Origin of the sequence: Bacillus sp. Je.9.29.b (genome assembly GCF_051129925.1) — a bacterium.
Classification (GTDB): Bacteria; Bacillota; Bacilli; order Bacillales; family Bacillaceae; genus Bacillus; species Bacillus safensis.
This window is the reverse complement of record NZ_JBCPSO010000003.1, coordinates 403,700-461,370: the sequence shown is the minus strand read 5'-3', so window position 1 is coordinate 461,370 and position 57,671 is coordinate 403,700. Positions and strand designations below refer to the sequence as shown.

The window sequence follows — 57,671 nt, the reverse complement described above, 5'->3', positions numbered from 1 at the left end:
TTGCACTTGTCTCTTATCATCCCGGTTTATTACCGACAAGAATGGCACTCACCATCGCAGGCAGCAGGCAGAATGTTCCTTTCCCTCCTGTTGTCGAAGCCATTCTCATGTCTTTTACGATAGAACTGCTGCGGGAAGCTGGACTACGGCTTCCAAGAGCCATCGGACAGACAATTGGGCTTATTGGCGGCGTAATTATTGGTCAGGCAGCTGTCCAAGCCAATATCGTCAGTGCCTTAATGGTGATTATTGTGTCACTGACCGCACTCGCTGATTTCACAGCACCGTCATATGACTTTAGTTTTCCACTGCGTATTTTGCGGTTTATGGCGATTTTTAGTTCAGCATTGTTTGGATTATACGGCTTAATCATGTGTTATTTATTTGTGCTTTGTCACTTGATGCAATTAAAGACTTTTGGTTTTGACTATTTCACACCAGTGCTTTCTTCACCGTTTTCAGATTTAAAGGATACGTACGTTCGTTTACCAATTGGGCTTTTTAAATCAAGACCAAAAACAGCAAAAATAAAAAATCTCAAAAGACAAGGAGATTAAACGATGTACAGACCTGAAAAGCTATCATTGTTACAAGTCACCATTCTGTGCAGCTCTACAATGATAGGCGCTGGAATTTTAACCATTCCACGTAGTTCTGCCAATTCAGGATACCCTGATGGCTGGATCATTGTATTAATACAGGGAGTCATCTTTGCTTTCGTTGCTTTTTTGTTGGGGTGGATTGCCGAAAAGAATGCACCAGACACCATTTTTGAGTCAAATACAAAAGGAGCAGGGGCATTTTTTGGCACGATCTTTAATTTAATGCTGATCGCCTATTTACTAGGCATTGTCGGCTTTGAGGCACGTGTTCTCGGCGAAGTGGTTCAGTTTTTCCTTCTGCAATCGACTCCCATGACCGTGATTGTCATGATTTTTCTACTTGTGGCGATCTATCATTTGAAAAGCGGTATCTTTCCAGTCGTCAAAATGGTGACCTATATTTATCCGATCACCATGGTCATTTACATAGCGCTCATGCTGTTTTGTTTAAAAATATTTGATTTTGATTATTTGCGCCCTGTGATGGCGCATGGTTTTAAAGATTTTAGTAACCTGTTCTCTCAAACCTTTATTCAATTTACAGGGTTTGAAGTGATTTTGTTTGTTGTCCCGCTCATTTATAAAGACAAATGGTCTAAGGCAAAATGGGCGGCTGCGATCGGGGTTGGAATTACTTCTCTTGTATATTCCCTCACCCTCTTTATAGTGATTGGCTCCATGACCGTTGGTGAAACGAAATCTCTCACTTGGCCGACGGTTTCCCTTATACAAGCGCTTGAACTTGAAGGGGTGTTTATCGAACGTTTTGATATTTTCTTACTGACAATTTGGACGTGCCAGCAGTTCATTTGTATGCTGGGCTTTTTCCAGTTTGCGATTAAAGGCTGCTTCACCGTTTTTAAAACAACCAATATAACGAGACTGCTATGGCTGCTATTTTTAATAACATCGGCACTCTCACTTTTTCCTAGAAATATCAATGAAGTCTTTTACTACTCTACTTTACTCGGCTACGCATTGTTCGCGGTATTAGCCATTCCTTTTATTACAGCTATCCTGCTGATGATACGCAAAAAATGGGGAGGTCGTTCTGCATGAGAGGCAGGCGTATACTGTTATTCTTTTTTTCCTGCTGCCTTTTTCTTCTATCAGCAGGCTGCTGGGACTTAAAGGATATTGAAAAACTATCGTTTGTACGCGGTGTTGGCATTGATGAACAAGATGAGAATGGAGTTAAGCTGACCTATCAAAACCTTGTACCGAAAACAGGCGGAACACAAGAAGCCGATTCTCCCGGCTATGTGAATGTCGTCTCGAAGGGAAAAAATGTGCTGGAGGCTGTCAGTAATGTCGCCTTGAAGGACCCGCCGATCTATAGTGATCACCTGAAAATCTTCTTGTTTGGCAGAAATCAAGCGGAGCATCACGATATTCAAGGAACACTTAATCATTTTATTCGAGATGATGAGGTTCGGCGCAGCAGCTATCTCCTCGTGTCACGAGGAGATGCGTCAAAAGTCATCAACCAAAAATTGAAATCACAGCAAAAGGTTCCGGTTGAACATATCTTCGAAACATCCAAAAACCGAAGCTTTAACGGAAAGATCGCACTGCCAACACGTATTGGCCGGGCATCTGATTATTTTCAAATGGGCGTTAGCTTCCTTGTACAAAGTGTAGATGCGGTAGACGGTGAAATTATTTATGATGGGGCAGGTATCATTCACGGAAAAACAAGAAAGCTGATCGGTTTCATCTCTGCGCAGGATGTACAATATTTAAACTGGGTGATGGACCGTATCGCAGGCGGTGTTGTACCCGCCACCTACAAAGGCTTTCCGATTACGTATGAAATTAAAAAAGCCAAAACCAAGATTGAACCCTACCTGAAAGACGGAAAGATTTCCTTTCACATTAGCGTACAAACAAATGGAAAATTGTCAGAGGATCAATATCCCCCTGAAAACTCATACGATGAACAGTACATCAAACGATTTGAGAAGGTTTTTTCTCGTAAAATTAAAGAGCGCATACAAAAAACGGTCAGTCATATGCAACATGAAGTAGGTGTTGATCCTATTTTTTTAAGCCGGCAGTTTCGTATTAAGTATCCTGAATATTGGGATCAGCATCGTGATGAATGGGACAAACTATTTCAAGAAGCAGACATAACGTATGACATCAAAGTGAGCATTTTGAACTTTGGTGCAGAAGGTGCAACGAAAAGCTTCAAATGGTAATACAAAAAGGCGGTTATCCCAAAGGAGAGCCGCCTTTTTTACGTACGACAATGAGAAGCTGATACAAAGTCACTTGATCAGACAACGCTTTTGTTTGAAAGCCGAGTGACGCTCCTATTCTTGCCACCTCGTCAAAAAACAATTGGACGTTTTGATCAATCTGTACATTGATCCGCTGCTCGATCACGCGTTCAAATAATTGGTCTGGGAAAAGCGCACGCATGGTGTTTGGTGTGAAGAACCGTATATGGGTTCGGTCTAAGATTCCTACATCTTGATACGTAAAATCACCTGTCATCAAAGGAAGAAGCACCTCTGCATGCATCATGTTAGGCAGGCAGCAAATGATGACACCGCCTGGCTTTAAAGAGGCGTGCGCTTGCTCAATGATGTGCCAAGGATCTGACACATGCTCTAAAACATCCGAAAAAATGACCGCATCAAAAAAGGCCTCTTTCTCTGACCATGGGTATTCATCTGCATTTGCCTCGATGACTTCTTCATAATACGCCTTTGCGACCGCTGCTTTTAACGTATCCGCCTCTACCCCGTACATGTGTACAGACTGACGATTCATTAGTTCAAGCCCAGTAGCCCCTGCGCCGCATCCAACATCCAGCACGTGTGCAGCGTCCTCAGGGAGTAATTCCACAAAATACGGATGAGGAGTGATCAAATTTAGATCTATGCCCCACTTATCTAAAAATCGAAGTCTATTCTCAGTAAACAGTGTAGAGATGTTTGTTTCTTGATTGGCATTAAAGGTAGCATGACCATGATGATGCACAAAGGAATCATGCACAATTTGCAGCTGATATCCTTTTAGTAATGAACGCAAACATAGATCGTCATCCTCAAATGATCCATATACAAACCGCTCATCAAATAATCCCACATCCTCGATCAGCTTTCTTTTCACGAGCAAGCAAAACCCTACAAGCCGGTGCACATAAGTTCTCTGACCTTTTCTCTTAGACGTATACTCCTTAGCAAAGGCTGGGAGCTCCTTCACATCTGTATACGACGGCTGGACCATCTGAGGGCCGCTCACATAATTAGAGACGGGTCCCACCATCCCAATTCGTTCTGAAGCGAATAGCGCCTCTTTTAATGGAGAAAGCCAATTTTCCGTCACGATCGTATCATTATTTAAAAAGAGAATGCTATCTCCTGAAGCTTTTTTTGCCCCTTGATTACATCCCTTTGCAAAACCTTCATTCTCTTCATTATCAATGAAAATCACATCATCCAGCTCTCTTACATATTCCTTCGTGCCGTCAGTTGACGCATTATCGACGATGATGAGTTCATATTGGTCACTATTCGTATGCTGTTTAATGCTATCGATACATGTTTTCGTCAAATGCAGTTCATTGTACGTCAGCATGACAATGCTTGTTTTCCCTTTCATCTCATTTCCACCTTTCTCCCGCCTGTTCCATATGTATGTGATAGGCAGCACGTTCAGAAGATGAGGGAATGTCCTTTCTTGATTAAACGTTTGTTTAACATAGAAAAACCAGCTGCACACGGCAGCTGGCCATTGTTCATACCGTTTTTCCTTCGCCACTTGCGACGGCACGATTTCTCTTTTTTAAATCTTCTTCAATTTCTTCAAGACTTTTCCCCTTCGTTTCGGTCACCAAGTATTTCACAAATAAGAAGGCGCCTACGCCAATGACCGAATAGATGAGGAAAAGATTACTGATACCAATCGCGCTTAATAAAGCTGGGAATGTCAGCGAGATGATTAAATTTCCTGTATGAAGAAGGAAGGTCGAGACACCTGTACCGATTCCCCTGACATGTACTGGGAACAGCTCTGGGAGCATCACCCAAACGACTGGCCCCCAGCTGACAGCAAAGATGACGATAAAGAGACCTAAACAAATAACGGTTGTCCATCCTGCAGCTGTTGAACCTTCAAAAAATCGGTTGACCACTGACAGAACAATTAAACTAAGGACCATTCCTGCATTCCCAAATAGGAGCAGCGCTTTACGCCCTACACGGTCAATGATTTTAATGGCAACAAACGTCATAATGACATTCACTGCACCAATTCCAACGGTTCCTAAAATCGCCGCTGAACTCCCAAAGCCAACACTTGTGAATGTTTTTGGTGCATAGTAAATGATCGTATTTGTACCGATAAACTGCTGCAGAAAGGCAAGGCCGACACCGGCAATCAATGCTGGGCGTACCCATGGCTCAAATAATTCCTTAAAACCGCCTTTCTCTTCACTTTCCGCCTTTTGAATATCTGAAATTTCTTCTTCCACTTCTTGCTGACTTTTTCTGAGTTTAGATAATATCTCCTTCGCACGGTCAGCCTGTCCGTGGACAAACAGCCAGCGGGGACTTTCCGGCATAAACAAAATCCCGAATAATAAAAGAACAGAAGGAACCACCGCAATTCCAAGCATCAAGCGCCATGCCTCTGCATCCGCTAAAGCGTAGTTCACAATATAGGCAAGAAGAATACCAAATGTGATCATGAGCTGGTTTAAAGAGGAGAGTGCCCCTCGTGATTCCTTTGGCGCAAGTTCAGATAAATATAATGGAACAATCGTTGTCGAGCACCCGACAGCAAGCCCTAGTACAATTCGGAATAAGACCATCACTTCTGTATTCGGTGCAAGAGCTGTACCAAATCCGCCGATAATAAACAAAATAGCTGCGGCGATGATGGCTTTTTTCCGCCCAAATTGGTCTGTCAGCTTTCCAGAAAGAGAGGAACCGAGCATCGCCCCGATTAAAATCGAGCTGACAACAAGCCCCTCCGTAAACGCGTTTAAACCTAAATCCTCTTTCATAAATAAGATGGCGCCAGAGATGACACCTGTATCATAGCCATATAAAGCACCGCCAAGGGCGCCGAAGAAATAAAGCCATCCATTCCGATTTTTCATTTACATAACACCACTTTTGTCTCTGTACTCTTATGAAAAGTCATTTTCCTCACTTCCTGTCATTTCAAACATTTCGATGTTTTATGACAAATATATTTCATTTGTGTATCTTTGAAACTTTTTACGAGAAGAAAACGTCAATTAAGAGTTAGTGAAAAAAATGTCGCACTATATCCCGTTTTAAGGTATATTTGTTTTAGTTTGTAAGCAGAAAGAAGGATATCTTTACTATAAAATCATAGCGAGGGTTTAAAATATATGGATCAATCACGAAGTAAACGCAAAGGAAAAAAGCGTTTAAAACCATGGGTGAAAGTCACTCTTTTTATCATTAGTATTCTTTTACTGACAACTGCTTCAGTCACAGGCTATGCCTACTATAAAATAACAAATGCTGCCAAAAAGGCTCAAGTATCTCTTGATCGCGGCGCACAATCTGTGAAACGGATTGAAGCATTCGATCCAGGAAAAGACAGCTTTTCTGTCTTGCTGCTTGGAATTGACAGCAGACCGGGCGAAACAGTGAAACAAGCACGAAGTGACGCAATGGTTTTGGCAACCATAAACCGCACAAATAAAACCGTTAAATTATTAAGCATTCCTAGGGACTCATACGTTAATATTCCAGGCCACGGTTTTGATAAAATTACTCATGCACACGCATTTGGCGGTGCAGATCTAACAGTGAGCACAGTTGAAGATTTACTAGATATTCCGGTCGATTTTGTCATCCAAAGTAATTTCGTAGCGTTTAAAGAAATCGTCAACGAATTAAACGGTGTTCCTATTAACATCAAGGATGAGTACCTTGTGAAACAGATTAAAAAGGATACAAAAGGCAAGGTTGTGCTTCAAACTGGAACTCATACACTAGATGGTGATCAAGCGCTCGCATATGTGAGAACGAGAAAAGCAGATAGTGACTTAATGCGTGGCCAGCGACAAATGGAAGTGTTAAAAGCCATTTTTGATAAATCAAAATCATTAACATCTATTCCGTCATACGACAATATCATTGATACACTCGGTGATAATGTGTCAACCACCCTTTCTATGAAGGAGTTAGTCGGTCTTTTCCCGCTTCTGACCTCATTGAAATCGGTTGATACCATTCAGCTTAAAGGATCTGATTACCAGCCAAACGGCGTTTATTATTTCCAATTGGATCAAAACCAGCTGAACGAAGTAAAAACAGAATTGAAGAAGCAGCTTGAATTATCATAAATAGAAGCGTCCCTAAGAGGGCGCTTTTTCTTATTTCCTTGATCATTCACTCATTTTTGTTTAGCCTTGATAGAGAGGAATCAACCTTCCTTTTTTATGAGAATGAAGGAAATCGTACATACTTTGAAGAGGCTATTGCATGAATGAAGGAGGATTTGACAGCGATGAAAAAAATGATTGCGATTGATTTAGACGGTACACTCTTAAATACAAAAAGTGAAATATCCGCTCAAAACCGTGAGGCATTGATTCGTGCAAAGGAAGCTGGATATATTGTGACCATCTGTACAGGGCGGGCAACTTTTGATGTAAAGGAGCTGCTTGGCGATTTAGACATCCCCATTATTGCGGCAAACGGCGGGACTGTCCATACAGAAGGATACGAGCTCTTCAGCCGTATCACATTGGACCAAGAAGCGGGCAAGCGGGCTGCAAAGGCACTAGTGGAACGAAACATTTACTTTGAAGTCTATACAGATGATGCTCTCCTCTCTCCTTTTGATGGAAAAGAGAAGCTGAAAGCAGAATTTGATCTGATCAAAAGCGCAAACCCAAATGAGGATCTCGCTGATCTATGGGAAGGAGCCATGACGCAATTTAAACAATTTGGCATCAAACCAGTGGATGATATCCGTGAGATTTTTGAGTCGAACGAACCGACCTATAAATTACTCTGCTTCTCGTTTGATATGAACAAACTGAACGAAGCACGAAATCTTCTTTCAGACATGCCCGAGCTTTCATTGACCTCGTCTGGTAAACATATTATTGAGGTGCTGCCAAAAGAGTCTGGAAAAGGACATGCCCTGAAAAAGCTCGCAGCCCATTATGGTGTAGACCGCTCACATATTTATGCAATTGGTGACAGCCCAAACGACCTTTCTATGTTTGAAGAAGCAGGCCACCGCATTGCAATGGGGAATGCTGTTGATGTCATTAAAGAAAAGAGCACCTTCATCACAAAAGGAAATCATGAAGACGGTGTCGCTTATTTTATTGATCTTCTTTTACAAAATCAATTCCATGAAAAAAAGACGCTTGTCTGATCAGCGCCTAGAGAGAAGTCCAGAAGTCCGATACAAGTATTGATCGGGCTTTTTCTTTATTTTTTGATTCTAACAGCCGTTTCATATTTGTCCTTCCAGTACATACTTGTTTTCATATTGGTTAAAACAACACCGTTTGAGACCGTCACATGAATGACTTGATTTGATCCTGCATATATCGCCGGCATCAATGATGTACCGCTGAAGAAGACAAGATCTCCCGGCTTAAGCTCAGAACGTTTCACAGGTGTACCTGCTTTAACTTGACCTGATGCATAGCGAGGCAGCTCAATGCCAAGCACTTTTTGATACACGTACTGCGTGAACCCTGCTGTATCAAATCCTTCCTTTGGGTTCGTACCGCCTTTGACATAAGGGACTTCACCAATATACGTAGCGGCTTTTGATACGATAGGATCCTCTTTCGCAAGCTCCAGATCTGTTAATCGTTTCGCACCTGTCCATTTTTCGCGCCAATACGATTCAGACAAATAAGAAATTGTCACACTTTCAGAACGGCTCGCATGAATAAAGCGGTCGCCTCCAATATACATACCTACATGAGAAATTCCGGGCTTATATGTGTTGCTAAAAAAGACAAAATCCCCAGGGCGGATATCGCCTAATGCCACTTTTTCTCCAACGATCCACTGCTGTTCAGCACTTCGAGGTAAATAAATCCCAAGCGATTTTTCAAATAAATACTGTAAAAATCCTGAGCAATCGAATCCATTCTTTGGATCTGCTCCTCCAAACACATAAGGAATTCCTAAATAGGTCAGCGCATCTTTCACAAGAGGGTCATCAGAAATTTCTTGCGTACCGGGCAGTCGTTTGACCGCATAAAATCGATCAGTCCAATATTTGCTTTTACTGACATCTGTTTTCACCACACCTTGACTAAGCGTGATGTGGATCACCTGATTGTTCCCAGCGTACAACGCCACATGTGTTGGGATATCCTTCGTTTCTTCAAGGCTTCGGAAATACACAAGGTCACCGGGCTGCGCTTTATCCCATGATACCTTTTTTCCAATCTGATATTGGTCGATTACCTTCCGCGGCAAATCAAATGTTTCGGATGTCTTGTACACATATTGAATCAACCCAGATGCATCAAAGCCCGTTTTTGGATCGGTTCCTCCTTTATGATAAGGTGTTCCAATGAGCTTTTCCGCTTGCTCCAAAAGAGATGGTGTTTGAGCAGAAACCACTGTTTGGGACATGAACATCAGCCCTACGAGCGCACACCCTCCAATCAACATTCCTTTCCATTTCATGATCCTTTCCCTCCTTTCTTCTATAGTTTCGTCATGACACCTTTCATTTTACACCGTATTTCGACAAAAAAAGAGCACGCGATGTGCGTGCCCTTTATCCTTTTTAGGTTATTTACCTGCTTCCGCTTTTGACTGCTTTTGCTGTTCAATTTTCTGCATTTCAACCGAAATCTTTTGTTTTTCGTGATCTGTCAGACTGTCACTAAATTTAAAAGCAGACATAAAGACAAAGACTAAAATTAACGCAACAAACGGCCAGCTTGCTTTTAGGAATTTCATTTCTTCTCTTTCCCTCCGTTTTCTTTTAAGTTTTTAACTTTATCAGCGTGATCTACTTCAAAGAAAATGTGTCCGTCTTTTTCTTTCCAATCCGCATTCGTTCCATTGGTCAGCATACGGATAATGGCTTTTGATTCTAGAGATCCTGCTTTTACTGGAGCAGGTGTTGCTTCTTTGATGTACATTGGCACAACTTCAAATGTCGCTTTTCCATCTTCATTCAGATGATACTGAACAAGTGCAGAATCACGTGTTCTTGACCAGCCTTGGTCAAAAATAAAGTTTCCTAGGCTATAGAAAATCGCCGTTCCGTTATAGACTTCCATTGGTTCAAGGACGTGCGGATGAGCACCGATAATGATATCGGCTCCGGCCTTAGACATCGCTCTTGCCAATTCTCTTTGTCTGTCGTTTACTTCATTGTTGTACTCCTGTCCCCAGTGAGCATGAACAACGACGAGATCTGCCTTTTCAGCAGCCTGCGAAATCATCGGAATAAAGATAGATGGATCGGCTGGCAGAATACCCGCCTGGCGATTCGTTGCTTTGAAATCTTTCCCATACACATCTGTAAAACCAAGTGTAGCAATTTTGACACCATTTACTTCTTTGTACGAAATGTTCTGCTTCGCATCTTGGAGGTTACGACCTGCACCTGTATAATCCATGCCATTTTGTTCAAAGGCATTGATCGTGTTGTTCAGTCCTTTTTCACCATAGTCTGCCGCATGGTTATTCGCAAAGTTTAAGACAGAGAAATTTAAATCCTTCAACGCTTGGACAGAATCTTCATCAGTTTTTAAATGAATATTCTTTTGCGCTGCCTGTTCTTTATCTGATGCGACAGGATGTTCAAAGTTACCTGTCACATAATCTGACACATCAAAATATGGCTTGGCATAACGAAAGAGATGCTCTTTTCCATAGCGGTCTGTTACTTTCTCTACGTTTCTTCCAAACATAATGTCACCGACAAACGAAGCGGTCAGGATGTTTTCTGGATTCTTTTGTACAGTTGGCACTTGTGCTTTCCCGATAAACGTAAATAGAAATGTACAAGCAATGACGATCGGTAAAGCAATTAGTACGTGTTTATTCGTCTTTTTCTTTTGATTCTTTGTGATTTTCAGCAGCTTTTCCTGAAAGCTCAATTTTTTATTCATCATTGGACACACCTTATCTTAAAATAGATAGTAAACATACATGATGGCAAATGTTGCACCACTTAGAAGTAACGTGCTTCCAAGGGTAATTGTAAGACCTTGCTTTTGAATCGTATTCGCAATCAATCCAGGGACGATGATTCCGATTCCGCGGAATTCTGCTATTTCAAATGGGACCACTGGATAGAAGAAATCAAATATCAGCTTTAAGGCAATCCCTGTAATCAGCATCGCAGCAAACTTTCTGCGTCCATATAAAATCATGAATTTTGATAAGCCAAAGCGAACGATCACATACGTAAGCAAGCTGACAGATAAGACGACTAAAATGAAGACTGGCTGGTTAAATACGAGCGCCAGATAACCCGGAACAACAAGTCCAGCTGGTACGATTCCTGTTTTTTCTGCAAAGATTAAACTAAGTAGAACACCTAAAATTAACGAGATATAAAGATCTGATCCGAACATTTTCTATATTTCCTCCTAGCTGACAAGCTGCTTAATTTTGTATTCTTGAATTTTTTCGATTAACGGTTCAGCGGCACCATGGATATTGCCGACTCCATAAACCACTCGATTATGAAGCTTTTTCTCAAGCATATTCATAATTTCTTCTGTAGATTGATATTCAAGGTTGTGTAAGTGGTCAGCCGGAATTTTCCCTTCCTCATATGCCTTCACAATTGGATCAGTTGTTTCACCAATTAAGACAAGGTCACTTGCTTCAATATATGGAAGTACATCCTCCGCAAACTGGATCGTTCTATCTACCCGATCTGCACGGCAGTTCATAATAATAATCGGTTCATCTGTTGGATATCCAATTTCTTTCACACGCTTCCAAATGTTCAATGTAGATGCTGCGTCATTTGCCGCAAATCCATTAACAAAGTGTCCAGGTGTTTTCGCGTCCATTAATGGAAGAATTCTCATCGCTCCTGGATCAGGCGGCGCATTTAACATTCCTCTGAATGCCGTATCTTCATCAATCCCTAATGCTTGGGCAACACCAAGTGCCAGTGAAGCATTATCTGGGAAAACCATGTACTCAAATTTCCGCAAAAACTCATCGGAAATCTTGGAATTATCTGCAACAATGACTTCTGTGTTGCGTTTTTTCGCAATCTCTTTAAAGAAATCTGTATATTCACTATCCGTAATAACCAAGTGTCCATTGTAAGGAATTGTCGCTGTAAAGGCTTCTGCTATTTCATCAAGTGTCGGCCCCATGACGTCCATATGGTCTTCAAGAACGTTTACGATCACGCCAATATTTGCTTGAAGCAGCTCTTCCTGAAAGATAATTTGGTAATCTGGATTTACCGCCATACATTCACTGACGATGGCATTTGCTCCTCTTTCAACTGTTTCTCTCATAACTTCTTTCTGCTCTCCGATATTCGGTCCTTGCGGTTTCCTTTTAATCGGTTTCTCCTCTGGCGTATCCCAATAAATCATTCTTGCATCCGTTCCCGTTGTTTTACCGACAGTTTTATAACCTGCCTCCATTAAGATACCGGTTGTCAATCTTGTGACGGTAGACTTTCCGCGAATACCATTAATATTGACGCGCACCGGCAGGGCATCGATATTTTTCTGATGACGCTTCTTTTCAATAAAGCCAATCCCTAACATGATGACACAGGCTATAACGATTAACCACATCGCTATCTACATCTCCTTTTTTTATGAGTGTGATATGTAAATTCAATCAACAGTATATCTGTTCAGCATAAAATCACAATCGGTATTATGTAACATAATCTTTCACTTCCTCGTATGCCAAATTCCTCTAATCAGAAGGCTTTTTTGCCTATCCATCCTTTAAATGAAAAGGTCAAAAGGCGGACAAAAATCAGTCTGAATTTCTGCTGAATTCATGAGAAAGCGTTACCATCAATGATCCAAAAATCTTTTGTCCTTTTCTCCCTAAATTTTTTGACAATTATTAAGATGTATTTTGAATCAATGTTTTAAAGCCCGCTCTTCTCTATAACAACAGTCATATCAGTGCTTTAAATGAATAGTGCGTGTTTTGGAATGTTTTATATTTTTGAATGAACAGGTTAGAAAGTCATTCTCATTGGTCAGATTGCTGCGCGTTGACCTATGACAAAGGTCACATCTAAAAAAATCAAGTCATCTGCTTATTTTCAGGTCACAAAAAATTGGGATAAGATGTAAAATATTGATCGTTTCGGTGTACCTTCTCTTTACGAGATTCGCACCTTATGACCTAAACAATGAAACATTATTCATTTGTTTTTATCAAGATTCATCATTTCTTAACATTTTTAATATGAATTTAGTTGAAAATTGTCAGCTCATGTCATGCTTTCCCCAAAGGTGACGAATAAAATTCGCTTCTCCGCTTACACTATGGATAAAAAATCTGTGAGAGGAGGCTAAAGATGCCAAACAATAATGAGCAAACACGCCTGCACTTTTTATCAGGAAGCTTTGAGGAAAAAATCCGTATCCTAAAAAAAACATTTCAGCAAAGCGGCGATTTTGAATACCGAGAGTTGATGGTGAATGAAACGAAATCTGCGCTGTTTTTTATTAAAACAAGAATAGATGAAGGAAAGCTAAATGATTTCATTATCGGAAACTTGTTAGGCCCTCCTGGAAAGCAGGATTATACAAAATCTCTTAGCACACTTGAAACAGGCGACTTGACGCTGATCACAGACAGTATTATTGCAGGAAGTATTGCCTTTCTTGATGAAAACTCCTCGCAAATCAAGCTATTTGCTGTCGGACAGCCGCCGCTGCGCTCTATTTCGGAGCCATCTTCTGAAAGTATTATCGCCGGCGCACATGATGGGTTTGTTGAAAGTATTGATACCAATATCTACTTACTGCGTTCGCATTTAAATGATCGGAAGCTCGCCATTCAATATCATAAGGTCGGTACAAAATCGGAAACAAAGCTTGCGACGGTGTATATATCTGATATTGCCAATCCAGAAAAGGTCGAAGAGGTCAACAGACGGATTTCTTCTATTAAAGTAGACACACTGATAAGTCCTGGCTCTATCGTTGAGGCAATTGAGGAAGATTCATTTTCTATTTTCCCGCAGCTGATTGACACAGAACGTCCAGACAAGGTGAGATCTGCGATCCTTGAAGGCAGGATAGTCGTACTCATGAATGGCAGTCCAATGGCCATCATTCTGCCTATCACGTTTTTTAGTTTCTTTCAGTCACCAGATGATTATAACAGCCGCTGGATTCCTGCTACGTTTATTCGTATTCTTCGTTATCTTGCTTGCATCATCGCAGTTATATTGCCATCTTTTTATATTGCTGTTATTGCGTTTCATTATGAGGTTGTCCCAGATGAACTCGCTATTACGATGAAGAACTCTATTATTGGCATTCCTTTTCCTCCATTGATAGAGGCTATGCTGATGGAGATCACGATTGAACTTATACGGGAGGCTGGGGTACGTCTGCCTAAACCAATCGGGCAGACCATTGGAATCGTAGGTGGTTTGGTCATTGGGGATGCGGTTGTACAAGCAGGACTTATTTCGAATGTCCAAGTGATTGTAGTCGCTGTGACGGCTGTCGCTTCATTTGTACTTCCATCGTTTGAAATGACGTCCACCATCAGGATGCTTCGTTTCCCGCTCATGTTTATGGCATCAATGTTTGGTTTTATTGGCATTTCATTTGGGCTCGCCATTATTCTCATGAATTTATGCCGCTTAGAATCACTAGGGGTACCATATTTATCATCTGTTACTCCTTTTAACTGGCAGGATTTAAAAGATACTGTAGTTCGACTCCCAATGTGGATGTACAAAAACCGCCCTGTTTATTTAAATCCGCAGAAGAAAAAACAAATTGAAGAACTGAGAGGGTGGGAAAAGAAAAATGAAAAATAAAATATCTCCACCTCAAGCTGTTTTTTTTATCATCCAGTCTCAAATTGGTGTTGGTATTTTAGCGCTCCCCCATTTGCTGATGAAAGACATGGGACACGATGGCTGGATGGCAATTATTTTAGCTTGTTTTTTCATCCAGATCATCAATACCATTTTTCTTTATATCATCTACAAATATCCAGAAACGTCATTCTTTCAAACGCTGATTGAGGTCTTTGGAAAATGGATTGGACGCACCTTGGTCGTGCTTTATACGGTATACTTTGCTTCGGTTTGCATTGTGGTCCTTTCTATATTCACAAGGATTCTTGGCATATGGGTGCTCCCGCTCACACCAAACTGGGTGATTAACCTATTACTGATGATATGCATTGTCTATATCGCAAAGGAGCAAATTACAGCCATTGTCAGGTTTAATTTTATCTTAACTCCTTTTTTGCTCATGCTCTCTCTATTGATGTTCTATTCATTGAAAGGAACCAATATTGATTACCTCCTGCCTTTTTTCCAAACGGATATCTCTCAATTTCAGCTTGGATTGAAGGACGTGGTACTGTCAATGAATGGATTCGAGATGATTTTGATCATCTCTCCACTGATGAAGGGCACCATTAAGCAACGATATAAAGTGATGACCATTTCAAATATATGCACGACGCTTTACTACCTATTTATTACATTAATTTGTTTTATGTTTTTCAGCCCGGCTGAGCTTGATGTCATCCCGAATCCTGTTTTGTATCTGTTAAAAACCATTACATTCGGTGTCATTGAGCGGACAGATTTAATTTTCCTAAGCTTTTGGGTCTTTGTCATTCTAGCCACACTAAGTAATTACCTGTACTTTTGTGCAAATGGTGTGTCGAGTATACTGAAGAAAAAAAAACACAAAAAATATGTCTATTATTTTGCCATTTTGATTTATGCTGCAAGCTGTTTTCTCTCAACTGATAACTTTAGAATACAGCGATTCAACGACTTCACTACCGCTGCACAATATTCATTTATTTACACACTTCCGATCATAATGGCCGTTATCATCTTGATCAAACACCGCAAAAAGAAGGTGAAATCATATGCATCATAAGTACATGTTGACGCTGCTTATGTGTGTTTCTCTCATTTTCATGCCTGGCTGCTGGGATCAAAACCTATTAAAAGACATCTCTCTTGTTTTAACTTCAGCCGTTGATCAAGGAGAAGATGACAATGCGAAATATTCAATTACCTATCGAAAGGTGCAGCAATCTCAAAGTATGCAGCAAGGGAATACTGGCAGTTATTTAACTACTGTTCTCACAACCGAGGCGCCTACTTTAAGAAAAGCAAGAAGCAACTTTAGCCGGAGTGTAGACCAAAAAATTGATTTGTCGAAAATGCGGGTGCTGCTAATCGGTGATGAATTTGCCCAAAACCGACTGCTCCCTTACTTAGATATGTTTTATCGCGATCCCAAAAGCCCTTTGCTCGCAAACTTGGCGGTGGTGCAAGGCGGGAGCTGTGTGGACTTAATCAATTCTCTGCTCAAGGAAAAACTGATTGTGAGCGACTATTTAAACAACCTGATCACTTCTGCATCACGCTCCTCACAAGTTGCACCTAAGAACATTCAAAACATCCGGTCCAAAATGCTGCAAACCGGCGAGGATTTCACACTGCCATTACTCTACTACGATAATTCAAAAAAGTTAACGAGTGTAAGGGGGGTCGCCTTATTTGATAATGAGAAAAAGAAAGGTGAACTTTATGCGCAGGATGCCATTCTGCTCACCATCATGGATGGAAAAATGGGCAGTTATGCAAACTTCACAAAAAAAGTAAGAAGTGATATGAAATCAAAGGAGAACAATTACATCAGCATTCAAGTTACCGATACAAAGAGAGACATTAAAATCGTCAATCCTGATCATCGAAACGTAACCTTCTCTCTTGAGTTTGAATTCAATACCTCTATTATTGAATATCCGAAAGATAATTTAGATACAGACAAGAAAATTAAAATGTTAAATAAAAAGCTGTCAGCTATTTTGACTAAAGACGCCGAAAGAGTCATTGCGGCCCTGCAAGAAGCAAATTCTGACGTCCTAAGCCTTGGCAGAAAATATAGGGTAAAACACTATGATGAATATATAAAAATGAACTGGGTCACCGATTATCCGAAGGTGAAAATCATTCCAAAAGTGAAAGTGAACATTACACAAACAGGTATTATTAGTTAAGAAAAGGAAGAAGCCTTCTTTCTTTTCTTTTTTTATTTTTTTTAGATTGTCATTTTGATGCTTTCGTGATAATCTATGTGTGTAAACGGTTACACATTTATGAAGGGAGGCTCTCCATTGGCTACAATTAAAGATGTTGCAAAAGCTGCACAAGTGTCTGTTGCCACTGTTTCACGCGTGCTCAATGATACTGGATATGTTCATTCAGATACGAAAACCCGCGTGACGCAAGCGATGCAGGAGTTGAACTACTTTCCCAATGAAGTGGCTAGATCCCTTTTCAAAAGAGAATCACGCTTAATCGGCTTAATCTTGCCTGATATCACAAACCCCTTCTTTCCTCAGCTTGCTAGAGGCGTTGAGGATGAGATTCATGCGCACGGTTTTCGGTTATTATTCGGAAACAGTGATGAAGATCGAGAGAAAGAAATGGCATACTTACAAACCTTTAAACAAAATCAAGTAGTCGGTGTCATCGCGGTCACAAATGAACCTGAATCAGATATATACAATGATGATGATCTACCTGTTGTGTTTTTAGATCGAACGGTTCCACATGCACCTTCTGTTTTTGCAGATGCTGCAGCTGGCGGGAAAATGGCGGCAATGGAATTAATCAGACGCGGCAGCCGGCAGATCACACTGTTAAAAGGACCTGCCCATCTGCAAACAGCGCGGCAGCGATTCAAAGGCGCACTCGATGTTCTCACGGAAACAGGTGTCGACTTTCATGTGATGTCTAATGCTTCCTTTTCCTTTCAAGAAGCCCGAAAAAGTGCCAAGGCCCTTTTCCAGCTGTACCCTGAAACAGATGGGATCATTGCCAGCAATGATATCGTTGCAACAGCGGTCATCCATGAAGCGCTTCGAATCGGAAAAGCGATTCCAGGAGACGTTCAAATCATTGGATTTGATGATATTCCGCAAAGTGAGTTGCTCTTCCCTTCCTTATCGACCATAAGGCAGCCCGCCTATGAGATGGGAAAAGAAGCGGCACAGCTGTTAATCAAAGCGATTCAGAAACAACCGATAGATCAACCAGTTATTCAAATGCCCGTCTCTTTTATTGAACGAGAGACCACAAGAAAGGTGGATTCACAATGAGTCTTATTGTTGTAGTAGGAAGCTGTTCAATGGATTTAGTCGTCACTTCAGATAAACGGCCAAATGCCGGTGAAACAGTTTTAGGCGAATCGTTTAAAACGGTCCCAGGCGGGAAAGGTGCCAATCAGGCAGTCGCAAGCGCCAGACTCGGTGCAGATGTATATATGGTCGGCCGAGTTGGTGATGACGCTTATGGCCATGATATTCTTAGCAATTTACAAGCACAAGGTGTCCGTACCTCATATATGAAACCGGTTACCGAAATGGAGAGCGGCACAGCTCATATCATTTTAGCAGAAGGTGATAACAGCATTGTTGTGGTCAAAGGGGCAAATGACGAGGTCACTCCTGACTATGTAAGTGATGCTCTTTCTACAATTGATGATATTGGGATGGTTCTCATCCAGCAGGAAATACCTGAAGAAACGGTCGAAGCGGTTTGCACCATTTGCAGTGAAAAAGAAATCCCTGTCATTTTAAACCCTGCACCAGCCCGTAAAGTATCGAAGCAGGTTTTAGATCAGGCTGCTTACATTACACCGAATGAACATGAAGCTGTTCTGATGTTTGATGGGCTGCCAACCAGAGATGCCTTGCGTCAATACCCTAACAAATTACTGATCACAGAAGGAAAAAATGGGGTTCGATATTTTGATGGAACGAAAGAAGTGTTGGTTCCAGGCGTTCCTGTCGAAGCAGTCGATACAACAGGAGCTGGTGATACCTTTAACGGAGCCTTGGCTGTCGCTCTAACAGAAGGCAAATCCCTCTATGACGCACTTGCCTTTGCCAATCTTGCCGCATCAATGTCCGTCACAAAGTTTGGCGCACAAGGCGGCATGCCAACAAGAGAAGAATTGGAGAAAAAGAAATGAAAAAAAACGGCATCCTAAACAGCCATATCGCCAAGGTGCTTGCTGACCTTGGCCACACAGATACAATCGTCATCGCAGACTGTGGTCTCCCTATCCCAGAAGGTCCAGTCAAAATCGACCTGGCGTTATCAATCGGCACACCATCCTTTCAGGAGGTCACCTCCCTCCTTCTTCAGGAAATGGCCGTTGAAAACATCACTGTAGCTAGTGAAATCAAAGAAGCCAATGAACGAGATCATTTATTTCTCAAGAAAGCGCTCTCAAATCCATTACATGAAGTAGACCACGAGACGTTCAAAGACATGACCAAACAGGCAAAAGCAGTCATTCGAACGGGTGAAGCCACCCCATACGCAAACTGCATTCTTCATGCCGGTGTCATCTTTTAAAAGGAGGAGCCAGATATGAACATAGAGATGCATAACATCCATAAGGCTTTTGGAAAAAACACCGTTCTCTCCGGGGTCTCCTTTGACCTCGTCACAGGTGAAGTCCACGCACTCATGGGTGAAAATGGTGCGGGAAAATCAACTTTAATGAATCTGCTTACAGGTCTTTATTCTTTAGATCAAGGAACGATACAAATCGACGGAAAAGAAACCGCTTTCAAAAATCCGAAGGAAGCGGAGCAGCACGGCATCGCCTTCATTCATCAGGAGCTCAACATATGGCCGGATATGACCGTCTTGGAGAACCTATTCATCGGGAAAGAAATCTATACGAAACTCGGACTGCTAGATACTAAGAAAATGAAGACCCTCGCCCAAACGCAGCTGGACCGTTTGTCTGTGAATCTCTCACTTGAACAAGAAGCAGGCAGCTGTTCTGTTGGACAAAAACAGATGATTGAGATTGCAAAAGCATTAATGACCGATGCAAAGGTCATCATCATGGATGAGCCGACAGCAGCTCTAACGGAACGGGAAATCGAGAAGCTCTTCCAGGTCATTGAATCTCTCAAAAAAGAAGGCGTTTCCATTGTCTATATTTCTCACCGTATGGAGGAAATCTTTGCAATCTGTGACCGGATTACGATCATGCGTGATGGGAAAACGGTCGATACGAAAGCCATACCTGAAACGAATTTCCATGAAGTCGTCAAAAAAATGGTCGGCCGTGAATTGACAGATCGATATCCTGAGCGAACGCCTTCTACAGGAGACATTGTCCTTGAGGTGAAACAAGCAACGAGAAAAGGACAATTTCAAGATATCAGCTTCTCAGTTAAGGCTGGAGAAATCGTCGGTGTTGCAGGCTTAATGGGTGCTGGCCGGACCGAAATGATGCGGTCACTGTTTGGCCTCGATCCTCTTGACCAAGGAGAAATCTGGGTGCATGGAAAAAAGGCTGTTATTAAAAAACCAAGTGATGCCGTCAAGCTCGGCATCGGCTTTATCACAGAGGATCGCAAGGATGAAGGATTGATGCTTGATGCATCCATCCGAGAAAACATCGGTCTGCCAAACTTAAAAAGCTTCTCTCCAAAGGGACTGATTGATAAGAAAACAGAACAGGATTTTGTCGACCTGCTCATTAAAAGACTGACGATTAAAACGGCTTCCTCTGACATCTCTGCCCGAAGCCTGTCTGGTGGAAATCAGCAAAAAGTCGTCATTGCCAAATGGATCGGCATACAGCCGAAGGTCTTGATTTTAGATGAACCGACACGAGGTGTCGACGTCGGAGCGAAACGAGAAATCTATCAGTTAATGAATGAACTGACCGATCGAGGCGTTGCCATTTTAATGGTCTCCTCTGAACTCCCAGAGATACTCGGGATGAGCGATCGAGTGCTCGTCATTCATGAAGGAGCCATCAGCGGAGAATTAGACAAAGCAGAAGCAACGCAGGAACGAATTATGACACTAGCTACAGGAGGGAAGTAACATGAAACCACTTACTTCAAATGGACGATTTGATCACATCATGCAAAAGCTTGGGCCATTCTTAGGACTCATCATCCTTGTCGCCATTGTTTCTATTTTAAACCCGGCCTTTTTAGAGCCATTAAACATCTTAAACTTACTGAGACAAATCTCCATTAATGCCCTCATTGCCTTTGGCATGACGTTTGTTATTTTAACTGGAGGTATTGATTTATCAGTCGGTGCTATTCTTGCACTGTCCAGTGCCCTGACTGCCGGCTTTATCGTTTCTGGCATGGATCCGATTTTAGCCATTATCGTCGGCTGTATCATCGGTGCCGTTCTTGGGATGATCAACGGTCTTTTAATCACAAAAGGCAAGATGGCTCCATTTATCGCAACGCTTGCCACGATGACAATTTTCAGAGGTTTGACACTCGTTTATACAGACGGAAACCCGATTACTGGGCTTGGCTCTAACTATGCATTTCAGTTATTCGGCCGCGGATATTTCTTAGGCATTCCTGTTCCAGCGATCACGATGCTTCTCACCTTTATCGTACTTTGGGTACTGCTTCATAAAACACCTTTCGGCAGAAGAACATATGCCATCGGCGGGAATGAAAAAGCGGCTCTCATCTCAGGAATCAAAGTACCGCGCGTGAAAATTATGATCTATTCATTAGCAGGCTTCATGTCTGCCTTAGCAGGTGCGATCTTAACATCTCGCCTAAATTCAGCGCAGCCAACAGCTGGTACATCCTATGAGCTTGATGCCATTGCTGCCGTCGTACTTGGCGGGACAAGCCTGTCCGGCGGAAGAGGTCGAATTGTCGGCACACTCATCGGGGTACTCATTATCGGTGTCCTGAACAATGGTATGAACTTACTTGGCGTTTCATCATTCTATCAATCTGTTGTGAAAGGGATTGTCATCTTGATTGCAGTCCTATTAGACAGAAAGAAATCTGCTTAAGGAGGCAGCCGCTATGAAAAAATATCTTATTCTCATCCTGACTCTCTCATTGTTCATGCTTTCTGCCTGCTCACTTGAACCGCCGGAGTGGGCCAAGTCATCAAAGGATGGCAAGAAAAAAGACATCAAAATTGGGCTGTCGATCTCGACGTTAAATAACCCATTCTTCGTTTCTCTGAAAAACGGTGTGACAAAAGAAGCGAAAAAGCTAGGCATTGAAGTCGTGATTGCAGATGCACAAAATGATTCAGCTAAACAAACAAGTGATGTAGAAGACCTTATTCAGCAAGGCGTCGACGCATTGCTCATCAACCCAGCGGATTCATCTGCCATATCAACCGCTGTCGAATCAGCAAACGCTTCAGATATACCTGTCATCACATTAGACCGCTCAGCCGAAAGTGGAAAGGTAGAAGCACTTGTCGCCTCAGATAACGTCAAAGGCGGAGAAATGGCAGCTAACTTTATCATTGACAAGGTTGGCAAAGGAGCAAAAGTCGCTGAATTAGAAGGCGTACCAGGCGCTTCCGCTACACGTGAGCGTGGAAAAGGATTCCATCAAATAGCGGATAAAGATTTAAAAGTGACAGCAAAACAAGCTGCTGACTTCGACCGGACAAAAGGACTGAATGTCATGGAAAACCTCCTTCAAGGAAACCCTGACATCAAAGCCGTTTTTGCCCACAATGATGAAATGGCACTTGGCGCACTAGAAGCGATTCAAAGCTCTGGGAAAGACATTCTTGTCGTTGGCTTTGACGGAAACGAAGATGCACTCAGCTCAATTAAAGCAGGAAAGCTCTCTGCAACGGTTGCGCAGCAGCCAGAGCTGATCGGTCAACTGGCAGTCGGTGCTGCAAACGATGTATTAAAAGGGAAAAAGGTACAAAAGAACATCGCAGCTCCACTCAAACTAGAACAGAAGAAATAAACAGAAAACCCCCGATTTCCCTCGGGGGTTTTCCTATTACTGTGGTCTTTTCAGCACAAATGACGTGCCTAAATGGGCATAATCATTACCTGCTAGGCGAGCGACTGGTTTCAGTTCATTAGTAGAAACATAGCCTTTTTCTGCATCATAAACAGCCTCATCTAAATGTGCACATACAACCCGGCCAATGATATGATCAACTGTGATCTCCCCTTCATCATTTTGAAAGGTCAGATGTTTTTCCAGCTGACATTCAAAACGAATGCGCGCTTCCTTGATTCCCGGCACTGAAATGACATGACTCTCTACTTGATGAAGTCCGGTGCGATCCAGCTCACTCTCTTCCCGAGGCAATGTAGCAGCTGTTTCATTAATATCTTCTATCATGTCTTCATCACTCACATGGACGACAAACTCTTTCTTGTCGATGATATGCTGCGCAGTATCTTTCATCTGACCATCACGTCGTCCGATAGAAACCGCAATGAGCGGCGGGTGTCCGCTGATGACATTAAAGAAACTAAATGGTGCGGCATTGACGATATTTTCTTTAGACAGACTTGTAATAAATGCAATCGGTCTTGGGACGATAGATCCAGATAATAGTTTATATGCCTCTTTTCGTGACAGCTGATCCATTTGCAATGTAATCAATTCAGGAACGCCTCCTTTTAATGTAACGACATCATACCATAACCCGTTCCCTATACCTCTTATTCCAGCTCGGTGCGATGCAGGATATGGTGGACAAGATGAAATAAAGCAGGATTATGATTTTCCCGTCTATAGGAAATCGTCCATTCCGCCAGAAGCTGTTCATCCTCAATGGCCCGATATACAACATCCAGATTAAATAAACGCCGGGCTGATTTTGGAATCACTGCAATACCGATTCCTGCTGTGACGAGGCCAATGATCATTTGATATTCCGCCGCTTCCTGCACGATATTTGGAGAAAACCCGTACTTTTCACATAGCAGGACAAAGTGCTGATAAAGAGACGGCCATGATTCCTGTGATAAAGAAATAATCGGTTCATGACGGATATCTTCAATCGTGACCGTCTCTTTTTGAGCCAATCGATGATTTTTTGGAATCGCAAAAATACATTCACTCTGCTTCATCAAACGACTAACTAGCTCTTCATGCGGCGATGTAGGATGTAAAAAACCGATATCAATCTCACCATTTAAAAGTGCTTCTAGCTGCTGCGGGACAGAAAGCTGCTGCAGCTCAATACTGACAGAGGGATACAGCTCCCTGAATTCACGTACAACGGGCGGCAGAATATCATATGTTGCCGTTCCAACAAAACCTATGATGATTTTCCCCAGCTCTCCTCTTGCTGTATGACGGGCATGATCAACCGCTTTATCAAGCTGCTGCAGCACTCCCCGAACCTCATGTAAAAAGACCTTTCCAGCTGCTGTTAGCTCCACCACCCGCTTCGACCGGTGAAATAAAGGAAAACCCAATTCTTCCTCAAACTGCTTAATTTGCTGACTAAGTGGAGGCTGTGTCATATTCAACCGCGCGGCTGCTCTGCCAAAATGCAGCTCCTCCGCTACTGTGACAAAATACTGCAAATGTCTCAGTTCCATCCTTTCACTCCTCACACACTTATTCGTGAAACATATCAAAACCACGTTAAACATATATTGGAAAATTTATTTTATGAAATGTATAGTAAATCATATCATGAAAATATATTTTCATAAAAAATTTTACTTGCCGAAAGGAGTGCGGGGTAAATGAAATCTCAAGCACAACCCCTAACAAGACGAGGAGCAGAATTGATTGTTGATACGCTGATTGCTCAAGGTGTGACCCATGTTTTTGCGATTCCAGGTGCAAAAATTGACGCTGTATTTGATGTATTAAAAGACAGAGGTCCAGAGCTTGTCCTATGCAGACACGAACAAAATGCAGCCTTTATGGCAGCTGCTGTCGGACGATTAACGGGCAAACCAGGTGTTTGTCTCGTCACATCAGGTCCTGGTGCATCTAATTTAGCAACAGGTCTATTAACAGCCAATACAGAAGGTGATCCTGTTGTCGCAATCGCTGGAAACGTCATTCGTGCAGATCGTCTGAAACGAACACATCAATCACTCGACAATGCGGCATTATTCAAACCAGTCACAAAATATAGCGTTGAAGTACAAGACGTTCATAATATACCAGAAGCATTAACAAATGCTTTTCGCGCGGCACAAAAAGGGCAGGCTGGAGCAGCATTTATCAGCTTTCCACAAGATGTCGTGACAGAACACACCACACAAACACCAGTGTCTGCTCACCCTTCTCCAGAATTAGGTCCTGCACCAGATGCTCTCATCAGTTCGGCTATCGCCAAAATTCAAAATGCACACTTACCTATTGCGATTGTGGGAATGAAAGCTAGTCGTCCAGCTGCTGCAAATGCCACAAGAGCATTATTAAAAACACTTGGTATCCCATTTGTTGAAACGTACCAAGGAGCCGGCGTTCTCTCAAGAGAGCTCGAGTCTCAATATGTAGGCAGAATCGGCTTATTCCGTAATCAGCCGGGTGATCTTCTCATTGAACATGCAGATGTCCTTTTGACCATTGGCTTTGATCCAATTGAATATGATCCGAAGCATTGGAACCTTCAGCCGCAGCAGCGTCAGATCATCCATGTTGATGACATGCAGGCAGATATTGACCATTTTTATGAGCCAGCGCTTGAGCTTGTAGGCAATATTTCTGAAACCGTCAAACATCTAGCGCATGACAGTGTTCCCCTTTCTCTAAGCAAAGAGAACATAGAATTAGTCACTGAATTACAGGAGCTATTAAGCAACATTGAAAAGACACCAGAAAGAGAAAGTCATCGATCTCACCCGCTGGATGTCATTCATACATTGAGACGTCTGATTCCTGATGACACGAAGGTCACGTGTGATATCGGATCTCACGCGATTTGGATGTCCCGTCACTTCCGCGTCTATGAACCGAACTCATTCCTGGTGAGTAACGGCATGCAAACATTAGGCGTCGCATTACCATGGGCAATTGCGGCTTCTATCATGAATCCAGATGAAAAGATTATCTCGGTCTCAGGTGATGGCGGTTTTCTCTTCTCCGCAATGGAGCTAGAAACAGCAGTCCGGAAGAAAACAAACCTCGTTCACCTTGTTTGGAACGACAGCACATACGACATGGTCGCGTTCCAGCAGGAAATGAAATATGACCGTACATCCTGCGTTGAATTCGGGCAGATCGATTTAGTGAAATATGCGGAAAGCTTTGGAGCGACTGGACTAAGGGTCAACTCACCTGAGGAGCTTTCAACCGTCCTTCAAAAGGGTATAAACATAGAAGGACCCGTGATTATTGATATTCCGATTGACTATCAAGACAACCCTGACCTCGCCAGTCAAAAATGGCCAGAAGTCTTTCGCAAGAAACATGCAATGAACGTCAGATAAGACTTCGATACATTACATTAAAGGAGTGAGCGGTTATGGGTATGATGCACCCAATGAATCAACAGAATGACACAAGACAGCATGACAAACAGCAAGAGGTCTATCAAGTATCGACAATGACCTCCCTGCTGGAAGCCGTATATGATGGAGATTTCTCCCTCGCACATATTCCTGAACACGGTGATTTTGGCATCGGTACGTTCAATCAATTAGATGGAGAGCTGATCGGCTTTGACGGCGCATTCTACCGGCTGCGCTCGGATGGAACAGCGACACCGGTCACCAATCAAGATTATTCACCATTCTGCTCTCTAGCATTCTTTGAAACAGATATCGTTCATCGAATTGATGCACCTATGACATCCAAAGAGCTGGAAGAAGAAATCGACCGCATCTTACCAAGTAAGAATATCTTTTATGCGGTCCGCATTGATGGATCTTTCAAAAAGGTTCAAACACGTACGGTTGAAAAACAGGAAAAACCTTACGTTCCAATGGTAGAAGCAGTCAAGTCACAGCCTATTTTCGACTTTGAGGATATTCAAGGTACGATCGCAGGCTTCCGTACACCGCAGTATGCACACGGCATTGCGGTGAGTGGATATCATCTTCATTTTATTGATGAAGATCGAAGTGTTGGCGGACACGTATTTGATTACACCGTTGATCAAGTCACCATCCGCATTTCTCAAAAACGCCATATGAATTTACATCTGCCAAATACGCAGGAATTCTTCCAAGCAGACATTGATCGAGCTGACCTTGCACAGCAAATTGCCAGTGCAGAAAGCAGTCCAGATCAATAAATGAAGTCACCCCGGTGAGCCCGGGGTGTTTTTTTATGCATAAAGACGATTTTCACCCCGTAATATTTTCCTTTCGATAGCAAATAACAAATTATACATTCTATTCGTAATAAAATATGATAGAATATCAACAGAAGAAAGGTGGTTATACGGTGTCAAAAGACTATAGCATTCCAAACCTAACATTAGACGAAAGAGATAAACAAATTTTATCCCTATTACACGAGGACGGGCGCATGTCTTATACAGATCTCGGCAAACAGGTCGGTCTGTCACGTGTTGCTGTACAAGCCCGCATTCAGCAGCTCATTGAAGCAGGGGTCATTGAACGATTCACCGCTGTAATTAACCCCGCGAAGGTCGGCATTCATGTCTCTGTCTTCTTTAATGTAGAGGTAGAGCCGAAATTTTTAGAAGCGGTAGCCCTTCAGCTTGAAAAGGAAACGGCTGTCACAAGCCTTTATCACATGACAGGACCAAGCAAGCTGCATATGCATGGCATTTTTCAACATGAACAGGAAATGGAGACTTTCCTGACAAAAAAGCTATACCCGCTAGAAGGCGTTGTCAGTGTGGACTGCCAAATGCTCATTAAACGATACAAAAGCCGCATGGGCATGAAATTGTAGACAGGAGTTGAACCACTTGCAATCATATATCGAACTCATTATCGCTATGGTGCGAACCGGGATTCTCGGTTTTGGCGGAGGCCCTTCCGTCATACCGCTTATTCGCCATGAAGCGGTGGTGAAATATCAATGGATCAACGATGACGAATTCGGAGAAACACTCGCCATCGCCAATGCATTACCAGGCCCGATCGCAACCAAAATGTCAGCATACCTCGGCTATCGATTAAAGGGCGTATCTGGCGCAATTGTCGCAACAGCTGCTCATATTTTACCAACATGTCTCGCCATGGTAGCCCTTGTTACACTTGTCAGCGTTTTAAGCTCCTCACAAATCATTCAAAATATGATTGGTGCTGTGACCCCGGTCATTGCCGTTCTACTCGGCATCATGGCATATGAGTTTGGACAAAAAGCGCTGAAAGGCTTCGGCATGATCTTCGGGGTCGCTCTATTCCTTCTTGCCTTTATTGGACTGCAAGTGCTGTCCATTCATCCAGGAATCATCGTGATGATCTTTTTATTTTATGGCACTTTTCATTTTAAACTGAAAAATCATTGGAATCGGTCAAATAAAGAGAAAGGAGTGTCTTCATGATCCTGATTCTCTTTTTATTCTGGGCATTCTTTTTATCCAATCTATTAGGATATGGCGGTGGTCCTGCATCTATCCCGCTCAATTATGAAGAAATCGTCAATCATTTTCATTGGATGACGAACGAAGGATTCTCCAATATGCTGGCCTTAGCCAATGCACTGCCGGGGCCAATCGCTACGAAGATTGCAGCATATGTCGGCTATGACGTCATGGGCTGGCCAGGCTTTATCGTGGCACTGCTTGCCACTGTACTGCCGTCCGCTGTTGGGCTGATTTTATTGCTCAAGCTGATTGACCGCTTTCGTCAATCTTCCGTCGTTAAAGGCATGACCTTATCCGTTCAGCCTGTCATTGCGATGATGATGCTTTTATTAACATGGGAGATCGGCGGAGATGCAGTGAAAGCCATCGGCTGGACGCAATCGCTCACCATTGCTGCGATCTCCTTTTTCTTGATGACCAAATTCAAGCTGCACCCTGCCTTTCTTATTGTGGCTGCTTTCTTATATGGTGGCTTCATTCTGCCGCATTCGTAAAAACCGATAACATTCACTGTTATCGGTTTTCTTTTACATATAAATTGGAGAAACTGATCTGCGCCCAATCGAATGATACTCGACCCCTGCTTGTTCTGCCGCTTCAAGTGTATGACAGTTTCGTCCATCAAAAATAAGCGGCCGCTTCATCCATTTCTTGTAGGAAGCGAGTGGAAACGACTGAATATCCGCCCACTCTGTTAATAGACAGACCGCATCGGCATCCTTGATCGCTTCCTCAATCGTTTGAGCAAATAAAACTTGATCCGGCAGCTCGCGAGCTGCATGCCGGGCAGCAACAGGATCATACGCCACAAGCTCCGCACCTAATTGATGGAGCTCATGAGCGATCGGAATAGATGGTGCCTCCCTCATATCGTCTGTATTCGGTTTAAAGGACAGACCAAGAAGCGCAATTCGCTTCCCTTCAAGAGCTGCCCCCAGCCGCTCCTGAATATTTCGGATAAAACCTGCCCGCTGCTCATTATTTACTTTAATCACAGCCTTTAACAGTTCAAAATCATGGGACACATGCCCTGCAATTTGGACAAGTGCATTTGTATCCTTTGGAAAACAAGAGCCTCCGTAGCCAATGCCCGCTCTGAGAAAGGAAGAACCAATCCGCTGATCAAGCCCCATTCCCTGCGCCACCCATTCAACATCAGCCCCTGTTTTTTCACAAATGGAGGCAATCTCATTCATAAAGCTGATTTTTGTCGCCAGAAATGCATTTGATGCATACTTGATCATTTCAGCACTTTTACGGTCTGTTTTGACCATTGGAAGGTGGAAATCAGCATACATGTCCTCCAGCTGATCTAATACGGCTTTTGTTTCAGCTCCAATCACAAGCCGATCCGCCCTCAATGTATCTGAAATGGCAGAGCCTTCCCGTAAAAATTCTGGGTTAGATGCAATCGCTAGTGGCTCCTTCCGTCCTAATTCTTGATGGATCAACTGATCGATTTGATCTCCCGTTCCGACAGGCACCGTACTTTTCACCACAAGAATCGCCCCTGACTTTGCTTTTAAGCCCATCTCTTTTGCAGCCTGAAACACATACTGTAAATCAGCTTGGCCATCTGCCTGCTGCGGGGTGCCGACTGCAATCATTAACACATCTGCCCGCGGGTAGACTTCCGCTCCATTTATGTGAAAATGAATTCGTCCCTGCTCAAGATTGCGTTTCAATAGCTCTTTTAACCCTGGCTCATACATTGGGGGAGTTCCCTGTTTCAGCTGCATGACCTTTCGGCGGTCAATATCAATACACGCCACATCATGTCCTGCCTCCGCTAAACACACACCTGTCACAAGCCCCACATACCCACAGCCTGCAATCGCAATATTCATGACACCATCAGCTCCCCATACTCCTTATGCTTGTAATGACATCGTATGCCGGGAGCGTTCATTCCATTCTTAAAAGCATACAAAAACCCCCTGCCATCACTAGCAGGGGGTCACTTTTATGAAACAAGACCATTTCGAATATGAGCAATCAGATTTTCAAGCATTTCTTTTGTTGTGACATCATTTGAATTTTCACCAATATCATGAGCGTACATCAAAATCTTTAAAAATTCTTCTTGATTTAAACCCTTATTATCCATGTCTGTATCCTTTCGATTCCACTAATTTCATTATTATATGCTGTAAGGTTGGTTTATGCAATACTCTATTACATCATTCGACAGCTTTTGAAATTTATGACCATTTTCATGAAAAACTTTTTTATAAATCCCCATTGAGCTATAATAAAAGAATTGGAATCTTTTACTTGGTTAGGAGCGGATCAAATGCTTCAGCACAACATCAACGAAGAAGAAATCAAACAAACAGCCGAACAGATCAAAGAACTTCTTCCTGCAACAGATGAAAACAAACAACTCATCAAAAAAGCATTGATTACTTATAGACAGGACAGCGTATATCGGCTCAAGCAAGAGTCTGATACCGAATGGTCAGCTTATGTACATGACGTCGTGGCAGCAAAGGTCCACCTTCATGTGCTGTTTCCTGTGAGAAGCAGCTGCTCATGTCCAGCAGATGGACTTTGTAAACACATTCTTGCTGTCTTCTTTTCGCTATACGCTCAAGTAGAGAGTGTGACCGGATTTACAGAAAATTGGTCAGAAAAAGATGAATTACAGCGCAGCAAAGAACTGATTCGCCAGCACTTCCAAGTGAAGCGCCCAGACGAACAATCACTCCAAAGCTGGCTGACTTTTTTCCAAGAGGAATTTAACCTCTGGCTTAAACGGACACCGAAGCACCAGCAAACGCCACAGCATTTATATTACGGCTATTTATCGATCCTAAAAAAACACGCACCTGCTTCACCTGAATTCAAGAGCTTGTATGCGATTCATACGTCTATTGATGTATGGCTTAGGCTTCATGAACTCGTCGACCTCGGCCGACTTGATGCCGAAAAAGACTTTTATTCCATGAATCCCTATGTAGAACAGCTCATGAACACCATTTTTGATTCAGTGGATCATTTGAAGACATACGCCCTTTCCTTTTCCCTCGATCCGTTTCTTGAAAACACACCAACTGCCGTTCGCACACTTCTTCAAATCAGTGGACCTTTCCAGCATGAACGAGTAGCGGTCTTTATGGAGATTTGGGGCACCATATTAAATAGAGGGAAATGGGTCAAAAAAGAAACAGAATTACTAAAGAACGCCCAGAAGAAAGAACAAACGGTTGAACGTACCATCGGCCTGATGCACATGGATTATTTACTGAAAGAAGACGAAAGCCTCTTTCAGCAATTACAGCTGCTCAATGCGGATATGCTGCCAAATGTGCTCAATTGGCTAAAGGATCTCACAAACCGAAAGGACTGGAAGCGGCTCAAGCTCTGGTATCATGAAATCACCTATATATTAGAGGAATATTGCCAGCTCGACCTTTCCTATAGAGAACTGCGGGGAGCCGTCAGTGATTTCTTCTTTTATTTAGATGCATACTTTAAGCAGACGAAGGATCATCATTTATATGAACGCTACCTACAAATCTGTATGCCCTATGCGTTTACAGAATACAGTCAGCTCTTGTATGCACAGCAGCGTTATGCGGAATGGATTGAGATTCACAGCCTTGTTGGTTTCTCCATTAGTGAACTGGAGAAGGATTTGATCAAGCAGATTGCAAAAGAGGAGCCGGAAGCCCTCATTCCATCGTACCACCGCGAAATCTCATTGCTTCTCGATCAAAAGAATCGAAGTGCTTATCGAGAGTCTGTGAAAATGCTGAAGAAACTGCGCACGCTTTATCATAAAACGAAAAAAACCGCGATCTGGGAAAGGTATGTAAAGCAGCTGCAAGATTCAACAAAACGGCTGCGTGCGTTCCAAGAGGAAATGAAGAAAGGAAAATTGATTGATGACACGCCATAAACAAATTGTCATTCATGCAGAACAAACAGAAGATTTCTCTTTCACCATTTCAGCGCAAGCAGAGGACGGACACCCTGTTCCGCTTAATGAAATGAAGAGGCAGCTTTTCCAATGGCACGAATCTTCTTTCTACGGAACATTCTTAGAAGATGTCAGCTTTATTGGCACACCTGCCTTTCTGTTAAGCCCTTGGATGACCGTTGAGTTGCTGGGAAAAAATTCATTTAATACGTTTAGTCATGTGACATTAACGGATGAAACGGAACCACTGATGAAAACAGCCTCCACCATTTACGAATTCATCGAGGACGAAGATTTCGTTCCCGATTATGAGGCGTGGACAAAAGGCGAACTTCGGTTTAAAGACAAAGAAGGCCTATTAGATGGTTATACGGCTGATTGGTTCTCCTTTGCTGTACAGGATTACATTCAATATGATGATGCCTTGCAGCACAAATGGAACCGCATGACCGCACAATCGCCTGCGCTCTCATCCTTCCAAGGACATTTTCTAGATGAGCAGGATTTCCTGGAGACGATTGGCTGGATTGATGACGAAACGCCGTTCACTGTCGGCTTGCGCTTAAACGAGCCAGATTTTGACGGAGATGATTGGAAAATCGAATTATTTTTGCGTGATAAGAAAAACAGCGACCTTCACTTTTTTGAAGGCATTCGTTCATTGAAAAGGTCTTGGCATCCGTATCAAGATAAAATTTCAAGAGAGCTGGAACGATTCAGTCAAATCGTCCCTTGGCTTTCTTTCACATCTGGCACCACACTTATGTCAGAAGAAGAAGCGTGGCTCTTCCTATCTGAAGCAAGTGAAACACTTGTCAATATGGGCATTGAGATTCTGCTCCCATCGTGGTGGCAAATTGTCAAAGACAGCACGATGATGTTAAAAGCAAGGATTTCTTCTACACCGCGAGGCGAATCGCATGTCGGAATGGACGCATTAATGGACTTTAATTGGCGCTTTGCTACAAACGGCATTGAGCTGACAGAAGATGAGTTCAACGAACTTGTCCAAAGCAAACGACGTCTTGTCAACATTCGAGGACAATGGATCAAAATAGACCCGACCTTCATCCAGCAAATGAAAAAGTGGATGGAGCGTGCCGAAAATGAAGGACTTCACATGTCTGATATTTTATCACGCGAACTGGCAGATCAAGAAGCTTCCTCTGAATCGATTCCAGAACTACTAGACAGTTCAGCATTTGCCCATATTCAATTTGAACTTTCATCGCAATTAAGAGGGCTTGTCCACCAATTAAATGATTCGCACGAGCTGCCTTCTTACGAAATGAGTGATTCCTTCAAAGGCACACTGCGTCCGTATCAGCAGCATGGCGTGAATTGGCTGTTATTTTTAAGATCTCATGGATTTGGGGCTTGTTTAGCAGATGATATGGGACTTGGAAAAACGATTCAAATGATCGCGTATTTCACGTATTTGAAGGAGCAGGAGCAAAATGCCGCTCCATCTCTCATCATTGCGCCGACTTCTGTTTTAGGAAACTGGCAGCGAGAGCTCGAAACGTTCGCACCACATTTGAAGGTTGCCCTGCATTATGGCCCATCGCGTCCACAGGGAGAGGACTTCACAAAAGCATACGAGTCAACAGATATTGTTCTGACGTCTTATGGACTCTCACATTCTGATCGTGATGAATTAACGGCAGCAAAGTGGAATACCATTTGCTTAGACGAAGCCCAAAACATCAAGAACGCCCATACGAAACAATCGAGAGCGATTAGACAGCTCAAAGGACAGCATCACATAGCCCTCAGCGGGACACCAATGGAAAACCGTTTGACAGAGCTTTGGTCCATATTCGACTTCGTCAACAAAGGATACCTCGGTAGCCTGACCAGCTTCCATAAAAAGTTCGTCCTTCCGATTGAAAAAGACCGTGAAGAAAAAAGAATTGAACAGCTGCAGCAGCTGATCAAACCATTTTTATTAAGACGAACAAAACAAGATGAAGAGGTTGCCCTGAACTTGCCTGAGAAACTCGAAGAAAAAGAATTCATACCGCTATCTGCTGAGCAGGCGTCTTTATATGAACAGCTCGTGAAGGATACCTTTGAACATATGGCATCATTAACAGGGATGCAGCGAAAAGCCATTATTTTAAGTATGCTTGGCAGACTCAAACAAATTTGCGATCACCCTGCGCTCTATTTAAAAGAGAGTGGAACAGATGTGAAACTGCTGAAACGTTCGTTAAAAATGGATAAACTCGCAGAGTTGTTAAAAGCGATACATGAGCAAGGAGAAAGCTGCCTCATCTTTACGCAGTATATTGAAATGGGTAACATGATCAAGCAGCTGGCAGAAAAGATGTTTGGAGAACCAGTCCAATTTTTAAATGGCAGTCTCTCAAAACAGGAGCGGGACAAAATGGTGGACCGCTTCCAGAAGAAAGAATTCAACATCTTAATTCTCTCTTTAAAAGCAGGAGGTACAGGACTCAACCTAACCGCCGCAAACCATGTCATTCACTACGATAGATGGTGGAATCCTGCTGTGGAAAACCAAGCGACAGACCGAGCTTATCGGATTGGACAAAAACGATTTGTTCACGTCCATAAGATGATCACAACGGGCACAATCGAGGAAAAAATCGATCAAATGCTCGAAACAAAACAAACATTAAATGATCAAATTATCCAAAGCGAAAGCTGGATTACAGAGCTATCGACAAACGAACTAGAAGACTTATTTACCTTAAGTGCCGCCGCTCAATCATCTTAATCACAGCAAAAAGAGGACTTTTCTCAAGCTTCATGAAAAGTCCTCTTTTTTATTTGATATAAACGTAAGCTAAATGTTCAGTTTTTTCAATGCAGATTTCACATTCATATACGTATTTAATTCACGGAAGTCCTCTCTCATTTCTCCCATCTTCATTGCAAGATTCGGTTTAATTCCTGTCACAATGAGTTCAGTACCCGTCATTAAAATCAAATCGTTCAGCTTAAAGATCGCATCTGCCACAAATGAATCCACTTCTAATAACCCAGACAGATCGACAATAAAATAATCATCCTTGGATTGAGAGATATAGGTGGAGACCGTTGAAATGATCTTATCAAATCTTGGCGCTGTTAACGTACCAATGATCGGTAACACAGAGATACCATCTTTCACCGGAACGATTGGAACAGAAATATTCAGCACTTCATCAATTGATTGCTCAAGAAGCTCCTGCTGTTCCTTCTCTTTCGTGACATCCTTTTGCAGACCAACAAAATAAAGACGTTTTCCTTCCTTTTCGTCAATCCAAAGAGGAGCGACACTTAACTCGTTCCAAAACATTTGTCCAGATTTTTTATAATTTTTCAGCTGAACAGTAACAGCCTCTTTGTTCTCAATGGCTGTTCTAATTTGCTTGAGAGCGATTTGTTCAGTTTCATCTCCCTGAAGGAAACGACAATTCCTCCCCAATACTTCAGTTTCTTGATAGCCTGTCATATCTAAAAAGCCCTTGTTCACATATATTAAAGGATTATCAGGTAAAGACGGGTCCGTCACCGTCAGGCCAACCTGAGTATAGTCCAAGGCTTCCTTGATTAAATGCAGATTTTCGGACTTATAAGATTCCAGCGCCATTCGTTTACTCTCCTTATTTTCCTTACAAGCGGGTTATATTCATAATTAAATTATATGATGTTCCACATCATGTGTAAATAGAAGTGGTTCTGAATTCCTCTTTTGTAGAATGCGCTTCATCCTATGTGATTTATACCACGACATCTGATTCATCTATTTCAAAAGGTGCCGGATCATATGCGCGACACCGTGTTCATCATTTGATAACGTCACGTGATCAGCGATTTCTTTTATATCCTGTCTCGCATTCCCCATCGCAACCCCAACACCAGCAGCTCGAAGCATTGATTCATCATTTAAACTGTCTCCTACAGCCGCTGCCCGGCTTAAAGGAATACCTAGTCTTTCTGCCAGCCTTGTTAAAGCCTGCCCTTTAGACGCGTATTTTGAACCAATTTCAAAGTTATGATCAGCCGAACTGACCAATGTTACATCTGAATCATCACCAAACATATCCCATCCGGCTTTCAATCTGTCTTGAAAAAAAGAAAAACCTAAGATATTGTAAAATGAAAGCTTTCGATCCTCACGAAACAATTCTTTATATGTATCAATATAAGAAAAACCCGACTGGCTGTATTGAACTTCTGCCGCTTGTTTTAAGACATTTTGATCCGTTTCTGGATTTGCACTTTTTAAACGGTCCATTTCAATCGCAAGAAGCTCTCTGCCGCGATTTGGCGTGAAAATGGCTTCGTTTGTAAAGACTTCATAATAATAATCACGTTCTTCAAGCCATGACAGTATGTGTTTAGCCTTTTCTTCTTGTAAAGCAGCTGAATGGTACACTTGTCCAGTTGGATCATGAATTACAGCTCCATTGGCACTAATCACCCATGTATTCATACCAAGCTGGTCAAAAATAGACCTTACATCAAAATACGCTCTCCCTGTTGACACGACAACCTCAATTCCATTCGCAGCTGCTTCCTTTAATGCCTGCTCGTTTTCCTGACTCACTTTGTGTTCACTGTTCAATAAAGTTCCATCTAAATCCGTTGCGATTAATTGAATGTTTGTCATCGTTCTCTCCTTTATGTCTTTATTTTCAACCGACATACCGTTAACAAAATCCATCATCATTATGAAATGAGTATCCACTATTTGCAAGAGCTGATCGGTTAAACAGTGAATAAAAGGGTATCCGGCCACGCAAATATGACCGGATACACACAAAGGGGATTCACAAGGGGACACATGACCTATACAAAGAAGCATTGGTTCTATATTACGCAGTGTTCATATGAACAAGGCAGCATCTATCAGCTTTAGCTAGAGGGGGGCTGTCAGATGATAGACGTTACCTTTTGATTCGTGACTTGCCTCCTTTCCTTTCAGCTACCCCTAGTCTACGGAGAAAGGCCGTATGTGACAAAACAGGAAAATAGCAAAATAGGCCTTCAAATTCTCTATATCCTCATTCATTTCTGTTTTTTACCGCTTGCGTATAAAACATCATCTTGTTTTGTTTGATGAAATACTTATTTTTCATAAATTGATAAAAAATATCTGAATGAATCCAATTACTAGAAGGCATGTGAATATAATCAGATCCGTCCCACGCAAACCAATAAAAACAAAGCCGGCCATCATGAACCGACAGCTGAAACTCAAAACAGTCCATTTGATCCTCGGTGACATATTGAAACGTGAGTGACTCTCCTTCTTCCATATACACATCACAAAATGAAAGAATGTCTCCCCACGAATAAACACGTATATCACTCTTTGCCTTGTCGTCGCCAATATGAATGTTTCTTAATTGATAGGACTCCATAAAACATCTCCTTTCACTCATGTGCAGCTAGTTCTAAGCAGGCAGCGGTTTCATTTATACAGATGTTGTATGCTATAATAATACTTACGAATAACGAACGCTTGTGAGGTGATAAATATGAAAACCTTTAGGCTGATTGATTTAAAAATTGAACTTGATCCACAGCAAGATAAAATGTCCAGTATTCCCCTTCGTGACGGTTTAATCATTAATAAAGAAGACGGTGAAAATCACTGGATGATCGAGGCACTCATTCCAAAGAAACATAGACAGGTGTTTGAGGTACTCTTTCAGCAGCACACAGAAGTGAAGATTCTTGTAACGATCACTAAAGAAAACAACCGCCCTGTTCATCTATCTGTCCAAGTCAAAAACATCGTTGCCTTAGAAGAAAACATTTCTGTGTTACTCGATGGTAAAATGATTACAAATCGTTACAGAACAGAAACTGAAGAAGTATTAAAAGACCTCGTCAAAGAGGGGTTGTCAGGAGAAAAACTACTGGATGCTTTTAAACAAAACACATAAAAAAGAGCGGGATCAGCCGCTCTTTTTCTATTGCACATCTTTAGACTGGCTTTGATTTTTCAATAAATCTCTGATTTCAGTTAGCAAAACTTCCGTTTGATCCGGCGTTTCCACAACCTCTTCTTCCTCAACCTTTTTCCGTTTTAACTTATTCAAATAACGAATAAAGATAAAAATGGAAAACGAGATAATTAAGAAATCAACCACTGTTTGAATAAAGTTCCCATATAAAATTTGAGCAGCTCCGATTTTAATGGATAAACCGCTAAAATCATGCCCTCCAATAATAATACCGACAAGCGGCATAATTAAATCATTCACAAGAGAAGTGACAATTTTGCCAAATGCTCCCCCAATGATGACACCTACAGCCAAGTCAATGACATTGCCCTTGACAGCAAACTCTCTAAATTCTTTCAGCATCCTTTATCACCTTCATCTTTTTTTGTCTAATATGACGTTTTTTTGTCAAAAATGCAAGTCCTTATCCGTTCAGACTGGTTGTTTCCATATAAAAAGCGATTCATCCTTGATGAACCGCCAGGCAAATCATGATACTTTAGGACCGATAGAAAATGTGAGTTCTGCTTCACATGCCACTTCGCCATCTACTGTGGCTACTGCTTTTCCTTTGGCAACTGGACCGCGAAGACGCGTCACTTCAACCTCTAAACGAAGCTGATCGCCAGGCTTGACCTGTCTTTTGAAACGGCAGCCGTCAATTCCTGCAAACAAACCAATTCTCCCTTGGTTCTCTTCTTTACCTAAAATGATGACCCCAAAAACCTGAGCAAGCGCTTCTACGATAAGCACACCCGGCATGACTGGATATCCTGGGAAATGACCGTTAAAAAATTCTTCATTTACTGTTACATTTTTGATTCCAACCGCTCTTTTGTCACCATCAACCTCTAAAATACGGTCGACCAATAAGAATGGGTAACGGTGTGGAATAATGTCTTGAATTTGCTGAGCATCAAGCATATCTTGATCTCTCCTTTTTTCTATATCGATGATCTTGATTTGATTCCTATAGAAGTATATTATGTTTGCTGGTATTTTTCAACGTCCACTCCACTTTATGGTAAAAAATAGAATCTATCATTACCAATTGTCATCAAATATAATCCACACTACACTCATTGTTTTTTCACAAATATGGTAATATATATTACATCATTGATTGAATAAGAGGGTAAAAATGAATTTTATGAGCGATAAATCCATAAAAAAACTTCTCCATTCCTGGTATACAATGCTAAAGCATCGACATTTTTCGAAGGCTGAAGAAATCAAAAAAACACTGCTAAAATATAAACGCAAATTATCAAAAAAACAGGAACTCTATTTCCATTATCAGCTGATGCTTTTCCGTCATCAGCTCTGGATGAATCAGACAGAGGACTTAGAAAAACTCAAACATGAACTGCTGCCCCACAAAGATGATATGAACGAAGAACTGCAATATTATTTTTATTTCTTTCTCGGATTATATGAATCTTTAAAAAGTGATCAAAATGATGCGATTCATTATCTCGAACAGGCAGAGGAACGACTGCCATTACTTAACGATGAGCTGGAGGAAGCAGAGTTCCATTTCCGTACAAGCGGTGTTTATTATAACAACCGTTACTCGTTGTTATCGATTCGTCATATTCAAAAAGCCATGGATATTTTTGCAAAGCACGGAGATATCCATAGCATCTATCGGTGTAAAATTGTGCTCGCTCTTAACTATAGCGACCAAAAAAAATATAAGGAAGCGGAAGATATTTTCATTGAAATTATTGATTATGTGAAAAAAATTGATGATCAAGAGCTGCTCGGTATCGTTTATTATGATGCTGGCTTTATTCAGTCAAGACAAAACCGTCATAAGGAAGCGCTGGAATACTTCAAAAAAGCGCTTCGTCTTCCAGCATACCGAAAGTCAGCACACTCCTATGTATCGTGCCTATACGAAACTGTGCGTTCCTGTTTTAAAGAAAATTTAACCGATGAAGGGATGAAATATATTCAAAAAGGACTGAAAGAAGCCGTTGCTTCCCAGTTTGATATATTAAGAATGAAGTTTCAAATCTTATCTCTTCTCTACAGCCAAACGCCAAAGGCAGATGAGCAGATCGCCACTCTCGTCACATGTCTTGAACGAAAAGAAGCCTGGATTGATCTTGAGGATCTGCTTGCTGATGTCTCAGATTTTTATAAAAAAAAGGGCGACTTTGAGCGAGCCGCCTTTTTTATCATGAGAGGCTGATACCAGCCTGCTGATTATCGAATTGTATTAATTAATCCCAGCATTTGATCGCCCATCGTAATCGTTCTTGAATTCATCTGATAGGAACGCTGTGTTGTCATGAGGTCTGTTAATTCTTTCGACATGTCCACATTTGACGTTTCCAGTGCACCTTGCTGAAGCTGAATCGCCTCTCGGTTTGCTCCATTTAGTGCAGTTAATGCGCCTTGATAGGTTCCGTCGACCGAGAACAAATTATCTCCTTCAGAGACAAGTGCTGACGAATTATTGACTTGTACAACGCCTAGATTCACTTGCTGATTCGGTTGATTATCTCTTGAAATCGCCGTAAGCCGTCCATTTTTATCGATTGAAATATCACGGAAATTCGCATTTAAGACGATTGCATTCCCGTTTTCATCAAGAATCGGATAGCCTTCGCTCGTGACAAGCTGCACTTGGTTACGGTTATTGCCCGGCTGCAAGTAGAGTGAGCCATCTCTTGTATAACGGATATTACCGCCGGCGTTGACCTGCAAATACTGCGACGGCGCTCCGAAGGCAACATCAAGATCACGTCCTGTTTCTTTAATCGAGCCTTGCAGCGAGTTAATGGACGCATTGACCATTGTCCCCGTTCCAAGCCTTAACCCAGCAGGTGTCAGACGACTGTTTGCCACCTGCTCATTTTTTTCATCTACCTGATTAAACTGCTGTCTGATCAGCTCTGAGAAACGGGTATTTTTCGCACGGTACCCTGTTGTTTCACTGTTCGCGATGTTGTTGCTGATGATGTCAAGCTGCTTTTGCACTTCATTCATTGATACAGCTGCGTTTATCATCGTTCTAAGCATAATTATCCTCCTTTCTTTTTCATTTCTTGATTAGTACACTCTGCCAATTTCATTCACTGCTTTTTCTAAGCTTTTATCATACGCCTGAACCACTTTTTGATTTGTTTCAAATGCTCGGTAGGCCGTTGTCATATCTGTATATGATTTCGTCACATCCACGTTCGACAGCTCCGATACGCCTTGGCTTAACGTATAGGACATTTGACCGTTATTGACTGCACTTGGCAGTGGCTGGTTATCAGCTGTACGGTATAAATCATTTCCTTCACGCGCTAGGTTTCTTGTATCCATCGCAACACGTACATCGATTTGACCAAGATTTTGGCCATTTTCAGACACAGTACCATCTGCATTCACTTTGAAATTCTCACTCTGAACCGTAATCGGCTGACCTGTCACGGAAAGAAGGGCGCGTCCATTAATCGTCAGCTGATTTTGTGCGTTCAATGTAATGGAGCTACTTTTCGTATAACGAACGCCTTCTGGTGTGTTGACCGCATAAAATAGCGCTGATTTCTGATTGGTCTCCGGATTGATCGGCACATTATTTTCAACTAGTGCTACATCTGTTGTTTGATCTGTTGTTTTTAAAGTTCCCTGTGTAAATTGAGGGATTAATTCCTGCATATATGTCCCAGTATTGATTCCACCAATCGGCGATTGCAGTGGAACACTAAAGCCTTTGCCTGAAGATGTTTGGAAACGTCCTGATTCCATTCGGCTCAGCAGCATTTCTGGAAATGCACGCATTGCCCCTTCATCCGCTTTATAGCCTGGGGTATTCGCATTTGCGATATTATTTGAAAGCATTTCTGTCCGCCGCTCTTGAGCGATCATGGCAGATGTTGCGGTGTATAGTCCTTTTAACACGTGCTCACCTCATTCAAATTCTTTCACACGACCTAAACACAATCTTCTATGAAATATATCGGCTGATTAGCAGGGTTCTTTAATAAAAATCCCCCATTCTTTCTAAAAAGAATGAGGGAAATCATTAGCTGAGTTTACGCTTCGGCAGCTTGTCCATATTATCAAGCATCACGCCCGTACCAACTGCTACACAGTCCATTGGATTTTCAGCAACGAAAACTGGTACTTTCAGCTCTTCTGCAAGCAATTGATCAAGCCCGTTTAGAAGAGCTCCGCCACCTGTAATGATGACGCCGCGATCGATAATATCAGCTGATAATTCAGGCGGTGTTCTTTCAAGAACTTGTTTCGCAGCCTGAACAATCGCAGATACAGATTCACGCAATGCTTCTTCTACTTCTTTGCTTGTGACGGTAATCGTTCTTGGTAATCCTGTCACCATGTCTCGTCCACGAATCGAAATCTCTTCGTGACGTGCGTCTGGGAATACCGTTGCAACTTGGATCTTAATATCCTCAGCCGTGCGCTCACCGATCAACAGCTTGTACTCTTTTTTAATGTAGTTTAGAATTTCCAGATCAAATTTGTCTCCAGCCATTTTAATAGAAGAGGCGGTTACAATGTCACCCATTGAGATGACAGCGATATCTGTCGTTCCGCCTCCAATATCTACGACCATGTTTCCACTTGGCTGAAAAATATCCATACCAGCACCAATCGCTGCTACTTTTGGCTCTTCTTCAAGAAATACATGCTTACCACCACTTTTTTCAGCAGCTTCTTTGATCGCCTTCTGCTCAACAGATGTAATATTTGTCGGGCAGCAGATGAGCATACGCGGCTTAGAGAACAGCCCTTTCACATTTAATTTGTTAATAAAATGCTTGAGCATCGCTTCAGTTACTTCAAAATCAGCGATTACGCCGTCTTTTAATGGACGAATCGCAACAATATTCCCAGGCGTACGTCCAACCATACGTCTAGCCTCTTCTCCAACAGCCAAAACTTTCCCGCTGTTTTTGTCAAGAGCTACCACAGATGGTTCATTTAACACAATTCCTTTTCCTTTGACATGAATCAGTACATTTGCAGTACCAAGATCAATTCCAATATCCCTAGCAAACATCTATATATATCCTCCTTGAAAATCTGTTTCCATAGCAAATACCACATTCTGCCCTAATTATATATTCTATCATAATTTGCAGAAAAAAAGATATTTCTTTACAAAAGTCTTTACAAAATTTGTGGTTAGAAACTACCGATATGAGGAAGATATATATATCATGTTTATGAACAAAGAACTAAGCTTACTGTTTCACAGGCTCGCCTTCTAAAATTTCTTCTTTTTTATACTTTAACTTGGTGGCTTCTCCTCCTCGCAAGTGGCGGATTGATTTATGATAATCCAGTATCTCCTTTACTTCATTAGCCAGATCTGGATTAATTTCTGGCAGTCTTTCTGTTAGATCCTTGTGTACAGTACTTTTAGAGACTCCAAATTCTTTCGCAATAACACGAACGGTTTTCTTTGTCTCCACGATATACTTTCCTATCTTGATTGTTCGCTCTTTGATGTAATCGTGCACACCACTCGACCTCCCTAAAATGGATGTGAGAAGTGTGAAATGAGATCCGTATGAAGATTATCCATTTTCAGCGGCGCTTGTTCGTCGTAATTTCTCATCCATTAGGTAGTAAATGCCAAACACGATCCCTCACCTCAAACACTCTCTTTGTCAGGTTTGTAACAGTGTATTAGCATTGAATAGGGAATATGCTAAAAATGAAGATGGGACAAGGGATTTATCAGGAAAGGCAAAACAAAAAATCATTTCGGGGCGCGAAAATTTCCACTTTACAAGAAAGGGTTCAGCACGTAAAATAGAAAAGGTGAATTTATTTACCTAGCTAAATATTTAAAAAAGGTGAGCATATGGATACGTTAAATAGAGAGTGTTTACATCAAATACATCAAGGCGCACGGCTGCTGTCTAAAAAGGCGAACGAAGCGCTTGCTGCTTATGACTTGTACATGTCCCAGTGGACTGTGCTTTTTTGTTTGGATACATTCGGCCCAAAAACCCAAAAAGACATCTGGACATATTTGAATGTCGAAGCACCGACCATCACCAGAACCGTCACCCGCTTAGAAGCAAACGGCTGGGTGAAACGTGTACAAGGCAAAGACAAACGTGAGAATCTGATCGTGATGACAGATGATGCAAAAGCCCGATTTGAAGAAATCAAACGCACGATGGAACAATTTGAAGAAGAATGTCTTTCAGATTTTACCTACGAAGAAAAACAACTCCTCCATACACTTTTACACAAATTATCAACTGAATAGGAAGTGACATACATCATGAACGAACGCATATGGACAAAAGACTTTATCATGATTGTCCTGGTGAATTTATTTACGTTCACCTCTTTTTATGCCCTTTTGACATTACTGCCCATTTACACAATGGATGAACTAAATGGAACAGAATCACAGGGCGGTCTCCTTGTGACGGTCTTCTTATTATCTGCTATTGTGACAAGACCGTTTTCTGGCGCCATTATTGAGAAATTCGGCAAAAAACGGATGGCGATTTTCTCTTCTACAGCCTTTGCCTTACTCACTTATTTATACATTCCAATTGATCAATTCCAAACGCTCCTTGGGCTGCGTTTCGTACAAGGGATCTTTTTTAGTATTTTGACGACAGTTGCCAGTGCCATTGCGGCTGATATGATCCCGAAACATAAACGCGGGGAAGGACTCGGATACTTTGTGATGTCTATGAACCTCGCTGTTGTCATCGGTCCGTTTATCGCACTGAATCAAGTAGGAAAAATAGGATTTCATTCCTTATTTCTTCTCTTTTCCATTATCGTGACGATCGGAGCTGCTTTTACGATGCTGATTAGACAGCCAGAGCCTGAAAACGGTGGAAGCATTGTCTTCCGATTCACGTTTTCGCATCTGTTTGAAAAAGGCGCATTAAAAACAGCGGCCGTCGGCATTATTATTTCCTTCTGTTATTCGCCGATTATTTCATTTATTTCAGTTTATGCCAATTCACTTCATTTGATGGGTGCAAGCAGTTATTTCTTTATTGTGTTTGCGGCTGCAATGCTTGGATCACGTCCATTTACAGGCAGACTTTTTGACCGGGTTGGAGCTCACGTTGTGATCTATCCTTCGATTGCCCTTTTTGCCATTGGTTTATGGATGCTGACAGCGACACATTCCGCTACAATGCTTCTTCTATCAGGCGCTGTGATTGGACTTGGCTACGGATCGCTCGTGCCATGTTTACAAACACTTGCGATTCAGCACTCACCAGCTCATCGTACGGGATATGCCACGGCTACTTTCTTCACCCTGTATGATACAGGTATTGCTGCCGGCTCATTTGTCTTTGGACTCCTTGTCAGTTTCACAGACTTTTCAAATGTGTACCTCATTGCGGGTATTGTGGTCTTACTGAGTATGGGCGTTTTTTATTGGAGCGAACGAAAACCCCAGGAAGCAAATGCACAAAAGGTCTCCCTTTCAGAATAAAAGGATACTATTTTAAACTTCGCCGGAAACATGCTAAAATATAGGATATTTCAAATAGAGCATACCGGCTTTTTTTGAAAAATAGTTGGCACTAAGTGAAAGTATAGGTGATGTTTTGAATTACGAATTGTTTAAAGTCATACACGGGATGGCTCACCATTCTGAGTTTTTAGATCAGGCCATGATCTTTATTACGAAAAAGGCCATTCTTGTGTACGCCCTTGTCTTATTGATTTGCTGGTTTTTAGGGAATCACAAATTTAAGAAGCATGTCTTCTTTTCCGGTGTAACAGGCATTGTAGCACTTATCGTCAACTTTGCCATTACATTGTTTCATTATGAAGAGCGGCCGTTTGTGGCGCATAAAGTCGACACACTCATCCCGCACTCAGCAGACGCTTCCTTCCCAAGTGACCATACAACAGGTGCATTGGCTCTTTCACTAGCCATTCGATCCCGTAATAAAAAGCTCGGCAACATCTTGCTCGTCTTTGGATTACTTACAGGATTCTCCCGCATCTGGGTCGGTCATCATTATCCATTTGATGTTTTAGGCAGCTTGGTCGTATCGATTGTGGTTGTCTTTATCATGAATAAATTATGGAAGTTCTTTGACTCTCCAATTGATCGCATCGTAACATTTTACGAGACAATTGTAGGGAAAATTTTCAGAAGGAAGACAAAGGATCAGGGCTCAGACCTGTCCAACTCTTAAGCGGCCTTGCGATAACGTGATGAAGATTCTTCTCTCACTTATCGCGCCGCTTTTTTTATTGGCTGTCTCCCTCTAACCATACTTGATAAATAAAGACTGACGCCAATGCCAATAAGAGAAATGATGATCAATGTCCAGCCTAATTGTGCAAAATGAGCACCAGCAATTTCATCCCCAAACAGCATACCAAGCACAGCAGACGACAGAATAGAACCAAGGTAGCGGCATGTTTGAAAAAGTCCAGAGGATGTGCCAATCATTTGCTGAGGACTTGCCTTGAGCATCGCAGCTTGAAGCGCGACATTCCCAATCCCATAACTGAGCCCAAGCAGCGCCAGAACCAATCCTTTCCCCCATAATGGCGCAGGAATAAAAAAGAAAGTCATGGCAGACGCTCCAGCCAGCATCAATACTGCACTCGCTAAAACTGGATGGCGTTCATCCCCGCGATCCACCCACTTTCCTGTCAGCGGCGACACAATAATGCTCACCCCTGACATACACAGCATAAAAAGACCCGTCATCTCCACACGCCAGCCTAACTCATCCTGAAAATAACTCGGCAAACCAAAAAAGAGACAATAGAAAAAGATATTTAAAATGATAAATTGCACATACACAAGTGACAGCCGCTGCTCTTCTCTGAACATCCGTATTTGAATAAACGGTTCATCCACCTGATACTCCCACCAGATAAAAGCGCCTGCACTCAGGAGACAAAGAATGCCTTGAACATATTGAATGCCATCACCCAGTGATAATAAAAATGAAAGCAGGAGAACAATGCAGACGGTAAAAAGAAGCATCCCTGGCAAATCGAGTGTTCGCACAGTTTCGCCTATGCGCAGCTTTCTCTTTTTCTGCTCCTTCGGAAACAACAATAGACCGAGAAAGAAACTAATCAAAATAAACGGCAGATTCACTAAGAAGATAGCCGGCCAGCCGCCAATGGTCATCAGAAATCCGCCAAGCGTCGGTCCAAGCGCCGTCATCGCTGAAGCAAAAATGGACAATACCGCTAACGCCGAAGCCTGTCTTTCTTGAATATGATCCCGAATGAGTCCGACCCCAGAAGGATAAATGGCACTGCTTCCAATTGCCTGTAACAAACGGATCACAATCAGCACCGCAAACGTTGGGGCAAACGGCGCGCAAATGGCTGAGAGTGCGACAAGAACCAGACCGAATAAAAATAAGGTTCTCCGGCTCATCACATGATCCCCAATCCGGCCGCTCACTGGCTGTGTTACTGCACTGGCTAAATAAAAAGAAGAAATAAGCCAAGATACGGTCGTAAACGACAAACCGAATTCATGCTGAATTTGATGCAAGGCCAAAGAAATCATTGATGAATTCAGCGGATTCAACATCGTTCCAAAGGCAATAGCGGTTAAAAAAACTTTTCGATTGTCTCTCCACTTGTTCATACACTGACCTCCTTTTTGCAACCCTTTCGTTATTATGAGAATCATTTCCCTTTTTTACCCTAATCATTTCAAGTTCTCTCTTAGAAAAGCAAGTCATACATTCTAAAAAGGACGATTGTTGGAATAACACATATAAAATTGAGAATATGAGGAACAAATGGTAAGATGCTACACATATTTAAAAGCCTACTTTCTCCTTATATGGAGAACGGCTGAAAAGGAGGAGAAGCTTATTATTAAAAAAAGACGGTTTTGGGTCCCAGCCCTTTTCTCGGTTGCAGTATTACTTCTGTCTTCGTGTGGTTCAAATGAAACAAATGGGAACGGAGATAAACGTAATTCTACAGCGAAAGGGTCGCCAATTTTGGAGGATGGAAAATTTATTTTTGCAGCATCAGGTGAATTTCATCCGTTTAGTTACATGGATGGAAATCAGATGTCCGGCTTTGATATCGACGTAGGCAATGCGATTAGTGACAAACTAGGTCTTGAACCTATACAGAAAAAATATAAATTCGCAGGCATCGTCGAAGGCGTGAAAGCAGGTAAATTTGATGCGGCAGTTGCAAGTCATACCATCAATGAGGAACGAAAAAAACACGTCCTTTTTTCTAAGCCCTATTACTACTCTGGTCCGCAAATTTTCACAAGACCCGGATCAGACATTCAGCATGCTGATGACTTAAAAGACAAAGAAATTGCTGTATCCAAAGGATCGTCCTACGCTGATATTGCTAAGGAACATAGCGGGCAAGAACCAAAATATTATGATAGTGATGTCGTCGCCTTAGAAGCACTGGCCAACGGAAAACACGATGCAGTCGTAACAGATTTCGCCACAGGTGCAGAAGCGATGAAGAAAAAATTGAACATCACAGCGCAGGAAAGACTCGGACAAAGTGAGCAGGCAATTGCTGTATCAAAAGAAAATGAACAGCTCATAAAAGAGATCAACGATGCGATTGACGCACTAAAAAAAGACGGAACATTAAAACAAATTAGCGAAAAGTACTTTGATGAAGACATCACGGTCAAACAAGATTAAAACCACGATTGTGCGCCCTTTTTATAGGCGCACTTTCTTCAAATGGAGATGATTGTTTTGCCTACCCTATCACACTTTTTTCAGACACTGATTGATTCAAGAGGTATTTTCTTAGAAGGAATGCTGATCACCTTACAGCTCACAGTGATCAGCATCTTCATCGGTATGTTCATCGGGCTTTTCTTTGCTTTATTGAAAATATCCCGCATAGCCATTTTCGGTTATATCGCCAATGCTTATATCTTTCTTGTGCGCGGAACACCACTTATTGTTCAAATTTTCATCCTATATTTCGGCCTCACAGAATTGAATATACCCGACTTCTGGGCTGCTTCCATTGCGCTTGCCTTTCATAATGGCGCCTATATAGCAGAAATATTCAGAGGCGCCATCCAATCCATCGATCAGGGGCAAAAAGAGGCAGGACGATCTCTTGGCATGGGTCGTTTTTTAACAATGAGACGCATCATTCTCCCGCAAGCGATGCGGCGTGCCCTCCCCCCTCTTGGCAACCAGTTCATTATCGGCTTAAAAGACTCATCACTCGCCGCCTTTATCAGTGTCAATGAACTATTTAATGTCGCCACCACGCAAGGCTCCAACAGCTTTGACAATATGACGTATTTACTTGTTGTAGCCGTCTATTACTTAGTTCTTGTCCTGCTGTTAACATTCGCTGTCCAAACCTTTGAGAAGAAACTATCAGCCAGTGACCAATAGGAGGAGAAGCATGACAGAATCAAAGGAAATCATTCGTGTTGAAAAACTCAATAAATATTTTGGAGAGCTTCATGTTTTAAAAGATATCAATCTCACCGTTTATGAAAATGATGTGGTCGTCTTAATTGGCGCAAGCGGTTCTGGAAAAAGCACCTTGCTCCGCTGTATGAACTTTTTAGAAATAAAAAATGATGGAGACATTATCATTGATGGCAGTCCTGTTCATCCAAAGCGCGATCAATTAAACGAAATGAGACAAAAAATAGGGATGGTGTTTCAGCATTTTAATCTTTTCCCACACAAAACTGTGCTTGATAATATCATCGAAGCGCCTGTTATGGTGAAAAAAACAAAGAAAGCGCAAGCCATCGCTGAAGCCAGCGCCTTGCTAGAAAAAGTCGGGCTTGCGGATAAAGCCAACGTATATCCTTCTAAACTATCAGGCGGCCAAAAACAGCGTGTAGCCATAGCCAGATCCCTCGCCATGAAGCCTGATGTCATGTTATTTGACGAACCTACGTCTGCCCTCGATCCAGAGCTTGTAGGCGAGGTGCTGCAAACGATGAAAAGCCTCGCAAAAGAAGGCATGACCATGGTCATCGTCACACATGAAATGGGCTTTGCGAAAGAAGTTGCCGATCGTGTCGTCTACATGCACGAAGGCCGCATCGTCGAAGAAGGCGTCCCTTCGGAATTGTTTGATTCTCCTAGGGAGGAACGTACAAAACTGTTTCTCAGCTCCATTTTATAGGTCAAACGCCCTTCATTTTTAGTGCTTAACTTACGTTTTTGCTCATTTTTTACGAACTTTTCATCCATTTATATTGATCTTAACCAAAAAACCATGTCAGATAAACTTACATGTATATGTTATATATGACTTTTCTCTCTATAATGAAGAATTAAGAAAACAATAATTCTGAATGATTCGGGGGAATGCAGCATGCAAATGGGTGATACAGTATTTATGTTCTTCTGCGCACTACTCGTGTGGTTAATGACACCGGGTTTAGCTTTATTCTACGGAGGACTCGTGAGAAGTAAAAACGTGTTAAGCACAACCATGCACAGCTTAACGTCACTAGCGATCGTTTCAATCGTATGGATCGTATTCGGTTATTCCTTAGCGTTTGCACCAGGCAATGCATGGATCGGAGGATTAGACTGGGTGGGCCTGAAAGGCGTAGGCTTTGAGCCTGGTTCCTATAGTGAGACCATTCCACATTCATTGTTCATGATGTTTCAAATGACCTTTGCCGTCTTAACAACAGCTATCATCTCAGGGGCCTTTGCTGAACGGATTCGCTACTCAGCAGTCGTTGTATTTACACTTCTTTGGGTCACATTTGTATATGCTCCAGTCGCACACTGGGTATGGGGCGGCGGTTGGATTGGCGAGATGGGTGCGCTTGACTTCGCAGGCGGAAACGTGGTTCACATCTCATCCGGTGTTGCGGGTCTTGTCGTGGCAATTGTGCTCGGGAAGCGTAAAGAAGCAGCAAGCTCTTCTCCGCATAACTTGATCTACACCCTTCTTGGCGGAGCTGTCATCTGGTTTGGCTGGTTTGGTTTTAACGTGGGTAGTGCTCTTACATTAGACAGCGTGGCCATGTTTGCCTTTATTAACACCAATACAGCTGCTGCTGCAGGAATCATCGGCTGGCTGTTAGTAGAGTGGATGATCAACAAAAAACCGACCATGCTCGGCGCGATCTCTGGAGCCATCGCAGGTCTTGTCGCTATTACACCTGCCGCAGGCTTTGTTACACCGTTTGCTTCTATTATAATAGGAATCATTGGCGGGATCGTCTGTTTCTGGGGAGTCTTTTCACTCAAAGCCAAATTTGGCTACGATGACGCACTAGATGCATTCGGCCTTCACGGAATTGGCGGTACTTGGGGAGGAATTGCAACAGGACTTTTCGCCACAACTTCTGTCAATGACGGTGGAGCCAATGGCTTATTTTACGGAGATCCCAGCTTACTTTGGAAGCAAGTGGTCGCGATTGTTGCCACGTACGCTTTTGTTGCCGTTGTGACATACGTGATCATCAAAGTGGTCAATGTCTTCTTCAAAATTCGTGCAACCGAAGAAGAAGAATCAGTGGGTCTTGATTTAACCATGCACGGTGAAAAAGCTTATCAAGATTAAAGAAAAAGGGGTGTCTCTATGAGCAAAATGTATAAAGTGGAGATTGTCACACGTCCAGCTAATTTTGAAACATTAAAGGTGGAGCTTGGAAAGATTGGTGTCACCTCGATTACCTTTTCAAATGTACACGGCTGCGGCTTACAAAAGGGACATACAGAGCTATACCGCGGCGTCAAAAAAGAAAGCAACGTGTACGAACGATTAAAGATCGAAATCGTCCTAAGCAAAGTACCTGTCGAACAGGTCGTTGAAACAGCTCAAAAGGTACTTCGTACAGGCGAACCAGGGGATGGGAAAATTTTTATATATGAGGTAGCGAATACAATCAACATTCGGACAGGTGAAGAAGGACCTGCCGCCCTATAGTGTATCCTCCGCCACTCGGCGGAGGATCTTTTTAAGCAGAAAAAACCTCTGCATATTCATATACACAGAGGACCTTGTAAGACATTAAGATTGTTTTGTTTCTTCTGACTGACTGCTGTCTTTAGAGGAATCAGAAGACTTTTCTTGATCAGAGGATTTCCCCTTCTCATCAGACTTTTCTTCAGATTTTTCTCCAGCTGGCTCTTTGGCTTTATCTTCAGCAGCAGGTTCTTTCGTTTTTTCCTCAGTCTTTGGCTGAGCAGGTTCTTTTGCTTGTTCCGTCACTTCTTGCGCTGCTTTTTCAATTGTAGAAACAGGCTTGTCAATGAAGCTAAGCGGATTAAGCGCTAAACCTTCCATACGAATTTCAAAATGCACATGGTTGCCGCTTTCAGCACCATATAGATTTTTACCAGAAGCACCAATGACATCATTCTGCTTGACTTCATCGCCTTCTTTGACACTCACTTGTGACAACGATTGATAAACAGTCGATAATCCATCTTCATGTTCAATTTCAACAACGTGACCAAGAACTGGATCTTTTTTCGCTTGAACCACTGTTCCACTAAGAGCAGCTGTGACATCAAACACTTTGCCATCTTTATCTGCAAGATCAATACCTTTGCTCAAGGTATAGGTGTTATTATAGTTTACAAGTGCTGCTTCTTTTTCTTTTTGGTCAGCATCTGCTTCATAGAACTTTTTCACGACAGAAACATTATCAGAATTCTGGACCGGCATTGCGACATTTTCAATTGGCTTTCCAACTTCAACGGCATCATCGCGCTGTTCTTGCCCTGTTTGATTTCCATCAGATAGTTGGTCTTTCACATCTTTTGATACAGCTTGATACCAAAGAACGGCTGTTAACACGACCGCTGCGCTGACCAAGTAAATAGCAGGGAATACCCAGCGCTTACGGAAAAATTGCTGAACTTTTGTGATTTTGGAAGTACGTTTCTTTTCTTCCTCTCTCATTTTTCATCACCTCAGCAACATTCTGAACACTTTTCAAAAAATATATACACACGAAATCATTTTTCTTTTTATTTTGCGCAATCGCATCAATAATATGTATGATAAATGAAAAGAAGATGGGGGACTTAATTGTGAAAACTTTCAACCGTATAGCAACAGAAGATGACCTCAAAGCCATCGTTGATATCTACAATTCAACCATTGCTTCAAGAGAAGTGACCGCTGATACAGAACCAGTTTCTGTCGAGGACCGCCGGCAATGGTTTTTGAATCATTCCAAGAAAAGGCCTCTCTATGTGAAAACAGATGAGGATGGAAATATATACGGCTGGCTCAGCTTTGAAACGTTTTATGGAAGGCCTGCATACAACGGGACCGTTGAAATGAGTATCTATTTAAACCAAGACTATCGAGGAAAAGGCTTAGGATCACTTTTCTTGCAAGAAGCCATTGATTTAGCACCCTCATTAGGCATTCGAACGTTACTTGCCTTTATTTTCGGGCACAACGAAGCCAGCATTCGACTATTTAAAAAGCACGGCTTTGAGACATGGGGCCACCTGCCACGCATCGCAGAAATGGACGGCAGCAGATACGATTTAGATATCCTAGGAAAAGAATTATAAAACGAGCGTCTTCTTGAAAAAGAGACGCTTTTTTTATGACGCAAGTCACAGCTGTAAAAAGTGTAGTAAAGAGAGAAACAATATAATCAATCAACATTCACTCTTCCTAAAGCACAACTTACTCAAGTATGATAAAGAGTGAATACATAAAGGAGTGAACACCATTGCAACAAACTGAGAAAATCATTCAATCTCTTCATTCAATCGTAAAGTGGGGAAAGGTTGGTAGTATCTTTCTCTATATTTCAGGCGGTCTGGCTATTCTTATTGGTTTTTGGCTTGTTCTTCCTGCAGCCCTTGGCGTCTTCCTCATTATGATGGGCATTCATGTACAAAAATCTGTAAAAGCAGCTGAACACTTGATTCAGGCTCCAGATACTTCTTACGAAGAATTATTAGAACAGTACGCTAAGATGATGAAAATGCAAACATTGTTTGCCATTTCAAGTATTGCCGCAGTTATTCTTTCATTCATTGCCATCGTTTTGATACTTATACTAGGCGGGTTAGCCTTCCTCCAAGAAATTCCTTATGATGTCCAGCAGTATGAAGGTGATTACGAACAAGAACTCGGTGACTTTTATTAATGGAGAGGGGTATCAATAGTCATTAGATACCCCTTTTGTTTTTATCATTTGACTTGGATCATTCTCCTATGCTTGACATTCAGTCTTGATCATTTTAAAATACAAATCGTAACTATTACGAATTAAAGGAGGATCCTATTACTTATGCGCGTGAATATTACGTTGGCCTGTACTGAAACAGGTGACAGAAACTACATCACAACAAAAAATAAAAGAACGAATCCTGACCGATTGGAGTTAAAAAAATATTCTCCTCGATTAAAGAAATATACCCTTCATAGAGAAACAAAATAAATTTTTTAGATTACAAATCGTAATGATTACTTTTTAAGCGAGGCGGAAAACAAAATGATCGTTTTCAAAAGGACAAAAACAAATGAATAAGCGTATACCTGTTACAGTATTAAGCGGCTTTTTAGGAGCAGGAAAAACAACGATATTAAATCATGTTCTTCAAAACCGCAAAGGATTAAAAGTGGCTGTGATCGTCAATGACATGAGCGAAATTAATATTGATGCAGAACTAGTCAAACAAGGCGGCGAGCTTTCTCGATCAGATGAGAAACTCGTTGAATTATCTAACGGCTGTATTTGCTGCACTTTGAGAGAAGACTTGTTAATCGAAGTAGAACGCCTTTGTAAAGCGGGTAATATTGATTATATTGTCATTGAATCAACCGGAATTAGTGAACCAATTCCCGTCGCTCAAACGTTTTCTTATATTGATGAAGAAATGGGTATAGATTTGACCCGCTTTTGCCGTCTAGATACGATGGTCACAGTAGTAGATGCAAATCGTTTCTGGACTGATTTCCAGTCAGGAGAGAGTTTATTAGATCGTAAAGAAGCGGTTTCCGATGACGACGAGCGAGAAATTTCCGATTTACTCATTGATCAAATCGAATTTTGTGACGTGCTTATTATCAATAAATGTGATCTAATATCTCCCTCTGAATTAGATCGACTTGAGCATGTGCTGAACAAACTACAACCAGAAGCATCTATCATCAAAACCTCAAAAGGTATAGTACAGCCAGATGACATTTTGAATACTGGTTTATTCGACTTTGAAAAATCAAGTGCTTCTGCTGGGTGGATCAAAGAAATCAACGCAGGACATGGTCAGCATACACCGGAAACAGAGGAATACCAAATTTCATCTTTTGTTTACGAAAGAAGACTCCCTTTTCATACTGGCAGACTGAATGCTTGGTTAGATCAAATGCCTGAGCAGATCGTTCGTGCGAAAGGTTTTACTTGGCTTGCCACACATCATGATTTAACCATTTTAATTTCACAAGCTGGGAAATCTGTTGCGATTGAACCAATTGCATACTGGATTGCTGCTTTGCCTGAACAAGAAAAAGCACGGATATTAAATCAGGAACCAGAGCTTCTAGATGAGTGGGACGCAGAGTTTGGTGATCGCCATACAAAACTTGTGTTTATCGGTGTAGATTTGCCTAAAGCAGAAATTATTCGTACTCTTGATCAATGCTTGCTCACACCTGAGGAATTTGATCAAGATTGGACTACATTTGAGGACCCCTTTCAATGGAAAATACAAAATTAGGCCAGGAGGGTTTTAATTGGCAAAGAAATCTAAGATTGCTAAAGAAAAAAAACGACAGCAGCTTGTATTGAAATATGCAGAATTAAGGAAAGAATTAAAAGAAAAAGGTGACTATGAAGCTTTACGAAAATTACCTAGAGACTCTTCCCCTACCCGCTTAAAAAACCGCTGTGAATTAACGGGCCGTCCCAGAGGTTATTTACGAAAATTCAAAATGTCTAGGATTGCTTTTCGTGAGCTTGCCTATAAGGGTCATATCCCTGGAGTGAAAAAATCGAGCTGGTAAAGAATGATTTGATCTTATCACAGCACTCGTAAAAGTAAAGCCGCACACAATGAGGGAAAATCTATTTTCCAATCTTATCTCAATCTTTTTGAGGTGCAAAATAGCAATTTAAAAACCAGCAGAGATTCTGCTGGTTTTTTATAGTGACTGAGTTCATAAGATAAAAAGACCTGTTTTCAAAAAAGGATTTTCAACCACGATTATGACATTTTCTCTTCTTTTCAAAAATACATGATCATGATACTTTATTGTCATTACCCACCGATGTATGACATCTCAACCTTTTTCTGATCTTTTTTCTGCTCTCTCTCGGCTGAATATTGGTCATGTCTATTCGACCATAATTCCTTTAACCTGTTCGTTAATTCTTCATTATCTTTTGTCGTACGAATCATCTGTTTCAGATCAAAACCCGATGATGCAAACAGACATGTAAATAATTCCCCCCGTGCAGACAGCCTTGCTCTGTTACATGTTCCACAAAAAGCATCTGAAACGGAAGAAATAATGCCTATCTCTCCTGAACCATCTTTGTAAAAAAATCGTTTGGCTACTTCACCTGTATATTGAGGAGGTTCTGGTTTGATAGGGTATGTTGAATCAATTAATTCAATTATTTCTTTCTTTGTCATGACATGTTCTAGATTCCATTTATTCGTATTACCGACATCCATAAATTCAATAAATCTGAGAACGTGTCCTTCTTTTTTGAAGTAAGCTGCCATTGGTAAGACATCCTGATCATTCACACCTTTTTGAACAACCATATTAATCTTGATAGCAAGTCCAGCCTTTTTTGCAGCCTCAATACCATCAAACACTTTTTGGATAGAAATATGCCTTCCGTTCATTTGCTTAAAACGGTCGGGATTTAATGAATCTAAACTAATGGTGACTCTATTAAGACCAGCTCTCTTCAACTGATCAGCATATAAAGGTAAAAGCGTTCCATTGGTTGTCATCGCAATGTCTTCAATCCCTGGAATTTTTGCGAGCTTTTCTATTAAGACAGGCAGATCCTTTCGCATTAAAGGTTCTCCGCCCGTGATGCGTATTTTTACCACACCTAGGTTCTTTACAAAAAGGGTAGCAAGTCGTTCAATCTCTTCGAAACTAAGCAGTTCTTCTTTTTTCAAGAAAGGATAATCCGGTCCAAAAATTTCAGCAGGCATACAGTACGTACATCTAAAGTTACAGCGATCAGTTACTGATATTCTTAAATCGCGCAATGGTCGATGTCTTTTATCTAAAATACTGACCATACTTTGCCTCCTATTCTGTAATACGCTGAGGATGAGTGTAAATGTTAAAGGATTTTCCTCTGACGAATCCAACTGTTGTAATATTTAGTTCTTCTGCCATTTTAAGCGCTAGCTCAGTAGGTGCTGATTTTGAAATGACGATAGACACTCCTAGTTTTGCTGCCTTCAATAGAACTTCTGACGATATCCGGCCGCTAAAAACAAGGATTTTATCTCTAAGTGGAATTCGCTGAAGTAAACAATATCCATAAATTTTATCTAAAGCATTATGTCTTCCTATATCAGTTCTAGTGATGAATAGCTTCTCTGTGTCACACAATCCAGCATTATGCACTCCACCAGTATGTTGAAATAATTGGCTTTCTTCTTGCAAACTCTTCATGAGATGCATACAGGTTTCAGCAGAAATACTGATTCGATCAATGGCTGTTTTTGCCGTCTTCACATCTTGAAGGAAATAAAAGTGTCTTCCTTTTCCGCAGCATGAACCAAT

Annotated in this window: 60 protein-coding genes (2 of these 60 running past the window's edge); 36 read left to right on the top strand and 24 right to left on the bottom strand. The window is 41.8% G+C overall.

From position 1 onward, the window contains the following. The 3 genes in view from AAZR19_RS08545 to AAZR19_RS08535 are tightly spaced (at most 3 nt apart) and all read left to right on the top strand, a layout consistent with a single transcriptional unit that may run on beyond the window. A protein-coding gene (locus tag AAZR19_RS08545; protein WP_056765616.1) for a spore germination protein crosses the window boundary here: on the top strand, positions 1-557 show its 3' end. Its footprint begins 910 nt before the window's first position; only the last 557 of its 1,467 coding nucleotides appear in the window; its start codon lies off the left edge, out of view; its stop codon occupies positions 555-557. Between the two features lie 3 nt (positions 558-560). Continuing rightward, positions 561-1,661 (top strand): GerAB/ArcD/ProY family transporter, encoded by a 1,101-nt coding sequence (locus AAZR19_RS08540; protein ID WP_111290681.1) that lies wholly within the window; start codon positions 561-563, stop codon positions 1,659-1,661. Then, positions 1,658-2,803, top strand: coding sequence for a Ger(x)C family spore germination protein (locus tag AAZR19_RS08535; RefSeq protein ID WP_076840198.1), 1,146 nt, complete (start codon positions 1,658-1,660; stop codon positions 2,801-2,803). Before AAZR19_RS08540 ends, AAZR19_RS08535 begins: the two co-directional genes overlap by 4 nt. 13 nt (positions 2,804-2,816) lie before the next feature. Here the strand turns inward: AAZR19_RS08535 and AAZR19_RS08530 are convergent, their stop codons facing one another. Both AAZR19_RS08530 and AAZR19_RS08525 read right to left on the bottom strand, forming a co-directional pair. After that, positions 2,817-4,214, bottom strand: a complete 1,398-nt coding sequence (locus tag AAZR19_RS08530) for a bifunctional glycosyltransferase family 2 protein/class I SAM-dependent methyltransferase (RefSeq protein ID WP_335372255.1) — start codon at positions 4,212-4,214, stop codon at positions 2,817-2,819. 136 nt (positions 4,215-4,350) lie between these two features. Then, positions 4,351-5,715 (bottom strand): sugar porter family MFS transporter, encoded by a 1,365-nt coding sequence (locus tag AAZR19_RS08525; protein WP_335372254.1) that lies wholly within the window; start codon positions 5,713-5,715, stop codon positions 4,351-4,353. Between the two features lie 258 nt (positions 5,716-5,973). Here AAZR19_RS08525 and AAZR19_RS08520 point away from each other — a divergent pair, with 258 nt between their 5' ends. Beyond that, complete coding sequence (locus tag AAZR19_RS08520; protein WP_025093927.1) at positions 5,974-6,939, top strand: LCP family protein; 966 nt, start codon at positions 5,974-5,976, stop codon at positions 6,937-6,939. A gap of 164 nt (positions 6,940-7,103) precedes the next feature. Next, positions 7,104-7,985 carry a Cof-type HAD-IIB family hydrolase gene (locus AAZR19_RS08515; protein ID WP_204305229.1) on the top strand — a complete coding sequence of 294 codons (882 nt, stop codon included), beginning with the start codon at positions 7,104-7,106 and terminating at the stop codon, positions 7,983-7,985. Between the two features lie 56 nt (positions 7,986-8,041). On the opposite strand, the gene AAZR19_RS08510 is transcribed toward AAZR19_RS08515, so the two are convergent. The 5 genes from AAZR19_RS08510 to pgsB all read right to left on the bottom strand — a co-directional run bounded on the left by AAZR19_RS08510 (position 8,042) and on the right by pgsB (position 12,372). Continuing rightward, positions 8,042-9,265 carry a C40 family peptidase gene (locus tag AAZR19_RS08510; RefSeq protein ID WP_163114785.1) on the bottom strand — a complete coding sequence of 408 codons (1,224 nt, stop codon included), beginning with the start codon at positions 9,263-9,265 and terminating at the stop codon, positions 8,042-8,044. A 108-nt stretch (positions 9,266-9,373) separates the two neighbouring features. Beyond that, on the bottom strand, positions 9,374-9,544 hold the full coding sequence (locus tag AAZR19_RS08505) for a hypothetical protein (RefSeq protein WP_087976066.1): 171 nt from the start codon (positions 9,542-9,544) through the stop codon (positions 9,374-9,376). Beyond that, a complete protein-coding gene (locus AAZR19_RS08500) occupies positions 9,541-10,707 on the bottom strand; it encodes a CapA family protein (RefSeq protein WP_024423669.1) in 1,167 nt (388 codons plus the stop codon). The genes AAZR19_RS08505 and AAZR19_RS08500 overlap by 4 nt, the downstream gene beginning before the upstream one ends. An 18-nt stretch (positions 10,708-10,725) precedes the next feature. Next, positions 10,726-11,175 (bottom strand): poly-gamma-glutamate biosynthesis protein PgsC, encoded by a 450-nt coding sequence (gene pgsC / locus AAZR19_RS08495; RefSeq protein ID WP_007497520.1) that lies wholly within the window; start codon positions 11,173-11,175, stop codon positions 10,726-10,728. A 15-nt stretch (positions 11,176-11,190) separates the two neighbouring features. Further along, complete coding sequence (gene pgsB / locus AAZR19_RS08490; protein ID WP_024423670.1) at positions 11,191-12,372, bottom strand: poly-gamma-glutamate synthase PgsB; 1,182 nt, start codon at positions 12,370-12,372, stop codon at positions 11,191-11,193. Positions 12,373-13,118: 746 nt separating this feature from the next. On the opposite strand from pgsB, the gene AAZR19_RS08485 reads away from it, so the two are divergent. The 9 genes from AAZR19_RS08485 to rbsB all read left to right on the top strand — a co-directional run bounded on the left by AAZR19_RS08485 (position 13,119) and on the right by rbsB (position 22,570). Beyond that, complete coding sequence (locus AAZR19_RS08485) at positions 13,119-14,600, top strand: spore germination protein (protein ID WP_076840210.1); 1,482 nt, start codon at positions 13,119-13,121, stop codon at positions 14,598-14,600. Then, complete coding sequence (locus AAZR19_RS08480; protein WP_076840212.1) at positions 14,590-15,687, top strand: GerAB/ArcD/ProY family transporter; 1,098 nt, start codon at positions 14,590-14,592, stop codon at positions 15,685-15,687. Before AAZR19_RS08485 ends, AAZR19_RS08480 begins: the two co-directional genes overlap by 11 nt. Then, a complete protein-coding gene (locus AAZR19_RS08475) occupies positions 15,677-16,819 on the top strand; it encodes a Ger(x)C family spore germination protein (RefSeq protein WP_076840213.1) in 1,143 nt (380 codons plus the stop codon). Before AAZR19_RS08480 ends, AAZR19_RS08475 begins: the two co-directional genes overlap by 11 nt. A gap of 117 nt (positions 16,820-16,936) precedes the next feature. Continuing rightward, positions 16,937-17,923, top strand: a complete 987-nt coding sequence (locus tag AAZR19_RS08470) for a LacI family DNA-binding transcriptional regulator (protein WP_024423674.1) — start codon at positions 16,937-16,939, stop codon at positions 17,921-17,923. Beyond that, on the top strand, positions 17,920-18,798 hold the full coding sequence (gene rbsK / locus AAZR19_RS08465) for a ribokinase (protein ID WP_163114782.1): 879 nt from the start codon (positions 17,920-17,922) through the stop codon (positions 18,796-18,798). The genes AAZR19_RS08470 and rbsK overlap by 4 nt, the downstream gene beginning before the upstream one ends. Beyond that, positions 18,795-19,187 carry a D-ribose pyranase gene (gene rbsD, locus AAZR19_RS08460; protein WP_076840217.1) on the top strand — a complete coding sequence of 131 codons (393 nt, stop codon included), beginning with the start codon at positions 18,795-18,797 and terminating at the stop codon, positions 19,185-19,187. Before rbsK ends, rbsD begins: the two co-directional genes overlap by 4 nt. Before the next feature lie 15 nt (positions 19,188-19,202). Continuing rightward, positions 19,203-20,684, top strand: a complete 1,482-nt coding sequence (locus AAZR19_RS08455; protein ID WP_076840219.1) for a sugar ABC transporter ATP-binding protein — start codon at positions 19,203-19,205, stop codon at positions 20,682-20,684. Between the two features lies 1 nt (position 20,685). Continuing rightward, positions 20,686-21,639 carry a ribose ABC transporter permease RbsC gene (gene rbsC, locus AAZR19_RS08450; protein WP_024423678.1) on the top strand — a complete coding sequence of 318 codons (954 nt, stop codon included), beginning with the start codon at positions 20,686-20,688 and terminating at the stop codon, positions 21,637-21,639. A gap of 13 nt (positions 21,640-21,652) precedes the next feature. Continuing rightward, on the top strand, positions 21,653-22,570 hold the full coding sequence (gene rbsB / locus AAZR19_RS08445) for a ribose ABC transporter substrate-binding protein RbsB (protein WP_041108103.1): 918 nt from the start codon (positions 21,653-21,655) through the stop codon (positions 22,568-22,570). Between the two features lie 36 nt (positions 22,571-22,606). Here the strand turns inward: rbsB and AAZR19_RS08440 are convergent, their stop codons facing one another. Next, positions 22,607-23,224: a flavin reductase family protein gene (locus AAZR19_RS08440; protein ID WP_041108105.1), complete on the bottom strand. Its 618-nt coding sequence runs from the start codon at positions 23,222-23,224 to the stop codon at positions 22,607-22,609. 59 nt (positions 23,225-23,283) lie between these two features. Further along, positions 23,284-24,171 (bottom strand): acetoin biosynthesis transcriptional regulator AlsR, encoded by an 888-nt coding sequence (gene alsR / locus AAZR19_RS08435; RefSeq protein ID WP_041108107.1) that lies wholly within the window; start codon positions 24,169-24,171, stop codon positions 23,284-23,286. A gap of 150 nt (positions 24,172-24,321) precedes the next feature. Here alsR and alsS point away from each other — a divergent pair, with 150 nt between their 5' ends. From alsS to AAZR19_RS08410, 5 genes are all read left to right on the top strand, one after another. After that, the gene (gene alsS, locus AAZR19_RS08430; RefSeq protein ID WP_041108109.1) at positions 24,322-26,022 is read left to right on the top strand and encodes an acetolactate synthase AlsS; all 1,701 of its coding nucleotides are present in this window, start codon (positions 24,322-24,324) and stop codon (positions 26,020-26,022) included. A gap of 35 nt (positions 26,023-26,057) precedes the next feature. Then, positions 26,058-26,828 carry an acetolactate decarboxylase gene (gene budA, locus AAZR19_RS08425; protein WP_024423683.1) on the top strand — a complete coding sequence of 257 codons (771 nt, stop codon included), beginning with the start codon at positions 26,058-26,060 and terminating at the stop codon, positions 26,826-26,828. A gap of 152 nt (positions 26,829-26,980) precedes the next feature. Next, positions 26,981-27,457: an Lrp/AsnC family transcriptional regulator gene (locus tag AAZR19_RS08420; protein ID WP_024426311.1), complete on the top strand. Its 477-nt coding sequence runs from the start codon at positions 26,981-26,983 to the stop codon at positions 27,455-27,457. Between the two features lie 16 nt (positions 27,458-27,473). After that, a complete protein-coding gene (locus tag AAZR19_RS08415) occupies positions 27,474-28,055 on the top strand; it encodes a chromate transporter (protein ID WP_041108111.1) in 582 nt (193 codons plus the stop codon). Then, the gene (locus AAZR19_RS08410; protein WP_256928141.1) at positions 28,052-28,591 is read left to right on the top strand and encodes a chromate transporter; all 540 of its coding nucleotides are present in this window, start codon (positions 28,052-28,054) and stop codon (positions 28,589-28,591) included. Before AAZR19_RS08415 ends, AAZR19_RS08410 begins: the two co-directional genes overlap by 4 nt. Before the next feature lie 33 nt (positions 28,592-28,624). Here the strand turns inward: AAZR19_RS08410 and AAZR19_RS08405 are convergent, their stop codons facing one another. Both AAZR19_RS08405 and AAZR19_RS08400 read right to left on the bottom strand, forming a co-directional pair. Beyond that, on the bottom strand, positions 28,625-29,944 hold the full coding sequence (locus AAZR19_RS08405) for a UDP-glucose dehydrogenase family protein (protein ID WP_041108113.1): 1,320 nt from the start codon (positions 29,942-29,944) through the stop codon (positions 28,625-28,627). A 116-nt stretch (positions 29,945-30,060) separates the two neighbouring features. Then, positions 30,061-30,204 (bottom strand): hypothetical protein, encoded by a 144-nt coding sequence (locus AAZR19_RS08400; protein WP_003214884.1) that lies wholly within the window; start codon positions 30,202-30,204, stop codon positions 30,061-30,063. 186 nt (positions 30,205-30,390) lie between these two features. Between AAZR19_RS08400 and AAZR19_RS08395 the strand changes: the two genes are divergently transcribed. Together AAZR19_RS08395 and AAZR19_RS08390 are read left to right on the top strand one after the other, a co-directional pair. Further along, the gene (locus tag AAZR19_RS08395; RefSeq protein WP_041108115.1) at positions 30,391-31,998 is read left to right on the top strand and encodes an SWIM zinc finger family protein; all 1,608 of its coding nucleotides are present in this window, start codon (positions 30,391-30,393) and stop codon (positions 31,996-31,998) included. Then, the gene (locus tag AAZR19_RS08390; RefSeq protein ID WP_041108117.1) at positions 31,985-34,762 is read left to right on the top strand and encodes a DEAD/DEAH box helicase; all 2,778 of its coding nucleotides are present in this window, start codon (positions 31,985-31,987) and stop codon (positions 34,760-34,762) included. Before AAZR19_RS08395 ends, AAZR19_RS08390 begins: the two co-directional genes overlap by 14 nt. A gap of 69 nt (positions 34,763-34,831) precedes the next feature. Here the strand turns inward: AAZR19_RS08390 and AAZR19_RS08385 are convergent, their stop codons facing one another. From AAZR19_RS08385 to AAZR19_RS08375, 3 genes are all read right to left on the bottom strand, one after another. After that, complete coding sequence (locus tag AAZR19_RS08385) at positions 34,832-35,620, bottom strand: PAS domain-containing protein (RefSeq protein WP_029706346.1); 789 nt, start codon at positions 35,618-35,620, stop codon at positions 34,832-34,834. 153 nt (positions 35,621-35,773) lie between these two features. Beyond that, the gene (locus AAZR19_RS08380; protein WP_212667500.1) at positions 35,774-36,634 is read right to left on the bottom strand and encodes a Cof-type HAD-IIB family hydrolase; all 861 of its coding nucleotides are present in this window, start codon (positions 36,632-36,634) and stop codon (positions 35,774-35,776) included. A gap of 403 nt (positions 36,635-37,037) precedes the next feature. After that, positions 37,038-37,397, bottom strand: a complete 360-nt coding sequence (locus tag AAZR19_RS08375; protein WP_056765590.1) for a hypothetical protein — start codon at positions 37,395-37,397, stop codon at positions 37,038-37,040. A gap of 117 nt (positions 37,398-37,514) precedes the next feature. On the opposite strand from AAZR19_RS08375, the gene AAZR19_RS08370 reads away from it, so the two are divergent. Further along, complete coding sequence (locus AAZR19_RS08370) at positions 37,515-37,925, top strand: YwpF-like family protein (RefSeq protein ID WP_024423692.1); 411 nt, start codon at positions 37,515-37,517, stop codon at positions 37,923-37,925. A gap of 27 nt (positions 37,926-37,952) precedes the next feature. Here the strand turns inward: AAZR19_RS08370 and mscL are convergent, their stop codons facing one another. Continuing rightward, positions 37,953-38,348, bottom strand: coding sequence for a large conductance mechanosensitive channel protein MscL (gene mscL / locus AAZR19_RS08365; RefSeq protein ID WP_024423693.1), 396 nt, complete (start codon positions 38,346-38,348; stop codon positions 37,953-37,955). Positions 38,349-38,474: 126 nt separating this feature from the next. Beyond that, positions 38,475-38,909 (bottom strand): 3-hydroxyacyl-ACP dehydratase FabZ, encoded by a 435-nt coding sequence (gene fabZ, locus AAZR19_RS08360; RefSeq protein WP_075621595.1) that lies wholly within the window; start codon positions 38,907-38,909, stop codon positions 38,475-38,477. Between the two features lie 217 nt (positions 38,910-39,126). Between fabZ and AAZR19_RS08355 the strand changes: the two genes are divergently transcribed. Next, the gene (locus tag AAZR19_RS08355; RefSeq protein ID WP_076840226.1) at positions 39,127-40,182 is read left to right on the top strand and encodes a tetratricopeptide repeat protein; all 1,056 of its coding nucleotides are present in this window, start codon (positions 39,127-39,129) and stop codon (positions 40,180-40,182) included. Positions 40,183-40,196: 14 nt separating this feature from the next. Here AAZR19_RS08355 and AAZR19_RS08350 read toward each other — a convergent pair whose 3' ends face one another. From AAZR19_RS08350 to spoIIID, 4 genes are all read right to left on the bottom strand, one after another. Then, a complete protein-coding gene (locus AAZR19_RS08350) occupies positions 40,197-41,015 on the bottom strand; it encodes a flagellar hook-basal body protein (RefSeq protein ID WP_034281197.1) in 819 nt (272 codons plus the stop codon). 30 nt (positions 41,016-41,045) lie between these two features. Next, a complete protein-coding gene (locus tag AAZR19_RS08345; protein WP_061110178.1) occupies positions 41,046-41,885 on the bottom strand; it encodes a flagellar hook-basal body protein in 840 nt (279 codons plus the stop codon). Positions 41,886-42,009: 124 nt separating this feature from the next. After that, entirely contained in the window at positions 42,010-43,011 is a 1,002-nt protein-coding gene (gene mbl / locus AAZR19_RS08340) for a cell shape-determining protein Mbl (RefSeq protein ID WP_007497573.1), read from the bottom strand. 184 nt (positions 43,012-43,195) lie between these two features. Continuing rightward, positions 43,196-43,474 (bottom strand): sporulation transcriptional regulator SpoIIID, encoded by a 279-nt coding sequence (spoIIID, locus tag AAZR19_RS08335; protein ID WP_008343327.1) that lies wholly within the window; start codon positions 43,472-43,474, stop codon positions 43,196-43,198. 347 nt (positions 43,475-43,821) lie between these two features. On the opposite strand from spoIIID, the gene AAZR19_RS08330 reads away from it, so the two are divergent. From AAZR19_RS08330 to AAZR19_RS08320, 3 genes are all read left to right on the top strand, one after another. Beyond that, on the top strand, positions 43,822-44,235 hold the full coding sequence (locus AAZR19_RS08330) for a MarR family winged helix-turn-helix transcriptional regulator (RefSeq protein ID WP_024423697.1): 414 nt from the start codon (positions 43,822-43,824) through the stop codon (positions 44,233-44,235). Between the two features lie 15 nt (positions 44,236-44,250). Beyond that, complete coding sequence (locus AAZR19_RS08325; protein WP_087976060.1) at positions 44,251-45,438, top strand: MFS transporter; 1,188 nt, start codon at positions 44,251-44,253, stop codon at positions 45,436-45,438. Between the two features lie 115 nt (positions 45,439-45,553). Continuing rightward, positions 45,554-46,153 carry an undecaprenyl-diphosphatase gene (locus tag AAZR19_RS08320; RefSeq protein WP_056765582.1) on the top strand — a complete coding sequence of 200 codons (600 nt, stop codon included), beginning with the start codon at positions 45,554-45,556 and terminating at the stop codon, positions 46,151-46,153. Between the two features lie 38 nt (positions 46,154-46,191). On the opposite strand, the gene AAZR19_RS08315 is transcribed toward AAZR19_RS08320, so the two are convergent. Then, a complete protein-coding gene (locus AAZR19_RS08315) occupies positions 46,192-47,580 on the bottom strand; it encodes an MFS transporter (RefSeq protein WP_434702832.1) in 1,389 nt (462 codons plus the stop codon). Between the two features lie 157 nt (positions 47,581-47,737). On the opposite strand from AAZR19_RS08315, the gene AAZR19_RS08310 reads away from it, so the two are divergent. The 5 genes from AAZR19_RS08310 (at position 47,738) to AAZR19_RS08290 (ending at position 51,863) form a co-directional block, all read left to right on the top strand. After that, the gene (locus AAZR19_RS08310) at positions 47,738-48,625 is read left to right on the top strand and encodes a transporter substrate-binding domain-containing protein (RefSeq protein WP_065214870.1); all 888 of its coding nucleotides are present in this window, start codon (positions 47,738-47,740) and stop codon (positions 48,623-48,625) included. Between the two features lie 42 nt (positions 48,626-48,667). Then, positions 48,668-49,345: an amino acid ABC transporter permease gene (locus tag AAZR19_RS08305; RefSeq protein ID WP_326149027.1), complete on the top strand. Its 678-nt coding sequence runs from the start codon at positions 48,668-48,670 to the stop codon at positions 49,343-49,345. A 10-nt stretch (positions 49,346-49,355) separates the two neighbouring features. Continuing rightward, on the top strand, positions 49,356-50,096 hold the full coding sequence (locus tag AAZR19_RS08300; protein WP_076840231.1) for an amino acid ABC transporter ATP-binding protein: 741 nt from the start codon (positions 49,356-49,358) through the stop codon (positions 50,094-50,096). A gap of 192 nt (positions 50,097-50,288) precedes the next feature. Continuing rightward, a complete protein-coding gene (locus tag AAZR19_RS08295; RefSeq protein WP_024426325.1) occupies positions 50,289-51,497 on the top strand; it encodes an ammonium transporter in 1,209 nt (402 codons plus the stop codon). 18 nt (positions 51,498-51,515) lie between these two features. Continuing rightward, positions 51,516-51,863, top strand: coding sequence for a P-II family nitrogen regulator (locus tag AAZR19_RS08290; protein WP_024423704.1), 348 nt, complete (start codon positions 51,516-51,518; stop codon positions 51,861-51,863). A gap of 84 nt (positions 51,864-51,947) precedes the next feature. On the opposite strand, the gene AAZR19_RS08285 is transcribed toward AAZR19_RS08290, so the two are convergent. After that, the gene (locus tag AAZR19_RS08285; protein WP_034281210.1) at positions 51,948-52,844 is read right to left on the bottom strand and encodes a peptidoglycan DD-metalloendopeptidase family protein; all 897 of its coding nucleotides are present in this window, start codon (positions 52,842-52,844) and stop codon (positions 51,948-51,950) included. Positions 52,845-52,960: 116 nt separating this feature from the next. On the opposite strand from AAZR19_RS08285, the gene AAZR19_RS08280 reads away from it, so the two are divergent. From AAZR19_RS08280 to rpsN, 5 genes are all read left to right on the top strand, one after another. Further along, entirely contained in the window at positions 52,961-53,470 is a 510-nt protein-coding gene (locus AAZR19_RS08280) for a GNAT family N-acetyltransferase (protein ID WP_076840234.1), read from the top strand. A gap of 164 nt (positions 53,471-53,634) precedes the next feature. Further along, positions 53,635-54,057 carry a DUF5362 family protein gene (locus AAZR19_RS08275; RefSeq protein ID WP_024426331.1) on the top strand — a complete coding sequence of 141 codons (423 nt, stop codon included), beginning with the start codon at positions 53,635-53,637 and terminating at the stop codon, positions 54,055-54,057. Positions 54,058-54,201: 144 nt separating this feature from the next. Next, on the top strand, positions 54,202-54,351 hold the full coding sequence (gene rpmG / locus AAZR19_RS08270) for a 50S ribosomal protein L33 (protein ID WP_024423713.1): 150 nt from the start codon (positions 54,202-54,204) through the stop codon (positions 54,349-54,351). An 82-nt stretch (positions 54,352-54,433) separates the two neighbouring features. Then, a complete protein-coding gene (locus AAZR19_RS08265) occupies positions 54,434-55,630 on the top strand; it encodes a GTP-binding protein (protein WP_076840236.1) in 1,197 nt (398 codons plus the stop codon). A gap of 16 nt (positions 55,631-55,646) precedes the next feature. Further along, positions 55,647-55,916: a 30S ribosomal protein S14 gene (rpsN, locus tag AAZR19_RS08260; RefSeq protein ID WP_025093900.1), complete on the top strand. Its 270-nt coding sequence runs from the start codon at positions 55,647-55,649 to the stop codon at positions 55,914-55,916. A 254-nt stretch (positions 55,917-56,170) separates the two neighbouring features. On the opposite strand, the gene moaA is transcribed toward rpsN, so the two are convergent. Together moaA and fdhD are read right to left on the bottom strand one after the other, a co-directional pair. Further along, on the bottom strand, positions 56,171-57,178 hold the full coding sequence (gene moaA / locus AAZR19_RS08255) for a GTP 3',8-cyclase MoaA (protein ID WP_218676722.1): 1,008 nt from the start codon (positions 57,176-57,178) through the stop codon (positions 56,171-56,173). Between the two features lie 10 nt (positions 57,179-57,188). Then, a protein-coding gene (gene fdhD / locus AAZR19_RS08250) for a formate dehydrogenase accessory sulfurtransferase FdhD (protein ID WP_041108141.1) crosses the window boundary here: on the bottom strand, positions 57,189-57,671 show its 3' portion. It continues 306 nt past the right edge of the window; 483 of the gene's 789 nt are visible here — the last part of the coding sequence; its start codon lies off the right edge, out of view; its stop codon occupies positions 57,189-57,191.

Coding starts and splice junctions, on each gene's coding strand:
- AAZR19_RS08540 (WP_111290681.1), top strand. CDS start 561: ATGTACAGACCTGAAAAGCTATCATTGTTACAAGTCACCATTCTGTGC.
- AAZR19_RS08535 (WP_076840198.1), top strand. CDS start 1,658: ATGAGAGGCAGGCGTATACTGTTATTCTTTTTTTCCTGCTGCCTTTTT.
- AAZR19_RS08530 (WP_335372255.1), bottom strand. CDS start 4,214: ATGAAAGGGAAAACAAGCATTGTCATGCTGACGTACAATGAACTGCAT.
- AAZR19_RS08525 (WP_335372254.1), bottom strand. CDS start 5,715: ATGAAAAATCGGAATGGATGGCTTTATTTCTTCGGCGCCCTTGGCGGT.
- AAZR19_RS08520 (WP_025093927.1), top strand. CDS start 5,974: ATGGATCAATCACGAAGTAAACGCAAAGGAAAAAAGCGTTTAAAACCA.
- AAZR19_RS08515 (WP_204305229.1), top strand. CDS start 7,104: ATGAAAAAAATGATTGCGATTGATTTAGACGGTACACTCTTAAATACA.
- AAZR19_RS08510 (WP_163114785.1), bottom strand. CDS start 9,265: ATGAAATGGAAAGGAATGTTGATTGGAGGGTGTGCGCTCGTAGGGCTG.
- AAZR19_RS08505 (WP_087976066.1), bottom strand. CDS start 9,544: ATGAAATTCCTAAAAGCAAGCTGGCCGTTTGTTGCGTTAATTTTAGTC.
- AAZR19_RS08500 (WP_024423669.1), bottom strand. CDS start 10,707: ATGAATAAAAAATTGAGCTTTCAGGAAAAGCTGCTGAAAATCACAAAG.
- pgsC (WP_007497520.1), bottom strand. CDS start 11,175: ATGTTCGGATCAGATCTTTATATCTCGTTAATTTTAGGTGTTCTACTT.
- pgsB (WP_024423670.1), bottom strand. CDS start 12,372: ATGTGGTTAATCGTTATAGCCTGTGTCATCATGTTAGGGATTGGCTTT.
- AAZR19_RS08485 (WP_076840210.1), top strand. CDS start 13,119: ATGCCAAACAATAATGAGCAAACACGCCTGCACTTTTTATCAGGAAGC.
- AAZR19_RS08480 (WP_076840212.1), top strand. CDS start 14,590: ATGAAAAATAAAATATCTCCACCTCAAGCTGTTTTTTTTATCATCCAG.
- AAZR19_RS08475 (WP_076840213.1), top strand. CDS start 15,677: ATGCATCATAAGTACATGTTGACGCTGCTTATGTGTGTTTCTCTCATT.
- rbsK (WP_163114782.1), top strand. CDS start 17,920: ATGAGTCTTATTGTTGTAGTAGGAAGCTGTTCAATGGATTTAGTCGTC.
- rbsD (WP_076840217.1), top strand. CDS start 18,795: ATGAAAAAAAACGGCATCCTAAACAGCCATATCGCCAAGGTGCTTGCT.
- AAZR19_RS08455 (WP_076840219.1), top strand. CDS start 19,203: ATGAACATAGAGATGCATAACATCCATAAGGCTTTTGGAAAAAACACC.
- rbsC (WP_024423678.1), top strand. CDS start 20,686: ATGAAACCACTTACTTCAAATGGACGATTTGATCACATCATGCAAAAG.
- rbsB (WP_041108103.1), top strand. CDS start 21,653: ATGAAAAAATATCTTATTCTCATCCTGACTCTCTCATTGTTCATGCTT.
- alsR (WP_041108107.1), bottom strand. CDS start 24,171: ATGGAACTGAGACATTTGCAGTATTTTGTCACAGTAGCGGAGGAGCTG.
- alsS (WP_041108109.1), top strand. CDS start 24,322: ATGAAATCTCAAGCACAACCCCTAACAAGACGAGGAGCAGAATTGATT.
- budA (WP_024423683.1), top strand. CDS start 26,058: ATGGGTATGATGCACCCAATGAATCAACAGAATGACACAAGACAGCAT.
- AAZR19_RS08410 (WP_256928141.1), top strand. CDS start 28,052: ATGATCCTGATTCTCTTTTTATTCTGGGCATTCTTTTTATCCAATCTA.
- AAZR19_RS08405 (WP_041108113.1), bottom strand. CDS start 29,944: ATGAATATTGCGATTGCAGGCTGTGGGTATGTGGGGCTTGTGACAGGT.
- AAZR19_RS08400 (WP_003214884.1), bottom strand. CDS start 30,204: ATGGATAATAAGGGTTTAAATCAAGAAGAATTTTTAAAGATTTTGATG.
- AAZR19_RS08395 (WP_041108115.1), top strand. CDS start 30,391: ATGCTTCAGCACAACATCAACGAAGAAGAAATCAAACAAACAGCCGAA.
- AAZR19_RS08390 (WP_041108117.1), top strand. CDS start 31,985: ATGACACGCCATAAACAAATTGTCATTCATGCAGAACAAACAGAAGAT.
- AAZR19_RS08385 (WP_029706346.1), bottom strand. CDS start 35,620: ATGGCGCTGGAATCTTATAAGTCCGAAAATCTGCATTTAATCAAGGAA.
- AAZR19_RS08375 (WP_056765590.1), bottom strand. CDS start 37,397: ATGGAGTCCTATCAATTAAGAAACATTCATATTGGCGACGACAAGGCA.
- AAZR19_RS08370 (WP_024423692.1), top strand. CDS start 37,515: ATGAAAACCTTTAGGCTGATTGATTTAAAAATTGAACTTGATCCACAG.
- mscL (WP_024423693.1), bottom strand. CDS start 38,348: ATGCTGAAAGAATTTAGAGAGTTTGCTGTCAAGGGCAATGTCATTGAC.
- fabZ (WP_075621595.1), bottom strand. CDS start 38,909: ATGCTTGATGCTCAGCAAATTCAAGACATTATTCCACACCGTTACCCA.
- AAZR19_RS08355 (WP_076840226.1), top strand. CDS start 39,127: ATGAATTTTATGAGCGATAAATCCATAAAAAAACTTCTCCATTCCTGG.
- AAZR19_RS08350 (WP_034281197.1), bottom strand. CDS start 41,015: ATGCTTAGAACGATGATAAACGCAGCTGTATCAATGAATGAAGTGCAA.
- mbl (WP_007497573.1), bottom strand. CDS start 43,011: ATGTTTGCTAGGGATATTGGAATTGATCTTGGTACTGCAAATGTACTG.
- AAZR19_RS08330 (WP_024423697.1), top strand. CDS start 43,822: ATGGATACGTTAAATAGAGAGTGTTTACATCAAATACATCAAGGCGCA.
- AAZR19_RS08325 (WP_087976060.1), top strand. CDS start 44,251: ATGAACGAACGCATATGGACAAAAGACTTTATCATGATTGTCCTGGTG.
- AAZR19_RS08315 (WP_434702832.1), bottom strand. CDS start 47,580: ATGAACAAGTGGAGAGACAATCGAAAAGTTTTTTTAACCGCTATTGCC.
- AAZR19_RS08310 (WP_065214870.1), top strand. CDS start 47,738: ATGGTAAGATGCTACACATATTTAAAAGCCTACTTTCTCCTTATATGG.
- AAZR19_RS08305 (WP_326149027.1), top strand. CDS start 48,668: ATGGAGATGATTGTTTTGCCTACCCTATCACACTTTTTTCAGACACTG.
- AAZR19_RS08300 (WP_076840231.1), top strand. CDS start 49,356: ATGACAGAATCAAAGGAAATCATTCGTGTTGAAAAACTCAATAAATAT.
- AAZR19_RS08295 (WP_024426325.1), top strand. CDS start 50,289: ATGCAAATGGGTGATACAGTATTTATGTTCTTCTGCGCACTACTCGTG.
- AAZR19_RS08290 (WP_024423704.1), top strand. CDS start 51,516: ATGAGCAAAATGTATAAAGTGGAGATTGTCACACGTCCAGCTAATTTT.
- AAZR19_RS08285 (WP_034281210.1), bottom strand. CDS start 52,844: ATGAGAGAGGAAGAAAAGAAACGTACTTCCAAAATCACAAAAGTTCAG.
- AAZR19_RS08280 (WP_076840234.1), top strand. CDS start 52,961: ATGGGGGACTTAATTGTGAAAACTTTCAACCGTATAGCAACAGAAGAT.
- rpmG (WP_024423713.1), top strand. CDS start 54,202: ATGCGCGTGAATATTACGTTGGCCTGTACTGAAACAGGTGACAGAAAC.
- AAZR19_RS08265 (WP_076840236.1), top strand. CDS start 54,434: ATGAATAAGCGTATACCTGTTACAGTATTAAGCGGCTTTTTAGGAGCA.
- moaA (WP_218676722.1), bottom strand. CDS start 57,178: ATGGTCAGTATTTTAGATAAAAGACATCGACCATTGCGCGATTTAAGA.